This is a genomic window from Mycobacterium sp. PO1 (assembly GCF_017312405.1).
Classification (GTDB): Bacteria; Actinomycetota; Actinomycetes; order Mycobacteriales; family Mycobacteriaceae; genus Mycobacterium.
The window spans coordinates 1-52,368 of the sequence record NZ_BLTG01000006.1; the positions used below are offsets into that span (position 1 = coordinate 1).

Below are 52,368 nucleotides of genomic sequence, written 5' to 3' on the forward strand. Positions count from 1 at the left end.
ACACTAGTTCGACACCCCGACAGGTCCGCCCGCGGATGTGGCCACAGAAACCACAGTGACAAAAGAGATTTCTGAGGAGCGAACTACTCGAGTTTCTGAACCGCGCGTCGGCATTCAGCGCCCAACGCCTGCTCGCGGCCGTACAGCAGACCGAATGTGAAGCCGTTCTCACCGTCTGTGGTCCCGGCGGCGACACCGATTCGCCGCAGCCATGCCATCGCCACCACGGTGTCCTGGTGGTCGCCGAGCACACTCTGAATGTGCTTGAAGTGCTTGCGCTCTCGTTTGGCCGCCTTGGCATCGATCGGCTCCATGAGCTCGGCGGCGTAACGGGCCCGCTTGGCTGCCTTACGCGCCCGGTGCAACAGCTCCGCATCGTCGGCCTCCAGCGCGGTGGTGAGACGACGCCGTGCCTTGCGCTGCGCCTTGTTCGCGAGCCTGCGCACCGCCGCAGCCTCGATCCAGTGGTGAAACGGCGCCCGGCGACGCCAGACCTGGAGGTGCGACATCATCTTTGCGTACCGCGGTGACCTCATGGCCTCGTCGACCGCCTCGCGGGCGGGCAGTTCCACGGCCATGAGGTCGTTGCGGAGTCGCGCGCGGACCGGGCCGAGGATCAGCTCCTCGGGCAGCTCGTCGAGGGCGGCACCGAGCCGTTCCTGCTGCACCTGGCAGTCACGGACGTCGCCGAGCACCCCGGCGAACCATTTGAGGTCGGCTTCGACGTCGGCGACATCGTCTTCGGCGAAGACGTCGACGAGTTCGTCGAAGACTCGGATCGTGCTGCGCAGCCGACGAATCGCCACGCGGGTGTCGTGGATCGGATCATGCCCGCGCCGCAACTCGATGTCGCCGCGCACGATCTCGTCGACCTGCGCTGCCACATAGCGGTCGAGCGCCTGCGCACCGGCTGCCACAGCCACCGCGTCGCGCTCGGCGTCACCGGCCAGCAAGCGGTCCACCCGCGGCGGCTCGGTCGACCGGCGCGCTCCCGCTTCCGACAGCCGCTCCCGCAACCGCGCCGGCGCAGGGGCGGCGTGCACCTCCCGCCAAGCCAGCAGCCGGTCCCCGAGCGAAGCGCGCAGTTCGTCGTCGTCGATCTCGAATCGCGACCCGCCCTCGGCGTCGCTGACCAGGTAGCGGTCGCGGAGCGTGCGGATCGTGGCGATGTGCGCCAGGTCCCGTCCTGCGGTGACTCCATGGGTGATCGTCGCCAGTTCCTCGGGTACCGACGTCGAATCCGCGAAGCGCAACGTCGCGCTGCTACCGGGCATGGTCAACACCCATTCGGCATTGTCGGCCACCCGCCGGGTCACAGTCATGCCGAAGGCGTGCAGGTCGCGCTCGGCAGTGTCGAAGTAGGCCGTCTCGACGTCGTCGGTGGCGTGCTCGACCCGGCCGTCTGTGACCAGGTCTCCGAAGTGCGGGAGGGTGAACTCGCGGTCGACTTCCCAGTGGTCTCTCTGGTCGAGTGTGTCCGCCATGCCTTACAACTAGCCGTTTTTGCCCGCCATCAACCGGGCGACGACCTGCTTCTTGTCCACCTTCCCGACCGCGGTGGTCGGCAATGCGGGCATCGCGACGAGGGCGTCCGGGCGCGTGTGCGCCGACACGCCCCGCTCGTCGAGGAAGGCGTTCAGTTCGGTCAGCGTGATCGGGCGTCCGCGGAAAACGACCGCCGCGCAGATCTTCTCACCGAGGTACTCGTCGGGCAGTGCCACCGCAGCCGCGCTGTAGATCTGCGGATGGGTGTGCAGATGGTCCTCCAGGTCGGTCGCCGACACCGTCTCGCCGCCGCGGTGGATGACGTCCTTGATCCGTCCGGTGACTTCGACATACCCGGCTCTCGGGCCGCGGTCGAAGATCCGCACCCGGTCGCCGGTGCGGTAGAAGCCGTCCGGCGAGAAGGACCGCGCGTTGGCATCGTCGGCGCGGTAGTACCCGTTGAGTGTGTAGGGCCCCCGCACCAGCAGTTCGCCTTCTTCACCGGGCGCCACCTCGTCGCCGTTGTCGTCGACGACGCGCATCTCGTCGGCCGGCGACATCGGTCGGCCCTGGGTGTGGACGACGACGTCGAGCGGATCGCCGGGTCGGGTGAAGTTGAGCATTCCTTCGGCCATGCCGAAGATCTGTGCCATGCCGGGCGTGAGCCTGTCGAGAATGAAGCGCGCGTCCTCGGGGCTCATGCGGGAGCCGCCGACCTGGACGTAGCGCAGCGACGTCGGCAGCACCGGTTCCCAGTCGCAGGCCTGAGCCCACAATTTGGCCAACGCGTTCACCAGGCCGGTGACGGTGACCGAGTGCTTGTCGATCAGCGCGAAGGCGGATTCGGGGCTGGGGTCGGCGGTGAACACCGTCGTCGCACCCACCGTCATCGAGCCCAGCAGGCCCGGGCACGCCAGGGGGAAGTTGTGACCGGCCGGCAGTGCGACGAGATAGACGTCCTGAGCGGTCATCTCGCAGGTCTGCGCGCACGTGCGGGCGTTGTAGAGGTAGTCGTCGTGGGTGCGGGCGATCAGCTTCGGTAAGCCGGTGGTGCCGCCGGAAACGAGTAGCAGCGCAGGGCTGTTCGGGTCGACGGGCTGACGGTCGGCGGGCTCACCCGGATGCTCGACGAGTGAGGACCACGGCACGAAGTCCGCGGAGTCGCCGTCGACGATGACGTGGCGCAGGGCAGGATGCCCGGCGACGAGCGTGGCGGCCATGTCGCGGTAGTCGAAACCGCCCACCTTGTCGGCGACGATCAGCGCGACCGCGCCGCTGACCTCGGCGAAATGTCCGAGTTCGGCCGTGCGATGCCCCGGCAGGCACATCACCGGCACCGCCCCGGCGCGCAGCAGCCCGAACAGCGCCACCGCGAACTGGCAGGAGTTGGGCAGCTGCACCATCACCCGGTCGCCTTCGGCGATGCCGAGCTCCGCCAGCCCCGCGGCGACCCGATCCGCCACGGCCGCCAACTCCGCGAAGGAGTACGAGGTCGCGGAGTCGACGATCGCGGTGCGGTCCGGCCATCGCGCAGAGGCGTCGGTCAGAATCGAATCCAGTGGTCGGCCCGTCCAGTAGCCGGCCTCCCGGTAGGCCTGGGCGCGGTCCTCCGGGAAGGGCACGAAACCCGTCAGCAGGTCAGCGGACGCGTGTCCATGTGGTTTGCCCTGGTCAGCCAGGAATCCGGTGCTCATCTGGTGAAATCGTCCGCTCGGGGTAGAAGTGTTCGGTGAACCGAATATAGGGTAGCCTCCACAAAGTTAGGGCAGCCTGACTTAACGCTGGAGGCTTTGTGGGTGTGGCGGTGACGAGAGCGCAGACGGTTCGAGACGAAGTCGCCGAACTGCTCGGCATGAGTGCGGACGAGCTGGATCCGCATGCCGATCTGATCGCGTCGGGCCTGGACTCCATCCGGATGATGTCGCTGTCGGGGCGGTGGCGCCGGCAGGGCATCTCCGTCGGGTTCGCCGATCTGGCCGCCAACCCGACCGTAGCTGCATGGGCGGACCTCGTCGCCGCTCACGACGCCACCACACCGACCGGCACGGCGCCGACCTTTACCACCGGGAACCCGGGCGCTGACGGCTCGAGTTCCTGCAGCGATCAGGCCGAGGACAACGAACCCTTCCCGCTGGCGCCGATCCAGCACGCTCTGTGGGTGGGCCGCAACGACGATCAGCAGCTGGGGGGCGTGGCTGCCCACCTCTATGTCGAATTCGACGGTGTAAGAGTCGATCCCGAGCGGCTGCGGGATGCCGCGGCGCGGCTGGCCCGGCGCCACCCCATGCTGAGGGTGGAGATCCTGCCCGACGGGACGCAGCGCGTCGGCGATCGCAGCCTGCCGGTCACCGTCTTCGACCTGCGCGACCTCGACTCCGCGGCGGCTCAGCGACGCCTCGACGAGATCCGCGACGCCAAATCGCATCAGATGTTGGTGGACGAGGTCCTCGAACTGTCGCTGTCGCTGCTTCCCGACGGCAGCACCAGGCTGCACGTCGACCTGGACATGCAGGCCGCCGACGCGGTCAGCTACCGCAACTTCATGTCAGATCTCGCGGTGTTCTACGACGGCGGAACGCTGCCAGAGCTCGGCTACACCTACCGCCAGTACCGAGCAGAGGTCACGGCCGACAACTCCCAGTCAGACGCTGACCGCCGGTGGTGGGCCGAACGAATCCCGGATCTGCCGGAAGGCCCCGCGCTGCCGCTGGTTCCGCGTGACGAACAGGCCGACCCACGTCGCGGCACTCGGCGCTGGCACATCTTCGATGTCGAGACCCGCGACGCGTTGTTCGCCGCGGCGCACCGGCGGGGGATCACCCCGGCGATGGCCGTGGCTGCGTCCTATGCCGGCACACTGGCGCGCTGGTCGACGAACCGGCGGTTCCTGCTGAACCTGCCGATGTTCGGCCGTGAGCAGTTCCACGCCGACGTCGACAAGCTGGTGGGGGACTTCACGTCATCGCTGATGCTCGACGTCGACCTCACCGATGCCACCACTCCCGCGGCCCGCGGCCGGGTTCTGCAGCGGGCACTGCATGTTTCGGCGGCACACTCGCACTACTCGGGTCTGTCGGTGCTGCGTGACCTGACTCGCCACCACGGCACCCCGGTTCTGGCGCCGATCGTCTACACCAGCGCCCTCGGTCTCGGTGATCTGTTCGCCGGCGAGGTGACCGAGCAGTTCGGCAGGCCGGTGTGGACGATTTCTCAAGGCCCGCAGGTGCTGATCGACGCTCAGGCCACGCCGGTGGCCGAGGGCTTGATGATCAACTGGGATGTGCGCGAGGATGCCTTCCGGCCCGGCGTCGCCGACGCCATGTTCGCCCACCACCTTGCTGAACTGAAGCGGCTGGCCGACGACGACACCGCCTGGGAGACGGCGGACCAGCCCGCCGTCACGCCGGAACAACAGACTGCCCGCGACGCGGTGAACGCGGTGCAGGCGCCTCGCAGCGGCGAAGCGCTGCACGACGGATTCTTCCGCCGGGCACAGCTGCAGCCCGACTCGCCGGCCGTGTACAGCAGTGCCGGTGACCTCACCTACGGCCAGCTTCGTGAGCAGGTGCTCGAGGTCGCCGCCGGCTTGACCGTGGCCGGTGTGCGGCCCGGCGACGCCGTCGCGGTCATGGGGCCCAAGGGTGCCGAACAGGTGACCGCGCTGCTCGCCATTCTGGCTGCCGGCGCCGTGTACGTGCCGGTCGGCATCGATCACCCGGACGAGCGTGCCGCACGGATGCTGACCGGCGCCGGGGTCCGGATGGCTCTCGTGTGCGGCGACCAGCCCCCAACCGGCTTACCGGCGCTGACCGTGACTGAAGCGCGGCGCGTCGGCCGCCACGAAGCCGGTTTCGAACCCGCGGCAGCCGAGCCCGACGACCTGGCCTACACCTTGTTCACCTCGGGTTCCACCGGTGAGCCCAAAGGTGTGGAGATGACGCACTCGGCGGCGATGAACACCGTCGAGTTCATCAACGCCCACTTCGAGATCGGACCGCAGGACCGGTGCCTGGCACTGTCGACGCTGGAATGCGACCTGTCGGTGCTCGACGTGTTCGCGATGCTGCGCGCCGGCGGATCTCTCGTCGTGGTCGACGAGGCGCACCGACGCGACCCGGACACCTGGGCTCGACTGATCGAGGCCAACCGGGTGACCGTGCTGCACTTCATGCCCGGCTGGCTGGAGATGCTGATCGAGGTCCCCGGCGACCTCTCGTCGGTGCGGGTGGTGCCGACCGGCGGTGACTGGGTGCGCCCGCAGATGGTGCGCGCGTTGCGAGAACGCGCCCCGCACATGCGTTTCGCGGGTCTGGGCGGGGCCACCGAAACGGCCACCCACAACACCGTCTGCGACGTCCGAGAGATCCCCGCCGACTGGTCCTCCGTGCCTCTGGGCGTGCCGTTGCCCAACAACGAGTGCCGCGTGGTGGGTCCCGACGGTCAGGACTGCCCCGACTGGGTTCCCGGCGAATTGTGGGTGGGTGGTCGCGGCATCGCCCGCGGCTACTGCGCCCGCCCCGACCTCACGGCCCAACGATTCGTCGAGCATGCCGGCCGCCGGTGGTACCGCACCGGCGACCTGGTGCGCTACCGGCCCGGCGGCGTCATCGAATTCGTCGGACGTGCCGACCACCGGATCAAGATCAGCGGCTACCGCGTCGAACTCGGGGATGTGGAATCCGCGCTGCGCCGCATCGACGGGGTGGAAGCCGCGGTCGCCGCGGTGGTGCCCACCGACGGGCGCGACGTGCTGGCCGCTCTGGTGTGCGCCGCTGCCGAGCCGCGCCACATCGCCGAGGAACTTGCCGGTCTGGTGCCACCGCACATGGTGCCCCAGATCATCGTGTGCGCGCCACGCATCCCCTTCACCGTCGGAGGCAAGATCGACCGGGCCGCGGTCGCCCGCGAGCTGAGAAACGCCGATGTCCTCGCCACCGTGGCCGGCTACCGTGCCCCGGCCACCCCGCTGGAGTCTGCGCTGAGCAGCATCGTCGGCGAGGTCCTCGGCCGCGACAGCATCGGCGCCGACGACGACTTCTTCTCGGTGGGAGGCGATTCCGTCCTGGCCACCCAGGTGGTGGCGCGGATTCGCACCTGGCTGAACACCCCGTCGGTGATGGTCGCCGACATCTTCGCGACTCGCACCGTGTCCGCGCTGGCCGCGCGGATGAGCGCCAACGAGCCGAACAACAGCAGGTTGAGCGAGGTCGCCGCGCTGTATCTGGAGGTGGCGGAGATGGAGAACGCCGACGTGATCGCGGCGCTGGAATCCGCGCGATGATCGGCGAGCCGCAGCAACTGGATCTCGCGCCGTGGATCAAGCGGTTCCCGGGAGAACCCGGTACGGCGACCATCGTGTTCCCGCACGCCGGCGGAGCCGCCGCCGCATACCGCAACTTCGCGCGCGCGTTGGCGGCCCACGGCGTCGACACCTTCATCATGCAGTACCCGCAGCGCGGTGAACGACTCACCGACCCGCCCGCCGAGTCGGTGACCGACCTGGCTCGTGACATGCTCGACGCGGCGGACTGGGCAGGCCTGGGTCCGCTACGGCTGTTCGGCCATTGCATGGGCGCTCTGGTCGGGTTCGAGTTCGCCCGGCTTGCCGAACAGCGCGGCGTCGCTGTCCGTGAGCTGTGGGCCTCGGCCAGTCAGGCGCCCGCCACGGTCGCAGGGTCTCGTCCGGTGCCCACCACCGACAGCGGACTGCTCGCCGATATCGTCGACCTCGGCGGCACCGACGCCAGCCTCCTCGACGACGAGGACTTCCTGGAGCTGCTTTTGCCCGCGGTGCGGTCCGACTACCAGGCATTCAACCGCTACACGTGCGGCCGCGAGGTGCGGGTCGCCGCCGACATCCACGCCGTCGGCGGTCGCAGCGACCATCGTGTCGAGCCGGATCTGTTGCGCGCGTGGGAATGCCACACCGACGGTGTCTTCACGCTGACCATGTTCGACGGTGGCCACTTCTATGTCGACGGCCACCTCGAGGAGGTCGCCGAACTGGTGAGTTGCACATGACCGATGATCCGGTGGTGATCGTCGGGATGGCAGTCGAGGCCCCGGGCGGAGTGGACAGCACCCACGACTACTGGCGGCTGCTGTGCGACGAGCGGGAAGCGCTGGGCCCGTTCCCCGACGATCGCGGCTGGTCGATCCGCACTCTGCTGGACGGATCACGCCGAGACGGATTCAAGCCCATCCACAACCTCGGCGGATTCCTCAGCGGCGCCGCCACCTTCGATCCCGAGTTCTTCGGCATCTCGCGGCGCGAGGCGGTCGCCATGGATCCCCAGCAGCGGGTCGCGTTGCGGGTGACCTGGCGTGCGCTCGAGGACGCCGGCATCAACCCCGACGACATCGCCGGACATGAGGTCGGCTGTTACATCGGAGCGTCGGACATGCGCTACGGGCCGGACATGGCCGAGTTCTCCGAGCACAGTGGGCATCTGATCACCGGCACCTCGCTGGCTGTCATCTCCGGTCGGATCGCCTACACGCTGGCACTCGCCGGTCCCGCGATGACCGTCGACACGTCCTGCTCGTCGGCGCTGTCGGCGGTACACCTGGCGGTGCAGGGACTGCGTGCCGGCGACTGTGACGTCGCACTGGCCGGTGGGGTGTGCGTGATGGGTGCACCCGGATACTTCGTCGAGTTCTCCAAGCAGCACGCGTTGTCCGACGACGGCCATTGCCGCCCGTACAGCGCGCACGCCAGCGGCACCGTGTGGGCCGAGGGCGCCGGGATGTTCGTGCTGCAACGCAAGTCGGCCGCACTGCGGGACCGCCGCCCGGTCCTGGCCGAGGTGCGGGCGAGCGTCGCGAATTCCGACGGACGGTCGGTGGGTCTGACCGCACCGAGCCGCGAGGCGCAGATCCGGCTGTTCCGGCGCGCCCTGCACACCGCCGGTACCGGTCCCGAAGACATCGGCATGGTCGAGGGCCACGGCACCGGCACCCGACTCGGTGATCGCACCGAGTTGACCTCGCTGGCGGCCACCTACGGCGCGGGCGCCCCGGGCCGTGGACCGCTGCTGGGTTCGGTCAAGTCCAACGTCGGACACACCCAGGCTGCGGCGGGCGCGCTCGGCCTGGCCAAGGTGCTGCTGGCCGCCCGGCATGGCACCGTGCCGGCCACCCTGCACGTCGACGACCGCAGCAGTGAAATCGACTGGGAGAACACCGCTCTGCGACTGGCCGCGAAGTCCACTGCGTGGCCGGCGCGAGACGGAGCCCGGATCGGCGCCGTATCGGCATTCGGGATGAGCGGCACCAACACCCATGTCGTCGTCGAGGTGCCCGACACCGGGGGAGAGGGCGCCCGGGGGCAAGGCAGGGCGGCTTGATGGGAGTCAGCCGGCTGCCCGACGGCCGGGTGCCCGTCGTCCTCAGCGCCCACGACGAGAACCTGATCGCCACCGACGCGCGCGCCGTTCTCGACTACCTCGACCGGACACCGTGCGGGGTCGCCCAGGTCGCCGCGCAGCTGACCGCCACCCGCCGAGTCCGGCGGCACCGCGCGGTACTGCGTGCTGCCGACCGGGCCGAGCTGACCGACGGACTGCGCGCGCTGGCCGACGGATACGAGCACCCGTTGATCGCGCGCTCGTCCCGGCGGGAACGCGCCCGGGCGGCGTTCGTGTTCGCCGGGCAGGGTGGCCAATGGCCGTCCATGGGCGCTGACGCCTACGACCACCTGCCGGCCTACCGCGCCGAAGCCGATCGGCTCGACGTCGTCCTGCAACGGGGTGGAATGCCTTCGGCCCTGCCGTTTCTGACCACACCGGCCGAGACCGCGACGGTGTCGCAGCAGGAACTGCACAGCGCCCAGTTCGTTCACGCCGTCGCGCTGGCCGCGGTGTGGCGCTCCGTCGGTCTCGTGCCCGACCTCACGGTCGGGCACAGTCTCGGCGAGGTCGCCGCTGCCTACATTGCGGGCGCGATCACCCTGGGCGACGCGGTGGCAGTGCTGGCCGCGCGGGCCCGCGCGATCGCCGCCATACCCGGGCGACACGGCGTCGCGGTGCTGGGTGTCGACCCCGCCGACGTCGACGGATTGATCGCGGCCACCCCTGGCTGGCTGGAACTTTCGGCCGTCAACGCGTCCCGTTCGGTCGCGGTGGCGGGGGAGAGCAGCGCGATCGCGGCCATCGCCGCCGCTGTCGCGGGTCGCGGGCTGTTCGCCCGCGAGCTGGCGATGAGCTTCCCGGCCCACACCAGCGCGATGGACGGTCAACGCGACGCACTGATGCGCGCGCTGGCCGGCTCGGCGTTCACCGAGTCGCCGGTGCAGTTCGTCGGATCGGCCACCGGAACCGTCGTCACCACCGGCACCGACTTCGCGGACTACTGGTATGCCAACCTGCGCAACACCATTCGCTTCGATCGCGCAGCTCAGGCAGCCATCGCGCACGGCGCAGGGTCGTTTGTGGAGATGTCCGCGCACCCGGCGCTGTTGTTCGCGATCGAGGACGCACTCGAGCAGTCCCGGAGTTCCGACGCGGTGCTGGTGGGCTCGGGCCGCCGCGGCGAGCCGGTCACCGAGCAGCTGTCCGCCGGCATCGTCGCGGCTGCCGTCGCCGACCCCGCCTACCGGTGGGCCGACCTGCTCGCCGCGGCGCCGGAATCGTTGCGCGGCTTTCCTGGGGCGCCCATGCGCGCCGACCATCTCTGGGCCACGGCCGCCCCGCTCGAACCTGTCGCGCAGCTCACCGTCACCAGCGAGACATGGCAGCCCCGGCCGGACACCCGCCCGGGTGAGGCCACCGCGTCGGTGACCGTCCTGGACCTCGACGTGTCGTCCCCGCAGGCGCGGATCCTGCGGGCGACCCTCACCGAGCACCCGGGCGCGGGTCTCACCGGCCCGTCGGAGGCCGACATCCTGGTCGTGGTGGCGCCCACCTGGACGGGTCACGACCCGATTGCGGCGCTTGCCGACCGCATCGACTCCGGGCTGCTCAGCTACGCCGACCAGATCGGACCCCGGTGCCGGGCCGTGTGGCTGGTCACGACAGCGGCGGAGACGGTGACGGCGGCCGACCTGCCGGCCGAACCTGCCCAGGCGGCGCTGGCCGCGATGCATCGCAGCATCGGGTTCGAGCATCCCGATCAGGCCTTCCATCATCTCGACCTCCCCGATGCCGCTTCGGCCGCCGATCCGGCTGTGGCCGAGGCGATCCTGACCGGGTCGGGGGAGATCGCGCTGCGCGGCGAACCGGCGCGGTGGTATCGACGGGCCCTGGGCGAGGACATCTCAGCTGCCCGATCATGGGAGCTGACCGACGCCCTGCTCGATCATGTGGTCATCACCGGCGGTTCCGGCGCGATCGGCTTGAGTTACGCCAGGTACCTGGCCGCGCGCGGCGCCGCTCGCATCACGTTGCTGAGCCGCCACGGTCTCGAGGCGGCCGTCGTCGCGGAACTGTCCGCACACGGATCCCACATCGACGCACCACCGTGCGACATCACCGACACGGCGCAACTCGCTGCCGTGGCCGACGCGTGCGCCGGCACCGGGGCGACGCTGGTGATCCACGCCGCGGGCAGCGCATCCTTCGCGCCGCGGGCCCAGGTCACCGGCGCCGCGCTGGCCGACATGACCGCGGCGAAGGTCACCGGTCTGGAGCGATTCGTCCGCGCCTGGCCGATACGTCGCGGTGCACCGATGCTGTTGTGTTCCTCGGTGATCGGCGTCTGGGGTGGTCAAGGAACCGCCGGTTACGCGGCGGCCAACCGCCTGCTGGACGCGATGGCGTCGCGGCTGAGAGCCGACGGACACCACTGTGTCTCGGTGCGGTGGGGACTGTGGGAGGGTGCCGGCGTCATCGACGCCGCCGAAACCGCCCGAGTCGAACGCGCCGGGTTGAAGCCGATGGACCCCGAGCGGGCGGTCGAGGCCAGCCTCGCGGAGTATCCGCGTGATCCGCTGATCCTGCGGGCCGACCGCGAGCGGCTCCGAATCCTGTTCGGCGCCGACACCGAGATCCGAGGCGAGCTCGCCGCGCCATCGACCTCCGACAACTCGGTGATGGCCGCCCCGGCGGCGGTGCGCAGCCAACTGGCCCTCGTCCTCGACGTCGACGCGACATCGCTGGACCTCGACGCCACGCTGTTCGACCTGGGCGTGGACTCACTGCTGGCGCTGGACCTGCGCAAGCGCCTGAAAAAGCTGACCGGACACACCGTTCCGTTGGCCACCCTGCTCGGTGGCATCACCGGCACCGACCTGATCGCTGCGATCGAAGGAAGTGAACCCCTCGCGTGACTGACATCGACACCCGAGCCCAGCTCACCGAGCGGCGGTTGGAGCTGTTGCGCCGCAGGCTCGACGAGCGCGGCCTCACCGCCACACCGGCGCCCGTCGACGACGCGCCGGCCATGTCCGAAGGCCAGCTGCGGATGTGGTTCGTGCACGCCGCCGATCCCAGCCGTGCCCTGTTGAATGTGTGCCTGTCCTATCGCATCACCGGTGCGGTCGACACCGATCGGCTGCACGAGGCCGTCGACGCGGTCGCGGTCCGGCACCCGGTGTTGCGCACCACGTACCGCACCGCGAGCGCCGACGATGGTTCGACCGGCCTGCCGGTGCCGACCGTGCACCCGGATCTGCGGCCCGGCTGGGCGGAACACGACCTGTCCGAACTGTCCGAGCGGGCCCGCCGGCTACGGCTCGAAGTGCTGGCCCAGCGTGAATTCAGCGCACCGTTCGACCTGAACGCGGAATCACCGCTTCGGATCAGCGTGATTCGCATCAGCGCCACGGAGCTCGTCCTGCTGCTGGTCGCCCACCACATCGCCTGGGACGACGGTTCCTGGGAGGTGTTCTTCGCCGACCTCACGCGCGCCTATCAGGGTGACCCGCTCGCACCGGGCCGGGCCTGGGCGCCGCCCCCGGTGAACGACGACGCCGACGTGGCGTACTGGCGCGCGGTGATGGCCGACCCGCCCGAGCCCCTCGAGCTGCCGGGGCCTACCGGTTCGGCGGTGCCCACCAGTTGGCGCTCCCGACGCACCACGCGGCACCTCGGTGCCGACGTCGCGGCGCGGGTCAGCGCGATGGCCGCCGATGCCGGCGCCACGCCCTACACGGTGCTGCTCGCCGTGTTCGGCACCCTGGTGCACCGCTACAGCCACGTCGACGACTTCCTGGTCGCGACCCCGGTGCTCAACCGGACCGCCGACGCCGAGGACATCATCGGATATTTCGGCAACACCGTGGCTCTGCGCCTGCGACCGCAGGCGGCGATGACCTTCACCGAACTGCTGGACCAGAGCAGGGACACCGTCATCGGGGCGTTCGCCCACCAGCGGGTCGGGCTGGAACGCATGGTTCGCGAGCTCAACCCCGACCGGCGGCACGGCGCCGAGCGGATGACGCGGGTCAGCTTCGGATTCCGCGGCCCCGACCGGTACGGTTTCACCCCACCCGGGGTGAGTTGCGAACGCGCCGACCTGCGGGCCCATCTGACCCACCTGCCACTGGGCATCATGGTCGAGTTCAGCGCCGACGAGATCGTGGTCGAACTCGAGTATCTTGTCGAGATCATCGAGCCGCAACTTGCCGAGCAGCTCATCGACCACTATCTGGTGCTGCTCGACAGCGCGCTCGCGCGACCGGACAGCTCGCTGCGCGAGCTGGATCTGATGAGTGACGCGGACCGGGAATGGTTGCGCGAGATGACCCATGGTCCGGCCTTCGACACCTCGCCGGCCACGATCGTCGACCTCGTCGAAGCCCAGGTGGCGCGCACCCCGGAGGCCACCGCCGTCGTCTACGAGGGCCGCCATTACAGCTATCGTGAGCTCAACGAGCACGCCAATCAGGTCGCGCACTGGCTCATCTCGCACGAGATCGGTACCGAAGACCGCGTCGCGGTCCTGCTGGACAAGTCGCCGGAGCTGGTCGTCACCGCACTGGGTGTGCTCAAGGCCGGCGCGGTGTACCTGCCGATCGACCCGACCTACCCCCAGGATCGGCTGGACTTCATCCTGGGTGACTGCGACGCGAAGCTGGCGGTGCGCGAGCCGGTCACAGGGATCGAGGATCTGCCCACCCACAACCCGACCGACGCCGACCGGGTGCGCCCGCTGTGCCCGGCCAACACCGCCTACCTGATCTACACCTCCGGCTCCACCGGTCTGCCCAAGGGGGTGCCGGTCCCGCACCGGCCCGTCGCTGAGTACTTCGTCTGGTTCAAACACGACTACCAGGTCGACGCCGCAGACCGGTTGCTGCAGGTGGCCTCACCGAGCTTCGACGTGTCGATCGCCGAGGTGTTCGGCACCCTGGCGTGCGGCGCCCGGCTGGTGATCCACCGCCCCGACGGGTTGCGCGACATCGGCTACCTGACCGACCTGTTGCGCGACAAGGGCATCACGGCCATGCATTTCGTGCCGTCGCTGCTCGGGCTTTTCCTGTCGCTGCCCGGCGTGAACCAGTGGCGCACGCTGCAACGGGTGCCGATCGGCGGTGAGGCCCTGCCCGGGGAGGTCGCCGACAAATTCCACGCCACGTTCGACGCACTGTTGCACAACTTCTACGGCCCCACCGAAACCGTCATCAACGCCACCCGGTACAAGGTCGAGGGCCGGCAGGGCACCCGGATCGTGCCGATCGGCAAGCCCAAGATCAACACGGCAATCCACCTTCTCGACGATGCGCTGCGCCCGGTTCCGCCCGGATCGATCGGCGAAATATACATCGGCGGAACCCATCTCGCCCACGGTTACCACCGCCGCCCGGGGCTGACCGCCGAACGCTTCGTCGCCGACCCGTTCATCCCCGGGGCCAGGCTGTACCGGACCGGCGACCTCGCGCGGCGCAACGCCGACGGTGACGTCGAGTTCGTCGGCCGTGCCGACGAACAGGTCAAGATCCGAGGTTTCCGGATCGAGTTGGGCGATGTCGCGGCGGCGATCACCGTGGACCCCAGCGTCGGCCAGGCCGTCGTCGTGGTCAGTGACCTGCCCGGCCTGGGCAAGAGCCTGGTCGGCTACCTGACCCCGGCCGACGGCTCAGCTGTCGACGTCGACCGGATCCGAGCCCGGGTGGCCGCAGCGCTGCCGGAGTACATGACTCCCGCCGCCTACGTGGTGGTCGACGAGATCCCGATCACCGCGCACGGCAAGATCGACCGCGCCGGGCTGCCGGAACCGGAGATCCTGGCCGCCAGCGAGTTCCGCGAGCCCGCCGACGGCACCGAGACGCAGGTCGCGCAGCTCTTCGCCGAACTGCTCGGCCACGACCGGGTGGGCGCCGACGACTCGTTCTTCGACCTGGGTGGGCACTCACTGCTGGCCACCAAGCTGGTCGCCGAGGTCCGCGCCCGGTGCGGGGCCGACGTCGGTGTGCGTGACATCTTCGAGCTCGACACCGTGGCACGGCTCGCCGAACACATCGACTTTCTCGCCGCGGACGATCGCGGCGCCCGACCACGGCTGGTGGCGCAGCCTCAGGACGGTCCGGCGCCGCTGTCGTCGTCGCAGTTGCGGTCGTGGTTCGGCTACCGCATCGAAGGCGCCAACCCCGTCAACAACATCCCGTTCGCCGCAAGGCTGTCGGGCCCGTGCGACGTCGACGCACTCGTGGCGGCTCTTCACGATGTCGTCGAGCGGCACGCGATCCTACGCACGACCTACCGGGAGATCGACGGCACGCCCTATCAAGTCGTCAACGACATGACACCGCACTTCGTGGTGCGGCGGGCCCGCGGTGACGGCGAGGACTGGCTGCGTGGCGAGCTGGCCCGCGAACAGCGCTACGCCTTCGACCTGGAACAGGACTGGCCGATCCGCGCGGCGGTGCTCGGCGTCGAGGCTGAGCGTGGCCCGGAACTGGTGGTGTCACTGGTGATCCACCACATCGCCGGTGACCACTGGTCCGGCGGCGTGCTGTTCACCGACCTGGTGACCGCCTACCGTGGCAGAAGCGCTGGACGCCAGCCGGATTGGGCGCCGCTGCCGGTCCAGTACACCGACTACGGTGCCTGGCAGGCGCAGCTGCTCAGCGACGAGGCAGGTATCGTCGCCCCGCAACGCGAATACTGGGCCGGCCAGTTGGCCGACGCCCCCATCGAATCCGGCCTGCCGCTGGACCATCCACGGCCCCGGTTGCCCAGCGGCACCGGTGACGCGGTCGAGTTCACCATCACGGCATCGACCAGGGCCGCGCTGGCGCAGCTGTGCCGCGACCTCGGCATCACCGAGTTCATGGCGCTGCAGGCGGCGGTCGCCGTGGTGCTGGCCAAAGCCGGTGGCGGTTCGGACATCCCGATGGGAACACCGGTGGCGGGACGGTCGGAGGCCGAGCTGGCAGAACTGGTCGGCTTCTTCGTCAACTTCGTCGTGCTGCGTAACGATCTGCGCGGCAACCCCACGTTGCGCGAGATCCTGGTGCGGGCCCGCGAGACAGCCCTGTCGGCGTACTCGAACGCCGACGTGCCGTTCGAGCAGGTGGTCGAGGTCGTCAATCCGCCGCGCTCGCTGGCACGCAACCCGCTGTTCCAAGTGGTCGTGCATGTGCGCGAACAACTTCCCCAGCAGCAGATGATCGACGACCGGACGTCGTTCACGGCGCTGGAACCCAGCTTCGACATGGCCCAGGCCGACCTGTCGCTGAACTTCTTCGCCGCCGACACACACGCCGACACAGGGGCCGGGTACCGCGGCCACGTCATCTACCGGCCCGAACTGTACGACCGCGCCACCATCGAACGCCTCGCCGGCTGGCTGGACCGCATCGTCACCGCGTTCGCCGAGCATCCTGACCGCCGGCTCGGCGACGTCGAGATCATCACCGCCGAAGAGAAGCAGCGGATCGTGACCGACTGGGCCGCCGGCGCGAACCGGGTGTACGTGCTCGATGACGCACTGGCACCCGTCCCGGTCGGCGTACTCGGTGACGTCTATCTCGGCGGCACCGAGTTCACGGGCGACAAGCTGGTCGCCGACCCGTTCAGCTCGCGCGACGGAGCGCGGTTGTACCGCACCGGGGACCGGGGCCGGTGGGACGACGACGGCCGTCTTCACCTCGTCGCGGCGACCGTGCCCGGCGACGCCGACGTGGTGACGAGCGCGCCGGCGACCGAATGGGAGGAGCCCCGCACCGCGACCGAGCACGCCCTGGCCGCGTTGCTGACCGAACTGCTCGGCGCCGAGGACGTCGGCCGTCACGACGACTTCTTCGGTCTCGGCGGAGACAGTGTGCTGGCCGTGCAGCTGGCCGCCCGAGCCCGCGACGCGGGTCTGGACCTGACCGCCCGCATGGTCTTCGAGCATCCCGCGCTGGCCGAGCTGGCCGCCGCGCTGGACTCGGGCCCGGTCGCCGACCCCCAACCCGACGACGTACACCACGAACCGATGTCGGCCTCGGGCCTGTCGGAGCGGGAACTGGCCGCGCTGACGGCGTCGTGGAGCGGTGGGGGACCGGAGGCGCCGCGATGACCCAGACCGACGCACGCCCGAGCGCACCGGCCATCGAAGATGTGCTGGCCCTGAGCCCGCTGCAGCAGGGGCTGTTCTCGATGGCCACGCTCACCGAGGGCGGGGCGGCGCGCACCGATCCCTACGTCATCGCGATGGCCGTCGACGCGACCGGCGACCTGCAGGTGGAACTGCTGCGCGGCTGCGCTGAACAGCTGTTGACGCGGCATGCGAACCTGCGCGCCAGCTTCGTCCAGGGGGACCTCAGCCGAGCCGTGCAGATCATCCCGAGCCGTGCCGAGCTGCCGTGGCGGCAGGTCCGCGTCGACTCCGACGAGGAGGCGGCGGCCGTCGAAACCGCCGAGCGCAGTGCGCCGTTCGAGCTGACCCACGGACCGGTGATCCGGTTCCTGCTGATCGAGACACCTCAGCGGTGGCGGCTGGTCGTCACCGCACACCACATCCTCATCGACGGCTGGTCGCTGCCGCTGTTCATGGGGGAGCTGCTGACGCTGTACCGGGCCGGTGGTGACCCCGCCGCGCTGCCCGACCCGCCGCGGCCCTACCGCGACTACATCGGCTGGCTGGCCGCCCGCGACCAGGTGGCCGGCCGGCGACTGTGGCGCCGCCACCTCGACAGGATCGACGCTCCGACCCTGCTCACCCCGGCGCTGACGTCGTCCGCCCCGGCGCCCGGGCGGCCCCGGCTCACCGAGGTGAAACTCGACGCCGAGTCCACCCGCCAGCTGACCGAAGGCGCGCGCAGCCGCGGTGTCACCGTCAACACCCTGATCCAGCTCGCCTGGGCCAGCGTGCTTTCCGTGCTCACCGACCGCACCGACGTCACCTTCGGGGTGACGGTATCGGGGCGGCCGGGCGAGCTGGCCGGCGTCGAGCGGATGGTCGGATTGTTCGTCAACACCGTTCCGCTGCGGGTACGCCTGGATCCCGCCGGCCGCACGGGCACCCAATGTCTGGCGCTGCAGCGCGAAGCCGCCGGGCTGCGTGACCACAGCTACCTCAGCCACGCGGACCTGCGGGCGATGGCCGGTATCGGAGAGCTGTTCGACACGCTGCTCGTCTACGAGAACTTCCCGCCCGGAGGCCTGGTCGGCGCCAGCGAATTCGCGGCCAACGACGCCACATTCGTGCCGTCGGCGCTGGAGAGTCTGTCGCATTTTCCGGTCACGCTCGCCGCACATCTGGCCGGCGAGCAGCTCACCGTGTTCGTCGAGGTGCTCGACGGGGCGCTGGGTCAGCTGCAGCCCGAAACGATGGGCAGGCGGGTGCTGCACATCGCGCAGCGCCTGATCAGCTGTTGGGACCGGCCGTTGCGCGACGTCGGCATCCTGCTCCCCGGCGAGGATCCGGTGCCGTCAGCCGCCGGTGAGGCAGTCGGCGGAGGTGGGGTGCACACGCGGTTCACCCAGGTCGCCGCCGCGCGCCTCGGGTCGGTGGCGCTGACCTGGGACGCCGGACGGATGACATATCGCCAGCTCGACGAGGCCGCTGACCGGGTGGCCTCGGCGTTGCTCGCCCACGGGGTCGGTGACGAAGACGCCGTGGCGATCACACTGCCCCGCGGCCCCGACTACGTCGTGGCGATGTTGGGCGTGTTGAAGGCGGGTGCGGTCATCGTGCCGCTGGATCCCGCGATGCCCGCCGATCGGGTCGCCGACATCCTGGATCAGGCCGCGGCGCGCGTCGTCGTCGACGACGCGTTCATCGCCGCGCTGCCCGCCGAACCGGCGGCGGACTACCGGCCCGCCGAGGTGACGGGGGCGCAGGCCGCCTACGTGGTGTTCACCTCGGGGACCACCGGCAGGCCCAAAGGGGTCATCGGGACGCACGGCGCTCTGCTCGCCTACACCGGCGATCACGCCGAGCACGTCCTGCGTCCGGCGCGGGCACGGCTCGGACGGCCGCTGCGGGTGGCCCACGCGTGGTCGTTCACCTTCGACGCCGCCTGGCAACCGTTGGCCGCACTGCTCGACGGCCACACGGTGCACATCGTCGGCGACGAATGTCAGCGCGACGCAGAGGCGTTGGTCTTCACGATCGGTCGGTTCGGCATCGACATGCTCGACACCACACCGTCGATGTTCGCCCAGTTGCGCGACGTCGGTCTGCTCAGCACCGTGCCGCTGGCCGTGCTCGCCCTCGGCGGGGAGGCCGTCGGCGCGACGACGTGGCGGTTGATCGGGGAGGAGTGCGCCCGCACCGGCATGACGGCGTTCAACTGTTACGGACCTACCGAGACGACCGTGGAGTCGGTGGTCGCCGCCTTCGATGCGCACGCCGAGCCGTCGATCGGCTTCCCCACCGCGACCGTCGGTGCGCGGGTTCTGGACGCCTGGCTGCGGCCGGTCCCGGCCGGGGTGGCCGGCGAGCTGTACCTGACCGGCGACCAGGTGACCCGCGGCTACCTCGGGCGCGGCGCCGAGACCTCGGCCCGGTTCGTCGCCGACCCCTTCGGGGCGGGCCGGCGGATGTACCGCACCGGCGACATCGTGCGGCGTGGCCCCGACGGCGGGTTGCAGTTCCTCGGCCGCGCCGACAGTCAGGTCAAGATCCGCGGCTTCCGGGTGGAGCCCGACGAGATCGCCGCCGTACTGGGCACCCATCCGGGTGTCCGCGACGCATACGTGACAGCGACGCGCCGGGGTGCGCAGGCGCGACTGATCGGCTACGTCGTCTGCGGTGGGCAGGACGTGCCGCTCGACGAGTTGCGGGCGTTGGTGTCGGCGCGGCTGCCCCGGTACATGGTGCCCCAGCAGCTCGTCGTCGTCGACGCACTGCCGCTGACCTCGCACGGCAAGATCGACGACGCCGCTCTGGTCGAGATCGCCGGTGCCGGTGCGGGTGCCGAGGTGGCGGGGGTGTCGCCGGCCACCGCGACGGAATCGGCCCTCGCCGACGTGCTGGCCGCCGTTCTCGGCGCCGACGAGGTGGGAGTCACCGACGACTTCCTGGAGATGGGGTTGGACAGCATCGTCGCGTTGACCCTGGTGCAGGAGGCCCGCCGCCGCGGGATCGAGATGCGCGCTCGACTCATGCTGGAGTGCAGCACCATTCGGGAACTGGCGGCCGCCATCAACAACCCCGACAACTCCGACAGTGTTGGCGGTGAGTCGGCACCGGCACCGCTGGACGACGACCGCTACGGCGAGGTCGACCCCGCCCCGATCATGCGGTGGATGTTCGAGTACGGCAGCTTTCGTCGGTTCACCCAGAACGTGCTCGTCAGCGTGCCCGACGAACTCACCGAAGAGCAGATGCTGAAAATCCTGCAAGCCCTGCTGGATCGCCACGACATGCTGCGCTCGACGCTGCAGGACGGACAACGGCTGGTCACCCGCGCCCCGGGAGCGGTTCCGGCCGCCCAGGTGCTCACGGTCGTCGGCGGCTCAGCGCACGACCACGCCGGCGCAGAGGCCGTCGCGGCGCTGGAGCGCATCGACCCGACTGCCGGGTCGATGCTGCAGGCGGTGTGGTTCCGCGGGAAGCCGTCGGTGTTGCTGCTGTGTGTGCATCACCTGGCCACCGACGTGGTGTCCTGGTACGTCATCCTCGGTGCGCTCGCCGAAATCGCCGCCGACGTCACAGCGGGCAGGACACCCGCGCTCGCCGCCGAGTTCACCACCTACCGCCAGTGGACACGAATGCTCGCCGAGCGCAGCCGTTCTGGTGAACTCGACGAGCAGCTCGGGTACTGGGCCCGTCAGCTTGAAGCGCCGGACCCGCCGCTGGGGGCGCGACGGCCCGATCCGAGCCGAGACACCTGGGCGTCGCACCGTCTCACCGACGTGGTCACCGACGCCGGCGCCACCGCGGCCATCCTGCACCGTCTCGATCGGGCAGGTGTCGAAGTGCGCGATTTCCTGCTGGCGGCGCTGACGTTGACCCTGACCTCATGGCGGGTCGAGTGCGGCCGGCCCGCGCACCACGGGGCGCTGATCGCGCTGGAGGGCCACGGCCGAGAGGACGCCGTGGTCAGTCAGTCCTGTGACACCTCGGCCACCGTCGGATGGTTCACCTCGGTGTATCCGGTGCGGCTGGGCGCCGGGGAGGCGCCGGTGGACATCGGCTCGGCGAAGGATGCTGCGGTCGCCCGCACGCTCGTGCGCTCGATCACCGACCAGCTCGCGCTGGTACCGAACCGGGGGCTGGACTACGGAGTGTTGCGTTATCTGCGCGGGGATTTCACGGGTCAGCCCGAACCGCAGGTGGAGTTCAACTACATCGGACGACACGACCTCAGCGGCGAGAAGTCCGGGGCTGATTGGTCGCTGCTCACCGACGCCGCGCTCAACGCCCAGTTGCCCGTCTCCGCGGAACCGGACCTCCCGCTGCGCTACACGTTCGACGTCATCTGCGTCGTCGCCGCCGGCCCCGACGGACCACAGCTGCGGACCAGTTGGCGCTGGAGTGACCAGCTCAGCAGCGAGGCCGAGGTCGATCGGCTCGGTGAGCTGTGGAGCCAGGCCGTCACGGTGCTGGGTGATGCACTGTGAGCGGCGCGGGTACCGCCACCCTGGCGGTGATCGGCGCCGGTCCCAAGGCGATCGCGGTGGCCGCCAAGGCCGCCGAGCTGCGCGCCATGGGTGTCGACGTCCCCGATGTGGTCGTCATCGAGCGCAGCGGGGTCGGCGCGAACTGGCAGGCGGTCGGCGGATGGACCGACGGCCAGCACCGGTTGGGCACCAGCCCGGAAAAGGACGTCGGGTTTCCGTACCGCTCGACGCTGGTCCCGCGTCGCAATGCCGAACTCGACGAGCGCATGACCCGGCACAGCTGGCAGGCCTACCTGATCGCCAGCGCGCAGTTCGCCGAGTGGGTGGATCGCGGCCGGCCGGCGCCGACCCACTCCGGATGGAGTCGCTATCTGCGTTGGGTCGCCGACAACGTCGGCATGACGGTGCTGGCCGACGAGGTCGTCGGCGTCGATGTGCGCGACGACCGGTGGGCACTGTCTACGACGCGGCAGACAGTGCAGGCCGACGGTCTGATGATCACGGGCCCGGGCCAGGCGCACCGCTGCATCCTGCCCCACGACCCGCGGGTGCTCTCGATCGCCCAGTTCTGGTCCCGTGCGGCCGGTCGTGAGCTGATCGCCGCCGACCGGGTGGCGGTGATCGGCGGTGGTGAGACGGCGGCGTCGATGCTCAACGAGCTGTTTCGCCATCGCGTTTCGACCATCACGGTCATCTCACCACAGGTCACGCTGTTCACCCGCGGCGAGGGATTCTTCGAGAACACGTTGTTCTCCGACCCCACAGACTGGACCAGTCTGACGCTCGCCGAGCGCCGGGACGCGTTCGCGCGCACCGACCGCGGGGTGTTCTCCGCGCGCGTGCAGGACGCGCTGCTGGCCGACGACCGGATCCGTCATCTCCGCGGGCGCGTCGCGCACGCTGTCGCGCGCGACGACCGAATCCGGTTGACGCTGAGCAGCAATCGCAGCGGTGAGGCGCTGGAGACCGTACACGGTTTCGACCTGGTCATCGACGGTTCGGGCGCCGACGCGATGTGGTTCACGCCGCTGTTGCGCCAGCAGGCGCGCGATCTGCTCGAACTCGGGTTGGGTGCGCCGCTGGCCGGGGATGTGCTCGAAGAGTCCATCGGTGTCGACCTGGCGGTCTCCGGCGTGACCCCAAAACTGTTCCTGCCCGGCCTGGCCGGGCTCATGCAGGGTCCAGGCTTTCCCAATCTCAGCTGCCTGGGCCTGTTGTCCGACCGAGTGCTGGGCGCCCGCTACCCCCGACGGGCCGACGCCGACGAGATCACCAGGAGAACCGATGAGCACCAACCCGTTCGATGACGACAACGGCACGTTCTACGTGCTGGTCAACGACGAGGAGCAGCACAGCCTGTGGCCGACGTTCGTCGACGTCCCCGCGGGCTGGCGGGTCGTCTACGGCGAGAGCGATCGCGCAGACTGCCTGGCCTGGGTGGAGGAAAACTGGACCGACATGCGCCCGCGCAGCCTGCGGGAGTCGATGTCGAGCTAGCAGCGGACCTGTGGGCAGACGCGCTATACCGTTATCCCCAACAATTTCTCGGCATTGCGAAACGCGATTTTCTCTTTCGTCTCGCGTGGCAGATCCACCGCCCTGAACCAGTCGGTTCCTTCCTTCATGTTGGCAAATGGGTAATCGATGGCAAACATCACTCGATCCGCGCTGATGTATTTCAGCAATAGCTGCAGCAGTTCGTCTTGGAAGAATGCGCTGGTCGTGTACCAGAAATTGTCACTGAAGTATTGCCCGACAGGCCTATTCAACGAACCCGCGGTCGATTCGCCGAGATCTTCCACGATTCGCTCGTAATAAAACGGGAGTCCCTCTCCCATGTGGCCGATGATCATCTGGAGTCTGGGGAATCGGTCGAACACCCCGGTCATGATCAATCGAAGGCATTGAGTGAGCACTTCTTGGTGCCAGCCATACCCTGAACCACTGAAAATGTAGTCCTGGCACTCATCGTTATAACCTGCGCGCTCAATTCGATAGTAGATATCGAAGACTTCGGTGGGTGGGTAACCCGGGTGCAGATATATCGGAACATCAAGCGCCTGGGCACGCGCCAGAACGGGCTCGAAGTCCCGGTGGTCGAGGAACTTCCTGCCCACGAAGCCATTGGTCATGGCGCCGACGAAGCCGTCTTCGCGGACAGCGCGTTCCAATTCGTCCGCAGATGCCTCGGGGTCCTGCAGGGGCAACGTGGCGTAGGCCGCATAGCGCCCCGGATAGGCGGTCATCGGGCCATCGGCGATCATCTTGTTGAGGCGATACGCAAAGTCGTTGCCCTGCTGTCCGGCGAGATCCTGCACGCCCGGGGTGTGCGCGGAGAGAATCTGGACATCGACACCCGCCTCATCCATCGCGCCGATGCGGCCGGCTCCGAGGTCGGCAAGGCCGGTGTCCTCGAGGTACTCCGCGTGATCAGCGTTGATCGCGTTCAAGACAATCAGCTCGCGGGTGGTGTAGGTCTCTTCCGTGGCGATGAACGGCAGATCCCGGTCTCGCAGCGAGATGTCCGGCATGTCTGTCGCGGGTTCACCGGATCTGGGGGTGCACGCGGACAACCCGGCGCCGACACCAAGTGCGGCAGCAGCACCCAGAAAATTGCGGCGTCTCATCGCAATTGTCCCCGAGTGGTTTTCGCTCATCGACAGTGCGAGGTTCATGAGGAGAGCATGCTCATCGAAAACGGCAGTGTCGCGGGGGATAACCTCCCGTTTGCCGGTGGATAACCTCCGTTTGTCGACGCGGTCCATGCGACACCCGCCAGGCCGCGCGACGCACGGGTGTGAAGGACGCCGGGACAGCTGCGGGTTAGCGCGTCGTGCCGTCGACCCATCGCACGATGTCGGTGACCACGGCTTCGTCGACGTGCTGCGCCGGTTCGTAGCTTGCGGGGGTCGAGGGTCCGGATCCGGGGAAGAACAGATGGTCGTCTGCGGGGTAGACCCGGATCGTGACGTTGTCACGGTCAGCCAAGCCGTTCTGCCAGCCGGCCAGATCGTCGGTGACGGTGACCTGGTAGTCACGACCGCCCTGCATGATGAGCATGGGCAGGTCGAGCTGCGCGGCTACCGCCACCGGGTCGTAGCCTCGGAGGTCGAGCCAGTACTGCGCTGGAACACCCAGCGGCAGAAGGTGATCCGGAGTGGACGGCGAGAGGTCGGGGTCGTCGATCAGCGCCACCTGTCGGGTGATGGTCTGAACGCTCGGATCGGCCTCGGGGTCGGCTGACGGCGTGTGCACGGTGGCGAGGTAGCGAACCTGGCGAAGCACGGAACGGTGCATCGGCTCGGTGGCGCCCGCGAGCAACACCAACCCCGCCACCGACGGTTCGGCAGCCGCGATGCGCGGGGCCATCGTGCCGCCCTGGCTGTGCCCGAGGACGAAGATCCGGTCGCCGTCCACCATCAGTGTTCGCGCAGCAGGCGCACCGCCGCGACCCCGGGCCGCACGAATTCGTCGAAGGCGGTGAATGCTCGGACGTCGATGGTGTCGCGGTGGACGTAGGTCACTTTGTCGAAGCGCAGCACCGCGATTCCGCGACTCGCCAGGCCCCACGCGAGGTCCCGGAAGATCTTGTTGCGGCCCATCGTGACGTCCCGGTCGGACGGCCCGGAGCCGGCGATCAGGACGACGGCCGGCCCTGGTCGCGGCGGCTGCGGCAGGCTGAGCGTTCCCGGCGTCGCCCATGGCGGTTCGCCGACAGTGACCTCGTGTTCGGTGAGAGCGGCCGGGTCCACGTACGGCGGCGCCTCCCACGGCTGCATCGGCTCGGCCGCCCCCGGCGGGGCGAACTGCAGGCCGTGCAGTCGCCCGGATCCGTCGATGACCATGAGCACGGCATAGGCGCCGCGCTCACACGTCACCCCGATCTTCACGAGCGTGTGGTCCGCGCCCGCCGGTTCGGTCAGCGGTGTACCGCCGATCCGTGCGTCGCGCTCAGCTCTCGCCACGAGTCACGCAGCGCTTCAGCCGACACCAACTCGCGCAGCGAGGGCGCCACCATGTCGACGACATCACCGAATTCGTCGGCTTCCATCAACGCCAGCACGGCTTCTGCGGTGGCAACGACGTCGCGTCCGGTCACTCAGATCGCCCGCTCACAAGACCGTCCCGTCACGACGACCATTGTCCGGGCGCGGGGGATACACCGACGATGTCACCGGGGGTCCATGTCGAACACCCGGGCGTGCAGCACGGTGCGGTTCCGCAGCGCGGCGCGCACGGCGCGATGCAGGCCGTCCTCGAGGTAGATGTCCCCGCGCCAGCGCACGGCGTGGGGAAACAGGTCGCCGTAGAACGTGGAATCCTCCGACAACAACCGGTCCAGGGCCAGCACCGTGGTCGTCATCACCAACTCGTCGAGGCGGATCTGACGGGGCGGGATCTGCGCCCACTGCCGATGCGTGAGACCGTGGTCGGGGTAGGGTCGGCCGTCGCGGACTCCCTTGAAGATCATCGCCGTGCCTTCGCTCGCCCCGTGCCCCTGCGTGGTCAACCCCGGCCTGCACAGTAACCCGGCCGCGGCGGAGACGCGGGCCGCTCGGTCGGTGCCCAGGCCCACCGTCACCGTAAAATGAACGCGACCAGGACACATTCCGAGAGGTGGGTGAACAGTGGGCAGCGCCGATGACCGTCGTTTCGAAGTGCTCCGTGCGATCGTCGCCGACTTCGTCGCCACGAAGGAGCCCATCGGTTCCAAGTCGCTCGTGGAGCGACACAACCTCGGGGTGTCCAGCGCGACGGTCCGCAACGACATGGCCGTCCTGGAGGCCGAGGGGTACATCGCCCAGCCGCATACCAGTTCGGGCCGGGTCCCCACCGAGAAGGGGTATCGGGAGTTCGTCGACCGCCTCGATGACGTCAAGCCCATGTCCGGCGCCGAGCGTCGCGCGATCCTGAACTTCCTCGAATCGGGTGTCGACCTCGACGACGTCCTGCGCCGCGCGGTGCGGCTGCTCGCGCAGCTGACCCGCCAGGTGGCCATCGTGCAGTACCCGACGCTGTCCACGTCGTCGGTGCGGCGGCTCGAGGTGGTGCAGCTCAGCCCGGCTCGGCTGCTGCTCGTGGTGATCACCGACTCGGGCCGGGTCGATCAGCGCATCGTCGAACTCGGCGACACGATCGATGACACGCAGATGACCCAGCTGCGTGATCTGCTCGGCCAGGCGTTGGAGGGCAAGCCGCTGGCCGCTGCGTCGATCGCCGTGTCCGACCTGGCGTCTCACCTCAACGGCAGCGGTGGTCTGGCCGACGCGGTGGGCAGGTCGGCGACGGTACTGGTCGAGACCCTCGTCGAGCACAGCGAGGAACGTCTGATGCTCGGCGGCACCGCCAACCTGACGCGCAACACGGCCGACTTCGGCGGCTCGTTACGCTCGGTGCTCGAAGCGCTCGAGGAACAGGTGGTGGTGCTGCGGCTACTGGCCAAGCAGCAGGAGGCCGGGAAGGTCACCGTCCGCATCGGGCACGAAACCGAGGCCGAGCAGATGGCCGGCACCTCGGTGATCAGCACGGCCTACGGTAGTTCGGGCAAGGTGTTCGGCGGTATGGGTGTGTTGGGTCCCACACGGATGGACTATCCGGGAACCATCGCCAACGTCGCCGCTGTTGCTCTCTATATTGGCGAAGTCTTAGGTAACCGCTGACCGGCGTAGCGTCGAGTCAACGGGTGGGAAGGTACAAGCGTGGCACGCGACTATTACGGGCTGCTCGGAGTGAGCCAGGGTGCGAGCGACTCCGAGATCAAGCGCGCCTACCGCAAGCTGGCGCGTGAACTGCACCCCGACGTCAACCCCGACGAGGGTGCCCAGGCCCGCTTCCAGGAGATCAGCGCCGCCTACGAGGTGCTCAGCGATCCCGAGAAGCGGCGCATCGTCGACATGGGCGGTGATCCACTGGCCTCGGCCGCGGGTGGCGGCGCTAGTGGTTTCTCCGGCTTCGGCGGCCTGGGCGATGTGTTCGAGGCGTTCTTCGGCGGCGGCACCGCCGGGCGTGGTCCGGTGGGCCGCGTCCGGCCGGGCTCGGATTCGCTGCTGCGGATGCGGCTGACCCTCGACGAGTGCGCGACCGGGATCTCCAAGCAGGTGACGGTCGACACCGCGGTGCTGTGCGACCTGTGCCACGGCAAGGGCACCCACGGCAACTCGACCCCGGTCACCTGCGATACCTGCGGTGGACGCGGGGAGATCCAGACCGTGCAGCGCTCGCTGCTCGGGCAGGTCATGACGTCCCGGCCGTGCCCGGTGTGCGGCGGCGTCGGCGAGGTCATCCCCGATCCGTGCAACCGGTGCGCCGGCGACGGTCGCGTGCGTGCCCGCCGCGAGATCACCGTCAAGATCCCCGCCGGAGTCGGCGACGGCATGCGGGTGCGGTTGGCCTCGCAGGGCGAGGTCGGTCCGGGCGGCGGACCTGCCGGCGATCTGTACGTCGAGGTCCACGAGAGCCCGCATGACGTGTTCGTGCGCGACGGCGACGACCTGCACTGCACCATCTCGGTGCCGATGGTCGACGCCGCGCTGGGCACCAGTGTGACCGTCGACGCCATCCTGGACGGTCCGGTGGAGATCGCCGTCGCCGCGGGTACGCAGCCCGGCGCGGTCACCACGCTGCGCGGCCACGGCATGCCGCACCTGCGTTCCGGGGTGCGCGGCGACCTGCATGCGCACATCGACGTCGTGGTGCCCTCGCGTCTCGACCATGAGGACGTCGAACTGCTGCGCGCCCTGCAGGAACGCAGCCGCGACACCCCCGAGGTGCGCTCGGCCAAGGCGAACAACTCGTCGCACGGCGCCGGCGGTCTGTTCTCGCGGCTGCGTGAGACGTTCACCGGCCGCTAGCGGCAGTGCGCAGTCTGTTCTACGTCGACGCCGTACCCGGCGTCGGTGACGTTGTCGTCGTCGACGGCGACGAGGGCTTCCACGCCGCCAACGTGCGCCGCACTCGCCGGGGGGAGCAACTCGACCTCAGCGACGGCGCGGGCACCGTGGCGCACTGCGAGGTCACCGAGGTCGCCAAGGGTCGGCTGAGCGCGCAGGTGTTGGACCGCCGCGTCGTGGCGCCGCCGTCACCGACCGTCACCGTCGCGCAGGCGCTGCCCAAATCGGACCGTTCCGAACTCGCGATCGAGCTGGCCACCGAAGCCGGTGCCGACGCGTTCGTGGCCTGGCAGGCCGCGCGCTGCGTCGCGCGCTGGGACGGGGCCGCCCGCGTCGACAAAGGCCTGCGCAGGTGGCAGGTGGTGGCGCGGGCCGCATCGCGGCAGTCCCGCCGCCCGCACATCCCGACCGTCGACGGCGTCGTCACGACGGCCCAGCTGGCCGCCGGGGCCGGCCCCACCACGCTGGTGCTGCACGAGTCGGCCACCACCTCGCTGACCGAACTGCCGCTGGCCGAAGCGGCGTCGCTGACCCTGGTGGTCGGTCCGGAGGGCGGCGTCGCCGAGGAGGAACTCGCCGCGCTGACCGAGGCGGGTGCCCTCGCGGTGCGGTTGGGGCCGACCGTGTTGCGGACGTCGACGGCGGCGGCGGTGGCGCTGGGCGCGCTGGGGGTGCTGACCTCGCGGTGGGACGGGGGTAGCTCACCGCCCTCCGGCTAGATAGGTTAGCCTTCCCTTCTGAGCTGATCTGTATCTCGAGGGCCGGTGGGCCAGCAGAGAAGGGACCCCCGATTCTCACCCGTTTGACCCGAGCGTGGCTGCCGCTCGTCCTGGTGATCGTGCTCGTCGTCAGCGGCTTCGCCGTCTGGCGGCTACGGAACATGTTCGCGGCCAACCCGCTGCCGACCTACAGCGGAAGCATGACCGAGGACGGCAACTCCTCCGATCCGAAGATCGTGCGCTACGAGGTCTGGGGAGAGCCGGGCGCGGTCGCCGACATCAACTACGTCGACGCCGAAGGCGATCCCAACCAGATCGTCGGTGCCGCCCTGCCCTGGTCGATCGACGTCGAGACCGACTCGCCGGCGATGTCGGGAAACGTCGTGGCGCAGGGCGACGGTGACTTCATCGGATGCCGGATCACCGCCGACGGAGAGGTCAAGGACGAACGCACCATCACCAACGTCAGCGCCTACATCTACTGCTTCACGAAGGCGGCGTGATGAACGCTGCAGGCAACCGCAGCGAAGAGCTGCGCCGGCCGAGGTTCCTCGCGCGGTGGATCCGGCGGCTGGCCGTGCCCATCATCCTCGGTTGGACGCTGCTGCTCGTGGCGCTGAACGTGCTGGTGCCCCAGCTGGAGGTCGTCGCCGCGAAGAACTCGGTCTCGATGAGCCCGAGCAATGCGCCGTCGATGCAGGCCATGTCCGACATGGGCCGGCTGTTCGAGGAGTCCGAGTCGGATTCGGTCGCGTTGATCGTGCTGGAGAGCGAGAACGAGCAGCCCCTCGGTGACGACGCCCACGGCTACTACGACCAGCTGATCGACAAGCTGGAGGCGGCACCCGAGCATGTCCGCAACATTCAGGACACCTGGGGTGACCCGCTGACCGAGGCCGCGGCGCAGAGCTCCGACGGCCGCGCGGCGTACGCGACGCTGAACCTCGCCGGCAACATGGGCGAGGCCGAGTCCAACGAGGCCGTTGCGGCCGTGCGGGACATCGTCGCCAATTCACCGCCCCCGCCCGGCGTGCGGGTGCACGTCACCGGGCCCGCGCCGATGACCGCCGACGTCAACATCGCCGGCGAGAGCAGCATGGCGCTGGTGCTGCTGGTCACCTTCTGCGTGATCATCGTGCTGCTGCTGTTCTTCTACCGCTCCATCGCCACCGTCCTGCTCCTGCTCGTGGTGGTCCTCGTCCAGCTCGGTCTGGCACGAAGCGTCGTCGCGGCAATGGCGCACTACGAGCTCATCGGGCTGTCGACGTACGCGACGAATCTGCTGATCTCGCTGGCCGTGGCAGCGGGCACCGACTACGCGATCTTCCTGGTCGGGCGCTACCAGGAAGCCCGAACCGCCGGCGCCACCCACGAAGAGGCGTACTACGAGATGTTCCACGGCACGGCACCCGTCGTGCTGGGTTCGGGTCTGACCATCGCCGGCGCGATGTTCTGCCTGTCGTTCACGCGCATGCCCTACTTCCAGAGCATGGGTGTGCCGTGCGGGGTGGGCACGCTGGCCGGTATGGCCGTCGCGCTCACCCTCGGCCCGGCGATCGTGACCGTGGGCAGCCGGTTCAATCTGCTCGAACCCAAGCGCGCCATGCGGATCCGCGCCTGGCGTCGCGTCGGCACGATGGTGGTCCGCTGGCCCGGACCCATCCTCGTCGCGTCGCTGGCGCTGTCGTTCATCGGGTTGGCTGCGCTGCCCGGCTATCAGACCAGCTACGACGACACCCGCTACGTCCCGGACTCGATTCCGGCGAACGCCGGACTGCAGGCCGCCACCGAGCACTTCTCGCTGTCCCGGATGAGCCCGGAGGTCCTGCTCGTCGAGGCGGACCACGACCTGCGTAACCCCACAGATTTCCTGGTGTTGGACCGTCTCGCGAAACGCGTGTTCGGTGTCGAGGGGGTCGCGCGGGTTCAGGCGCCGACCCGCCCGGACGGCGCCCCAATCGAGAACACCTCGATCCCGTTCCTGATCAGCATGCAGGGCGTCGGCCAGCAGCAGAACATGAAGCTGATGCAGGACCGCATGGAGGACATGCGCAGCCAGGCCGACGAGCTGGCCCGGACGATCGGGACGATGCGCACCATGTACGGCCTGATGACGCAGTTGTCGAACGTCACCACGGTGATGATCGACGACTTCAACGACATGCAGCAGACGGTGCATCAGATCCGCGACATGATCGCCAACTTCGACGACCAGTTCCGCCCCATCCGGAATTACTTCTACTGGGAACCGCACTGCTACAACATCCCGATGTGCTGGACTTTCCGGTCGCTGTTCGACTCGATGGACGGCATCAGCACCATGACCGACTCGTTCGACAAGGCGCTGGTGAACATGGAGACCATGCGGTCACTGCTGCCGCAGATGCTGGCCACGTTCCCGCCGATGATCGAAACCATGGAGAGCATGCGGCACATGATGCTCACGACCTACGCCACCATGGGCGGATTCTACGACCAGATGGACGAGATGAGCCAGAACTCCACGGCGATGGCGAAGTCGTTCGACGCGGCCAACAACGACGACTCGTTCTATCTGCCACCGGAGGTGTTCGAGAACAAGGACTTCCAGCAGGCGATGGAGAGCTTCTTCTCACCCGACGGCAAAACCGTGCGGCTGTTGGTCTCCCACCGCGGCGACCCGACCTCACCCGAGGCGCTCGCGCGGGTCGAACCGATCAAGATCGCCGCGATCGAGGCGCTCAAGGGCACGCCGCTGGAGGACGCGAAGATCCAGCTCGGCGGCACCGCGGCGACGTTCAAGGACATGTCCGACGGGTCCCGCTACGACATGATGATCGCGATCCTCGCCGCGCTGACCCTGGTCCTCATGGTCATGCTGCTGCTGACCCGCAGCCTGGTCGCCTCGCTGGTCATCGTCGGCACCGTGATCCTGTCGCTGGGGGCGTCGTTCGGCGTCTCGGTGTTGATCTGGCAGCACATCATCGGCATCGAACTGCACTGGATGGTGCTGGTGATGTCCATCATCGCGCTCATCGCCGTCGGATCCGACTACAACCTGCTGCTGGTGTCGCGGTTCAAGGAGGAGATCGGCGCCGGGATCAAGACCGGCATCATCCGCTCGATCGGGGGCACCGGCAGCGTGGTCACGCTGGCGGGCGTGGTGTTCGCCCTCACGATGGCCTCCATGGTCGTCAGCGACCTGCGGGTGATCGCGCAGGTCGGCACCACGATCGGGCTCGGATTGCTGTTCGACACCTTCGTGGTGCGGGCGTTCATGATGCCGGCGATCGCGACGCTGCTGGGCCGCTGGTTCTGGTGGCCACAGGTGGTGCGCAACCGGCCGCTTCGCACGCCCGCGGGCTCGACGGCAGGGCGCCGGTAATACGCATTGGGTGGTGACGGGGCACGGCGCTAAACTGGGCTGACCCGACCCAGAACCCAGGAAGCAGGCAGAAAACTCCACGTGACGCCCCGCGAGACGAACGCCGCCTCGGAGTCAGTCCGGAGCAGCATGACAGTTCCGCCCGATCTGGTCATGGGCCTGCTGGGGTCCTCCGACGAAAACCTGCGTGCTCTCGAGCGGCTGCTGGCCGCCGACATCCATGTCCGCGGCAACGCCGTCTCGCTGGCCGGTGAGCCCGCCGACGTCGCGCTGGCCGAGCGGGTGATCTCCGAACTCGTCGAGGTCGTCGGCAGCGGGCAGCGGCTGACGCCCGACGCCGTCGCGCACAGCGTCGCGATGCTGACCGGCGCCGCCGAAGCCTCCCCGGCCGAAGTGCTGACCCTGGACATCTTGTCGCGCCGCGGCAAGACCATCCGGCCCAAGACGCTGAACCAGAAGCACTACGTCGATGCGATCGACGCCCACACCATCGTGTTCGGCATCGGCCCCGCCGGCACCGGCAAGACGTATCTCGCGATGGCCAAGGCTGTCAGCGCGTTGCAGACCAAACAGGTCAGCCGGATCATCCTGACCCGGCCCGCGGTCGAAGCCGGTGAACGTCTGGGCTTTCTGCCCGGCACACTGAGCGAGAAGATCGACCCGTACCTGCGGCCGCTCTACGACGCCCTGCACGACATGATGGATCCCGAGCTGATCCCGAAGCTGATGAGTGCCGGGGTGATCGAGGTGGCACCGCTTGGGTACATGCGTGGCCGAGCGCAGCCATTGTCCACTCGCGTGTTGACACCCAGGGGCTTCAGGGCGATCGGGGACCTGAAGGTAGGGGATGCAGTCATCGGCTCCGACGGCCGACCAACCGAGGTTTTGGGCATCTACCTGCAAGGATTCAAAGAAATTTATCGGGTGCATACCCAGGACGGCGCCTCGACACTTGCTTCGGGCGACCACCTTTGGGCAGTGCAGACCAGGGACGGAAAGCGTCGCGGTAAGCCGATGCGAGTGCTGGAGACGAAGGAGATGATCGGCAACCTCAGGGCGGCGCATTATCACCGCTACGAGCTGCCGCTGTTGAGTGCTCCAGTCGCCTTCGAGCCCGAACCAGTGCCGATCGATCCCTACGCATTGGGGTTGTTGTTGGGCGACGGGTGCCTATCGCTGAGCACCTCGCCCAGCTTTGCGACTACCGATCCTGAACTCGCGGAGGCGCTGCAGCGGCTCGTACCCGGCATCATCGTGCGGCGGAAGTCAGAAATCGACTACGTTCTGGTCGGTCGCGGTGGACGAGGCGGGCGATCCAAGAATCCGCTGACGGAAGGTCTACGTCGGCTGTCGTTGGCAGGGACGAAGTCGGATGACAAGTTCGTGCCGTTCGAGTATCTCGCCAATGCGCCAGAGGTGCGGCTTGCCGTTCTGCAAGGGCTGTTGGACAGCGACGGCGGGCCGGTGACGCAGGAAAACCGCACCTGCCGCATCCAGTTCGGAACGGCGTCCCTCCAGCTTGCCGAGGATGTGACATTCCTGGTTCGCTCGCTGGGGGGCGTGGTCTACCGCCGCACGCGAAAGGCACTGGGACGTAAGCCCGGGCTGGCCCGCGGGCGCGAGGTGCACCACATCGCGGATGCACACATGCTCGACATTCGCCTCCCCGAAGGCGTTGTTCCGTTCCGCCTGCCGCGCAAGCTTGCCAAGTACGATGCCACCGGTGGTGGCAGACCGATGCGCTTCATCGATCGGATCGAGCCGGTTGGCACAGAGGAAGCCGTCTGCATCCGCGTCGCGGCAGCAGATTCGCTGTATGTCACCGAAGATTTCTTGCTGACCCACAACACCCTGAACGATGCGTTCATCATCCTCGACGAAGCGCAGAACACCACCGCCGAGCAGATGAAGATGTTCCTGACCCGGCTCGGTTTCGGCTCGAAAATCGTTGTGACAGGCGATATCACGCAGGTCGACCTGCCCGGTGGGGCAGCGTCGGGATTGCGTGCGGCGATGCGCATCCTCGACGGCATCGACGATATCCACTTCGCCGAGCTCACCAGCGCCGACGTGGTCCGGCACCGACTGGTCTCGGAGATCGTCGACGCCTACGCGCGCTCCGAGGAACCGACCCTGATGAACCGGGCCCAACGCCGGGCGTCGGGCCCGACCGGTCGGCCGAGGCGGTAGCGCGCACGATGAGCATTGAGGTGTCCAACGAATCGGGCATCGACGTTTCCGAAGAGGAACTGATCAGCGTCGCCCGATTCGTGATCCGCAAGATGGACGTCAACCCTGCCGCGGAGCTGTCGATGGTGCTGCTCGACAGCGCGGCGATGGCCGACCTGCACATGCGCTGGATGGACCTGCCCGGCCCGACCGACGTGATGAGCTTTCCGATGGACGAACTCGAGCCCGGTGGACGTCCCGACGCGCCGGAACCCGGGCCGGCCATGCTCGGCGACATCGTGCTTTGCCCGGAGTTCGCCGGCAAGCAGGCCGCCGACCAGGGACATTCGCTGGGCCAGGAACTGGCCCTGCTCACCGTGCACGGAGTGCTGCATCTGCTCGGGTACGACCACGCCGAACCGGACGAGGAAAAAGAGATGTTCGCGCTGCAGCGTGAGCTGCTCGAGGAATGGGTGGCCGAACAGGTGCAGGCCTATCACCTGGACCGCCAGACCGAGAAGGACCGCAGGCTGCTCGACAAGTCCCGCTATTTCGATGACATCGTCGAACGCGACCAGCTGTGAGCGGCCTGGGACAACTCATCGGCGCCATCGTGCTGGTCGCCTTCGGCGGACTGTTCGCCGCCACCGACGCGGCGCTGAGCACGGTGTCGATGGCGCGCGTCGAAGAGCTGGTGCGCGACGAGCGACCGGGCGCGGTGCGGCTGATGCGGGTGATGGGCGAACGACCCCGGTTCATCAACCTCATCGTGCTGTTGCGCATCGCCTGCGAAGTCAGTGCCACGGTGCTGCTCGCCGCCTACCTCGACGGCCACCTCGGGGTGACCTGGGGCCTGGTCGCCGCCGCGGCGATCATGGTGGTGGTCAGCTTCGTCGTCATCGGCGTCGGCCCCCGCACCGTCGGCAGGCAGAACGCCTACACCATCGCGTTGGTGACGGCGCTTCCCCTGCAGGCTTTCTCGGTGCTGCTGCTGCCGCTGAGTCGCCTGCTGGTGTTGATCGGCAACGCCGTCACTCCCGGACGCGGTTTCCGCAACGGCCCGTTCGCCTCGGAGATCGAACTGCGTGAGGTCGTCGACCTGGCCCAGCAGCGCGGCGTGGTCGCCGACGACGAACGCCGGATGATCCAGTCGGTCTTCGAACTCGGCGACACCCCGGCGCGTGAGGTCATGGTGCCCCGCACCGAGATGGTGTGGATCGAAAGTGACAAGACCGCCGGTCAAGCCACCTCCCTGGCGGTCCGCAGCGGGCACTCCCGCATCCCGGTGATCGGGGATAACGTCGACGACATCGTCGGCGTCGTCTATCTCAAGGACCTTGTGCAGCGGACGTACTACTCGACCCGCGGTGGCCGCGACACCTCGGTGGCCGAGGTCATGCGCGCACCGGTCTTCGTGCCCGACTCCAAGCCACTCGACGAACTGCTGCGCGAGATGCAGCGCGACCGAAACCACATGGCGCTGCTGGTCGACGAATACGGCGCGATCGCCGGGCTCGTGACCATCGAAGACGTGCTCGAGGAGATCGTCGGGGAGATCGCCGACGAGTACGACACCGACGAGGTCGCTCCCATCGAGGAGCTCGGCGACAACCAGTACCGGGTGTCGTCGCGGCTGTCCATCGAGGACCTCGGTGAGCTCTACGACGTCGACTTCGACGACGACCTCGACGTCGACACCGTCGGCGGCCTGCTGGCGCTCGAGCTGGGCCGGGTGCCCCTGCCCGGTGCGGAGGTGAACTGGGACGGGTTGCTCCTGCGCGCCGAAGGCGGCCCGGACCCGCGCGGCCGGGTCCGCATCGGCACGGTGCTGGTCAGCAGGGTCGAGCCCGAACCCGAGGACGACGAACAGGACAGCGAATGAGTGAGCTCGACGCCGAGGACGCCAAGCTGGTGGTGCTCGCCCGTGGCGCGATGGCCCGGGCGGAGGCGACCAGCGGGGCCGCGGTGCGCGACCTCGACGGCCGCACGTATGCGGGAGCGCCTGTCGGGCTGGCGGCGCTGCCGCTGACCGCACTGCAGGCCGCGCTCGCCGCGGCGGTGTCCAGCGGCGCGACCGGCCTGGAGGCCGCCGTGCTCGTCGGAGGTGGGGCCGACGATCCCGGTGTGGCCGCGGTGCGGGAGATGGCCCCTGCGGCTGCGGTGATCGTCACCGACCGGGCGGGCCAGCCGCTGTGACGATCACGAGTGTGCATCCGGTGCGAGAAATCGGCGCCGGCAGCATCGACGTTTCACACTCGGCGGGCCGGCGATGAGCGAATTCCGTTCCGGCTTCGTCTGTTTCGTCGGCAGGCCGAACACCGGCAAGTCCACCCTGACCAATGCCCTGGTCGGCAGCAAGGTCGCGATCACCTCCAACCGCCCGCAGACCACCCGCCACACCATCCGCGGCATCGTGCACCGCGACGATTTCCAGATCGTGCTGGTCGACACACCGGGTCTGCACCGGCCCCGGACACTGCTCGGTCAGCGGCTCAACGACCTGGTCAAGGACACCTATTCCGAGGTGGACGTGATCGGACTGTGCATCCCCGCCGACGAGAAGATCGGCCCCGGAGACCGATGGATCTACGAACAGATCCGGGCGGTGGCGCCGAGAACGACGGTGATCGCGATCGTCACCAAGATCGACAAGGTGTCCAAGGACAGGGTCGCCGAACAGTTGATGGCTGTGGCCGACCTGGTCGGGCCCGACAGCGAGATCGTGCCGGTGTCGGCGACCTCGGGTGCTCAGCTCGACGTGCTCGTCGACGTCCTGGTGGCGCAGCTTCCGCCCGGCCCGGCGTTCTACCCCGACGGTGAGCTGACCGACGAGCCCGAAGAAGTACTGATGGCCGAGCTGATCCGCGAGGCCGCACTCGAGGGTGTGCGCGACGAGCTACCACATTCGCTGGCCGTGGTCATCGACGAGGTCGAGCAGCGGCCCGGACGCCCGGAGGACGACCCGTTGATCGACGTGTACGCCATCCTCTACGTCGAGCGGGAGTCGCAGAAGGGCATCGTGATCGGCAAAGGCGGGGCGAGGTTACGCGAGGTCGGCACCGCCGCGCGCACCCAGATCGAGAAACTGTTGGGCACCAAGGTGTTCCTCGACCTGCGGGTCAAGATCGCCAAGAACTGGCAGCGCGACCCGAAACAGTTGGGCCGCCTCGGGTTCTAACCGGTACGCAGTAGCGCCGCGCGGAGGGTGCCGGCAATTGCAGTAGTCGCCTACTGAGTACCGCGGCGGCGGTCGGGGGAAGCATTCGACGTGCGGATCTGCCACGCCGGCTGCGGTGGGCATCGTTCCGTCGGACACGTCGAAGGAGGGCGCATCATGGCTACCGCAGAACACGTCAGTCGGCGAAAAGGTCGCAAGGCCCGGCGGGCGGGCGCGTCGGTCGGCGCTGCCCTTCTCGCGGCGGCCACCGTTGTGCCGACAGCAGTTCAACCAGTGTCGCCCGAGGTCAAGTTGGCCGCTGACTCCACCGCGCTGCTGGTGTGCGGAGTCACCTGCCCGAAACTGCACGACGCCGGTGTCGCGGCCGTCATGGACAGTTTTGTCACCCCGACCCACCCGGGCCGCACTTTCACGCCCATCGCTGTCGCTGCGCGGGGAGAAGCCTGGCCACTCACCGGAATCTTTCGCGTACTCGGTCTCCTGCTGGGGGATCCGAGCCTCTTCGGGCCTGGGGGGCCGGCGTGGCCCGACGAACCGTTGTGGAAGCTGTCGGGGCTCTTCGACCTCACCGGTGACCAGTCGATCGAGGCCGGCGCGGACGCGATCGAAGCGGCAATGGCGCCGCATGTCGACGGCAGCGTGGTGGTTTACGGCCTTTCTCAGGGCGCGGCTTCGGCCAACGTCGTCAAAGGGCGCTTGAGTAAGAAGTATCCGGAGGGCACCGCCGCCCCTGACATCGACTTCATTGTGCACGGAGACGTCAACACCCCCAACGGGGGCCTCCATGCGCGCTTCCCAGGCCTCTACATCCCGATCATCGATTGGACATTCAACGGTCCCGCTCCGACGGACACGCCGTTCGACACCGTCGTGATCGCTTCGCAGTACGACGGTTTCGCAGACTTTCCTCTATATCCCGTAAATCTGCTCGCCACCCTGAACGCGATCATGGGCATCCTCTACGTGCACACGTGGCCGTTCGAAGTCGCTCTTCCCGAAGACCCCACCTCGTCGCCGGCATTCCAAGGCACCTTTGGCGATTCGAGCTATTACTTCTTCGAGACGCAGAACTTGCCGCTGTTCTCCCCGCTGCGGATGCTGGGCGTGCCGGAGGCCTTGATCGATGTCGTCGAGCCGTTCGTCAGAGTGCTCGTAGAGCTCGGATATGACCGCAGTATCCCGCTGTGGGAGCCCACGCCGGCTCGGCTGTTCCCGAGAGTCGATCTGGCGACGCTCCTGGCCGACCTGGGCGAAGCAATCGCTGAGGGCATCGACAATGCTCTGGCGTTGGTGGGGTTGCCGCCCCTGCCGAAGTCGTCGGCGCCGGTGGGCGATGCAGACCCGCCTGTCGCAATCACCACGGCAGTCGTCGATAGCACTGGGCTGCCCCTTGCCGCCACGGATTCGGTATCTTCAGGAGTGGAACAGGATGCAACGCAGACTGCCGAGTCGTCGTTCCCGGCGCTGTCTTCGGAGGGCTTGCCAGAAGGTGAGGAGCCGGGCACGGAGCCCACGGAGGGCGCCGTCGAGACCCAACTCGTCGAGCAGGTCGCCTCGGATGTGACGGAGGCACCGGCCATCGACAGCACCGACACGGATCCGACGGCGTATGAGGGGTCGTCGTCGGCAGCGTGGCCTGCCGAGGGGGAGTCGGCTGAAAGTGGTACTGCCGCGGACAACTCATTCAGCGATGATGCGCCATTGTCGGAGGGGGATGCGCCAAGTAGCGGCGCGGCCCTGTCCGAGGCCGGGTCGTCCGCTGCCGGTTCGTCCGAGGAAGGTTCATCCGACGACGAGTCGTCGCGCGGCGGGACCAACTCCGATGTTGGCGACGTCTCCGGTGACCCGGACTAGTCCGGGACTTGGGCTAACGAAGATCGCTGAGGATAGAACGAGCCGAATCGATATGTCCCTCGAAGCCAAGCGATTCCGCCCTATCGAGGTAACATGGCGCAAGTTCGGCGACGGTCGACGTGTCGCCCTGGGCGCGAGCTGACAGTACCCGAATTCGCAGGAGCGCAATCTCCACCATGACCGAGTCATGTTCTTTCGCGAGATGACTCAATCGGTCGACGGCCGCCCGAGCCTCGAGTAGATCGCCCTCGGCGCGACGATCCAGAAGTGTCTCAGCCAGAACAACGTCCGCCCACACACCATAGAACGGGTAGCCTCGGTGCAACTCAACGGTGGCCTGACGCATGGCTCCGACAGCGGCATCACGATCACCGTGACGGGCGGTTTCGCGAGCGAGCCACATATCGGTGATCGGGATCAGGAAGAAGATGCCTCTACGCGACCACAACTCGCGTACCTCCGCCATCAACTCCAACCCTCGCAGTCGGTCGGCGTCGTCGTCCTGACTCAGCAGAGCAACAGCGAGCGTGTAGCCCGCTAGTCCCAGCGCACGGTCGTTGCTGGCGCACCGAGCGATCCCTACCGCTTCTTCAGCTGCGGCGCGAATGCCATGATCGGCTCGCAACACCCCATATTGCATCGCGAAACCGTAGGTCCACGCGATTGTTCCCGAAAGCGTCTCGGTGTTGCTGTGTCGGGCCATCTCCACGGCGCCATGCAGGTCGTCGCGCCATCCCGGCAACCGCAGGCACCACTTCGCCGTGCCGCGCCACCCCAATGCGACCGCGAGGGGGGATCCAATGCCATAACTGGCGCCTTTGGTCGGGTCCCCATCCGCCAAGTCGACGACGGCCTGAGACCAATGCACGATCTCGTCGAAACGCAGGACTCCGAGCCAGTTGCAGAATGCTACTGACGCCAACGCCATCAGGGGTGTCGGATCGTCGATCGATGCAAGCAGAGCCATCTGCTCAGAGGACAACTGCGACGCCTCACGTACTCGTCCCGCGAACATCAGCGCGGTCGCCGGGCCGCTCATACCGATGGCCAGCGACACCTTGTCCCCGGTAGTGCGGCACAGCCGCCGCAGCTCGGCAAATCGGTCCTCGCTCTCGTGAGCTTCGCGCGCTTGCAGGTCGGTGGCACACAGCATTGTCCGCGGTCCGATCCGCATCGAGAGAACATCGGATTCGTCATCGCTCAACTGATCGGCAAGCCGGCGTGCGCGCTCCCAACTGGCCCTTGCCGCAGCCAGGTCACGGTTGGTGAGCCAGGCGCCCGCGCGCATGTGCCAGTGATACGCGGCCGCGAAGTCGCCCGCATGCTCGACGTGCTCAGCGATCAATGCAGCGTGTTCGTCCGTCGCCCTGTCCGTACTCTGCTCGACTGCCACGGCTGCGAGTCGGTGCCACCCGGCGCGGTCAGACTTCAGCTGTGATTCGTAGGCAACGGCGCGGATGAGCGGATGCCGGAACACGTATTCTGCATCGTCCCCCGGCCCGACTCGGTCGATCAGTTCGGCATCGATCAGCTCGTCGAGCACAGGCTCGACATCCATTGCCGCGAGCAAGTCCGCACGAAAGCGGACTCCGAGGACGGCGGCGGCACGCAGTGTCCGCTTCGCCGCCGGCAGCTGCCCGTCGATTCGTGCCTCGACAGCTGCCAGCACCGTGGCGGGAACGCTGATCTCGGTGACATTCTTGTCGCAGACATGGCGACCGCGGTTTCCGGACAGTACTCCGCGCTGCACGAGTTCTCGCACCATCTCCTCGGCGAAGAATGGATTACCCGCCGCGCGTTCAGTGATCAGTCCCGTGAGGGCTCCGACGGACGGATCCGAACCGACCAGCTCGCGGACCATGGCTGCGATATCCGCATCATCCAGGGGAGCCAGAGTCAGCGTTTGGGCCCCGTTCACTCCCCTCAGCAGGCCGCGGTATTCCGGACGGTGGGTGATGAGCACCATCGATGCGGTGCTCGGAATGACGTCGAGAAACAGCGCCAGCATCGACTCGCTGACCGTGTCGATCCAGTGCACATCCTCGATGATGTAGAGGGCCGGCTTCTCTCGCCGCAGCGATGCGTTGTTGATCAGACCGGTGATCCTGCGGCGACGGACTTCCGGGTCTATCTGCGGTACCGGAACTTCTGACTCAGCGATGCCGAGGAGGTCTTCGAGCAGGAGTAAATCGTTCGAGTCGGCATCGGGCATCACCGCACGTAACTGCAGACGCGCGGCCTCGGCTCCGAGGTCGGTCAGGCGCAGGGCAGACCGAAGCAGTCGCGTCACGGCGTGAAACGCAACGTCGCTGGTGTGCGATTCACAAAACGACCAACAGACTTCGATGCCGAGACTCTCGGCACGCGTTGCGAGTTCACGTGCTGTCCGGCTCTTGCCGATGCCGGGCGGGCCCGTCAACTGCACCACAGCGCCGCTTCGGCCGATCGCGCGGTTCAGCATTGCGCCGAGTACGGAAAGCTCGCGGGACCTACCGACCAGAGCTGCTTCCGTGCGACTCCACGCGCCCTGGCGTGGCGTCACTGCCAGCAGCTGCCATGCGCGCAAGGGTTTCGCGGCGCCTTTGATGTGCTTCCATTCCGGCTCGCCCAGCGTGACCGCTGGGCCGACCAGTCGCACGGTCGATTCCGAGAGCATCACTCCACCGGGCGGCGCCACCGACTCCATCCGTTGCGCCATACCCACATGCTCACCTGTAGCCCGGTAACCCAGCGATCCGGAGCCGATCTGCCCGGCGATCACCGGGCCGGAGTTCAGTCCGACGCGGACCTGTAGCCCCACACCGTCTCGGAGTTGGACTTTGTCCGCAATGTGTCCGATCTCCTTCTGGACCGCCAGAGCCGCCACACAGGCCCGCAGCGCGTGATCCTCCAACGCGATGGGCGCGCCGAAGATCGCCATCACGCCGTCTCCGTGGTGCTCCACGGTGCCGCCGTAGCGGCGTAGCACGTCAGCAGACCGCTCCACGACGTCGGTCATGACCTCACGGAGTCGCTCCATGTCGAGTGCTGCCGCGAGGTCCATGGACCGCACGACGTCCACGAACAACAAAGTCACCTGCTTGTACTCCGCGGATGCGTCGATCCCCGTCAGACGTGCGCCGCACTCGCCGCAGAACTTGTTCGTTGGTGCAGCATCTGCGCCGCAGGACACGCAGGTGATCTTGTCCGGGGTCGATCCGCCACCAGGACGTCCGCCGGTGATCATCGAAACCGCCTACGCCCGCTGGTGGGGCAGTAGCGCGGCGAGTTCGTTCCGGCTTGTTGTCCCGGTCTTCGACATGGCCCGGTAGGTGTGGCTTTCGACCGTCCGGACCGAAAGGTGAAGACGCTCGGCGATACGTCGACTCGACATGCCCTGACCGATCAGTGTGGCGATCTCACGTTCGCGAACGGTCAGCGGCAGCGGTTCGAGAACGCCGAGCAACGCCGGAGTGGACGCACCGGTTCGCTCCGCGAGCTCCGATGCTCGCGTCGCGCAAGACAGAGCTGAGCCGCGCTTCCCGGCACGGCGAAACCCCAGCGAGGCGTACGCGGCCGTGTCCGCCGCTGCCACGAGGTCGCCCATGAGCTCGAACTCCCCGGACAGCTGCGCGAGAGCACCGACATCCATATCTCGCAACGCTTCAGCGAATCGCGCCACCAACTGCACGCGGGGCCCGTCCACGCGAGTTTCGAGTTCCTGCAGGCGGGATGCCGCTCCGCGGTAACCGAACTGGATCGCGGTCTGCAGGCACAAGACTTCAGCTGCGAACTGTCCTTTGGCGGAGGCTCGGCGTGCTGCTGACAGCAGCAAGTCGATTCCCTCGTTGACTGCGCCCTCTGCGGCCGCCACCCACGCGCGAGCGCGGCTCTGCTCGTGGTCGAGCTGCCGGAACGGTCGCGGCATGTGTTCCAGGAGAGCCAGATCGGCGGTGGCCTCGGAGAGGCTGCCTCGTACGGCGAGCGCCTCGATTCGTGGGATCAGGTATCGATAACCCCAACCCAGAGAGTGCTTTGCGCACAGGAGTGTTACCGAGTCCTGCAGGAGCGCACATGCCGAGCGCAAGTCACCAGCGGCGATGGCAGCGCGCCCGGCTACGGCGGCCCCGAGCGGACGAGCGGTGCCAGTGAAGTCCGCGGCCTGCTGACGAATCCGCGTACCGACGTCGAGGGCTTCATTGACCCGCCCGGCCAGAACCAGTGCGCTGACGTGTGAGTCGGCGATGTTGAACATCATGTGCGGAGCATCGAAAGATCTCGTTGCGGTCACATAACCGCTCTCGGCGGCGCTGACAGCCTCAGTCGTCTGACCAGCTTCTGCGTAGACAGTCGCGAGCACCCAAGCCAGTTCGGCACCGACCACCGCAGGCATGTCGTCAACGGCAAGGCCGCTCGATGCGCGTAGCGCGGCTTCGGGCTCGTCCACGGCGAACCAGTACACCGCACGAAAGGTGTCGATGTACGCCCGATGCTGAGCCGAAACGTTTTCCGCAGCCTCGTCGATGACCGCTTTGGCTGTGGCGGGATCCCCGCGACTCCAGAGCATGTTGCTGGAACGCAGGAAGCCCACGCGCGCGCGTCCATCACTCTGCAGAACGGATCGGTCGATGCGGGCGAGCGCGGCCTCGGCCTCGTCGCCGCGACCGAGCCACGAAAGCGCATGCGCCCGCGTCAGTTCAGCCTCCAGACCGCCGCCGGATCGTACAGCTGCCTCCGAAAGGCGCTCGGCTAGAGCAAGATCTGCCAGCCAAACCGCACTCTGAGCTGCCTTGGTCAGCAGTTTTTCGTCGGGCGGTCGGTCAGATTCGAGACCCAGCGTCGCACGGCGCACCAGGATGTGTGCGTCGTCGTCGGCGCCTGACGCGTCGAGTTCGCCGGCGACGAGGCCGCGCAGTCGCCTCAATTTGGTCGCCGGTGCGCATCGTCTGCGTACCTCACCGTAGAGGGGGTGGGCCAACCGGACAGCCATGCCGCGGTCGGTTGACACCACCACAACCAGGCCACTGGTCTCGGCGTCTTCGATCGCACGTTGATCGGTGATCCGCGCAAGAACGGACAGCTCGATTGGTTCGCTGACAGAAAGGGTGTCGATGACATCGCTGACGGAGGCGGGGAGGGTGCCGATGCGGGATTGAATCAGTTCGACCAGGCTCGTCGGGACCACGGGCTCCTCGACCCATTGCCAGACCTCACCCCGGTGGCGCTTCATGCGCCCATCGGCGATTTCCTGTTCGATGATGTGGCGCAAATACAAGGGGTTCCCGCGGGTCAGGTCCCAAAGCCGGCTTGCCGCGCCCTTGTCGATGTCGGCGCCCAGCGCAGTGGAGAGCAGGACGGATGTTTGTTCGGCAGACAGCGGCTCCAGCTCGAGGCGTTCGAACTGGCCCATTTTCCAGATCTCCCGCACCGCCGCAGGGGTTGGCGCATCGTCCAACAGCGTGAGGACCAGCTTTGCGGCGTTGCGCTGCATGATCTGGTTCACGACGTATGCCGAGAGGTCGTCAAGAAGGTGCACGTCGTCGACGACAATGACAACCTCGGTGCTGGGCGGGGCGTGTGTCACCGCGTCGATTACACCGGTGAGCAGGTGAACCGAGTCCGGGACCTCAGCCGCGGTCCAAGAACTGAAGGCGCCGAGTGGAATAGCCCGGCCGGAGTGCGTACCCGTGATGAGCCTGGTTTGGCATCCGCGTGCTTGCGCGGCGGTCAGCGCCTCAAGGGCGAGCCGACTCTTGCCAACACCCGCTGACCCGGAGATCACGACGCCGGAAAACTCCGTCATCAGCGCGGCATCGACCCTTCGCAGCTCCTCCGAGCGGCAAATCAACGGCCACGACGGGCGCACGGTTGAAGTGTAAAGGCGAATTCGGGGACGCGACTGCAGAACTTCAGGCTGAAACAGACGACATTGTCGGTCGGCAAGACGGCACCGAGTGCTCTCGCACATCGGCGGCCACAACGAAGCTCGACAGCGTTGCATCCGGGGCGCGGCGGTATGTACACCGCCGGCCTAAATCTGTGCACCACCAGGGCCCGCGGGGAAGAACTCAGCGACGCTGCTCGGAGAGGCTCGGGAGCAATCGTCCGGCTGGCCCGTCTGTGCCAGGGTTCTAACCGGGCTGGCCGTAGACCGCGACGACGACGGTGCGGTCCAGGCTGTTCTCCGACCACACCCCGATCTGGGTGTTGGCGCAGTTCGACATGATCGCCATGTAGTCGGGCCGGTAGTACCACTGGTTGAGGATCTCGATCCCACTGATCGCCAGCGCCGGGTTGATCGCCACCGTCTCGGCGACCGTGCCGACGAAGCCCGCGTTGCGGGCACGGTCCTGCGGCGTGGAGCCGTCGGAACCGATGTCGCCGTTGAGGGCCCGGTTGTTGAGGACATCCCTGGTGTGCCACTCCGCGGCCAGCTGCAGCTGCGGATTGATCTGGATGTCGGTCTCGCAGTCGTTGTGCTGCTGAATCGTGTAGACGTTGACCACGACGCTCTCGTTGAGGCGCCGGTTGTCGGCCTGGGCGGCGGGCGCCACGACGGCGGGAACGGCGACGGCGCACGCGAACGCCGCCGCGGCAGGCAATACCACGCGACCGGTCACGGTCGGGACATTACGCGACGACGCCCGCCACCGAGTCGGGAGCGGCAAGATTCGTGGTGTCCGGGGCCGGCTCCGGCGGGGCGATCCGGGTGTCCCACCAGTTCCGCGGTTGGTGGGTCGCCCAGCCGTTGAGCGCTTCCAGCGCCGCCGCCAGCGACACCAGCAGCGGCTCGCTGTTGGCCGGCCCCATCAGCTGCACACCGATGGGCAGACCGTCGGAGGTGAACCCGGCGGGCACGCTGATCGACGGCCAACCCAGCAGGTTCCACGGCCACGTCGCCGGGCAGGCCCGGATCATCGCGCGGTCGGTGGCCAGGCCGGAGAGCCCGTCGAAGCTGTGCACCTGCGGGGGCGGCAGCGCGGTCGTCGGCGCGATCACGACGTCGGCCAGGTTGAAGATCCAGCCGACCCGACGCTGCGTGGCCGCCTCGTTGGCGCGGGCCTTGCGCAGGATGTGCTCGGAGAGCAACCGGCCGACCCTGGCGTTGGCGCGGGTGCGTTCATCCAGTTCGACGCGGTGTCCCAGCCGATCGATCCACTGGGGGATGCCGGACGTCGACCGGGCCAGGAAATTCCATGACATGCGCAGGTCGTAGTCGGGGTCGGCGGAGGTCACGGTGTGCCCGAGCTGTTCGAGCTGGCCGGCGACGTTGTCGAGGGCTTCACGGATCTCGGGGTGCAGGCGGGGACGGAACACCGCGTAGGCGAACTTGGTCGAGATGGCCACCCGCAACGGTCCGGGCGCCTGGGACACGAAATCGGACACGGTCACCGGCGGCGGGGTGTGCAGGTCGCCGGGCGCGTTGCCGGCGACGGCGTCGAGCACCAGGGCGGCGTCGGCCACCGTGCGAGCCAGCACTCCGTTGACGGTGATGCCGTTGAACGCCTCGGGCAGCGGCCAGGTCGAGATGCGCCCGCGCTGCGGCTTGATGCCGACCAGATGCGTCCAGGCGGCCGGAATGCGCACGCTGCCGGCGCCGTCGGAGCCGATCGCCGCGGCGACCAGGCCCGCGGCCACCGCGGCGGCGCTACCGCCCGACGAGCCGCCCGGGGTGTGCTCGCGCGACCACGGGTTGCGGGTGTGCCCGAACGCCGGCCCGCTGGTGAACGGCCACTGGCCGAGCTCACAGGTGTTGGTCTTGCCGACGATCACCGCTCCCGCGGTGCGCAGCCGACGCACCATCTCGGCGTCGGTGTCGGCGGGGTGGACGGTGCCCTGCGCCCCGAAGCGGGTGGGCACGCCCGCGACGTCGACGTCGTCCTTGACCGCGATCGGGACGCCCAGCAGGGGACGATCAGCGGTGTCACGGCCCGACGCGCGCAGCCGGTCGGCAGCCGCGGCGTCCGCGAGTGCCTGGTCGGTGAGCACCACCCGGAACGCGTTGAGGGTGGACTGGCTGGCCTGGATTGCCTCCAGCGACCTGCGGACCAGGTCGACGGACGTCACGGTGCCGTTGGCGAGCTGGTAGAGCTGCTCGCCGAGGGTGGGAAAGCGGTCCCCGGGCCGGTCTCGAGGGGGAGGAACGTCAGGCATCACCTACGAGGGTATCGGCGCTGCGAAGCACATTTCGTCCCCCGGCAGTGGGAGACTGGGCCGATGCGTCTGTACCGGGACCGGGCGGTGGTGTTACGCCAGCACAAGCTCGGCGAAGCCGACCGCATCGTGACCCTGCTCACGCGTGACCACGGGCTGGTGCGGGCCGTCGCCAAGGGGGTGCGGCGTACCCGCAGCAAGTTCGGCGCGCGGCTGGAACCTTTCGCGCACATCGACGTTCAGCTGCATCCGGGCCGCAACCTGGACATCGTCACCCAGGTGGCCGCCATCGACGCGTTCGCCTCCGACATCGTCAGCGATTACGGCCGCTACACCTGTGCGTGCGCGATGCTGGAGACCGCCGAGCGGCTCGCCGGTGAGGAGCGGGCCCCGGCGCCCGCGTTGCACAGACTCACCGTCGCCGCGTTGCGGGCGGTGGCCGACGGCAGCCGCCCGCGCGAGCTGCTGCTCGACGCCTACCTGCTGCGGGCGATGGGAATCGCCGGATGGGCGCCGGCATTGACCGACTGCGCCCGCTGTGCCGCACCGGGGCCGCACCGCGCCTTCCACGTGGCGGCCGGCGGCAGTGTGTGCGTGCACTGCCGGCCCTCCGGGTCCGCCACCCCACCCCAGGCGGTGCTGGACCTGATGGCCGCGCTCTACGAGGGTGACTGGGAGCACGCGCAGACGTCGTCGGGGTCGCATCGCAGCCAGGCCAGCGGTCTGGTGGCGGCGCACCTGCAGTGGCACCTGGAACGGCAACTGCGGACGCTACCCCTCGTCGAGCGGGTGGATCGGAGCGCCGTGGCGGGCATCAGGCAGGATGTGGCGCATGGCAACGGAACGCGCCGGGCGGCGGAAGGGTCAGACCAGCTACCCTCAGCTGCCCCCGGCGCCTGACGATTATCCGATGTTCCCGGACACCTCGACGTGGCCGGTGGTGTTTCCGGATCTGCCACCCAACACCAACGGCAGATTCTCGCGTCCGCCCCAGCACACGTCCAAGGCCGCCGCGCCGCAGATCCCGGCCGGCCAGGTGCCCAACCACGTCGCGGTGGTGATGGACGGCAACGGGCGGTGGGCCACCCAGCGCGGCCTGCACCGCACCGAAGGCCACAAGATGGGTGAGGCGGTGCTCATCGACATCACCTGCGGGGCCATCGAGATCGGTATCAAACACCTGACGGTGTACGCGTTCTCCACCGAGAACTGGAAGCGCAGCACCGAGGAGGTGCGCTTCCTGATGGGCTTCAACCGGGAGGTGGTGCGTCGGCGTCGGGAGAACCTGAACGCGATGGGCGTGAACATGCGCTGGGTGGGTTCGCGCCCTCGGATGTGGCGCAGCGTCATCAAGGAGTTCGACATCGCCGAGGAGATGACCATCGGCAACGACGTCATCACGATCAACTACTGCGTCAACTATGGCGGGCGCACCGAGATCGTCGAGGCGACCCGTGCGCTGGCGCAGGAGGCGGTCGACGGCAAAGTCAAGCCGAGCCGGATCAGCGAAGCCATGTTCGCCAAGCATCTGCACCGATCCGACATTCCCGACGTGGATCTGTTCATCCGGACCTCGGGGGAGCAGCGGGCCAGCAACTTCCTGCTGTGGCAGGCGGCCTACGCCGAGTACGTCTTCCAGGACAAGCTGTGGCCCGACTACGACCGCCGCGACCTGTGGGCGGCCTGCGAGGAATACGTCAACCGCAACCGCCGCTTCGGCAGGGCCGAATGATGTGCCTGAGCGGCAGAGCCGAATGATGTGCCTGAGCGGCAGGGCCGAATGATGTGCCTGAGCGGCAGGGCCGAATGATGTGCCTGAGCAGGCGCGCCTGAATGGAGCGCATGGAGCTGTCGGAGCGGCTGGAGGTCGCGCTCACCGAGATCCTGCCGGTGCAGCGCGAGGACGACGGTGCGCTGACGGTGCGTCACGACGAGACGTTCGCCTCGTTGCGGGTGGTCACCATCGCCGAGGGACTCGAGATGGTGTCGCTGACCCAGGTGCTGGCGTGGGATCTGCCGCTCAATGCGAAGATCCGTGCCGCGGTCGCCAAGCACGCCCACGACACGCTGCTGGGGACGGTGTCGCTGGTCGAGAAGATCGGCGCCGCGAAGACCGGGTCCGGTTCGGCCAAGAAAACCGGTGACGTGCTGCTGCGGTACAACTTCCCGGCCGGCGGGTTGAGCGACGACGCGCTGCGCACCCTGGTGATGATGGTGCTCGCCACGGGCGCGGACGTGCGTCGTGCGCTGGTCATCTGATGACCGGGCCGTGTCTGCCGACGGGGCCTCGGTTGTCTGACGACCGGTCCTAGTTGTCTGACGGCAGGGCGCCGCAGCGGCTGCACAGCCCGAAGATCTCCACGGTGTGGGTGACCTCGGTGAAGCCGTGCTTACGGGCGACCTCGGCGGCCCACTTCTCCACCTGGCTGCCCTGAATCTCGACTGTGCTGCCGCAGGCCCGGCAGACCAGGTGGTGGTGATGATGATCCGAGCACAGCCGGTAGACCGATTCGCCGGTGTCGGTGCGCAGCGTGTCGACCGTTCCGGTGGCCGCCATCTGCTGCAGCGTCCGGTAGACGGTGGTCAGACCGATGCCTTCGCCCCGCTTGCGGAGTTCGTCGTGCAGTTCCTGCGCCGAGCGGAAATCGTCCAGATTTTCCAGCAGCGCCGAGATCGCGGCACGTTGGCGGGTCGCACGTACGGCGCCAGTCACTGTTCGACCTCCTCGGCACTGTGGGTCACGGCAGCCACGACGATATCGGCCAGATGATGGTCCACCAAGCGGTAGAAGACTTCCCGGCCGGATCGCTCGCCGTCGACGACCCCGGCCGCCTTGAGGATCCGCAGATGCTGGCTGACCAGGGGCTGAGGCAGGCCCAGCGCGTCGACCAGTTCGTGTACGCATCGGGCGGCTTCGCGCAGCTGCAGCACGATGGCGATGCGCACCGGCGCGGCCAGGGCTCGCAACAGCTCGCCGGCGGTGTCGAGGACGGCGCGGGGCGGCAGCTCGGGCGGCGGCGCACCTCCGTGGTCGTGTCCGGCGGGCGGGTCAGCCTTAGTGGCAATGATTTCCATTAATGACCACGATACATGCGTGGGAGCGCATGTCAATCGATCTCGGATGAGCGTCGGCCGTCGGCGTCGCTACGCTGTCAACCCGTGGCTCCGTCTTCGATCATCGACACCGTTGCGAATCTGGCCAAGCGCCGTGGACTCGTCTTCCAGTCCGGCGAGATCTATGGCGGCACCAAATCCGCCTGGGACTACGGCCCGTTGGGTGTGGAGCTCAAGGAGAACATCAAGCGGCAGTGGTGGCGCGCGGTCGTCACCGGCCGTGACGACGTCGTCGGCCTGGACAGCGCGATCATCCTGCCCCGCGAGGTCTGGGTGGCCTCGGGCCACGTCGAGGTGTTCAACGATCCGCTGGTGGAATGCCTGAACTGCCACAAGCGCCACCGGCAGGATCACATGCAGGAGGCGTACGCCGAGAAGAAGGGCTTGTCGGACCCGGACTCGGTGGCGATGACCGACATCGTGTGTCCGGACTGCGGCACCAAAGGCCAGTGGACCGAGCCACGCGACTTCAACATGATGCTGAAGACCTACCTGGGCCCGATCGAGACCGAGGAGGGGCTGCACTATCTGCGTCCCGAGACCGCGCAGGGCATCTTCGTCAACTTCGCCAACGTCGTGACGACCGCGCGCAAGAAGCCGCCGTTCGGCATCGGCCAGATCGGCAAGAGCTTCCGCAACGAGATCACCCCGGGCAACTTCATCTTCCGCACCCGCGAGTTCGAGCAGATGGAGATGGAGTTCTTCGTCGAACCCGCGACCGCGCCCGAGTGGCATCAGTACTGGATCGACACCCGGCTGCAGTGGTACGTCGACCTCGGCATCAACCGCGACAACCTGCGCCTCTACGAGCACCCGAAGGAGAAGCTGTCGCACTACTCCGATCGCACCGTCGACATCGAGTACAAGTTCGGCTTCGCGGGCAGCCCCTGGGGTGAGCTGGAGGGGGTGGCCAACCGCACCGACTTCGACTTGTCCACGCACGCCAAGCATTCCGGTGCGGACCTGTCGTTCTACGATCAAGCCACCGAGACGAGGTTCGTGCCGTACGTCATCGAACCCGCAGCCGGGTTGACCCGCTCGCTGATGGCGTTCTTGATCGACGCCTACACCGAGGACGAGGCTCCCAACGCCAAAGGCGGTGTCGACAAGCGCACCGTGCTGCGCCTGGATCCGCGGTTGGCGCCGGTCAAGGCTGCGGTGCTGCCGCTGTCACGCAACGCCGACCTGTCGCCCAAGGCTCGCGACCTGGCCGCCGAGCTGCGCACGTCGTGGAATGTGGAGTTCGACGACGCGGGGGCGATCGGGCGCCGCTACCGCCGCCAGGACGAGATCGGCACGCCGTACTGCGTCACGCTGGACTTCGACTCCCTCGAGGACCACGCCGTGACCATCCGCGAGCGGGACGCGATGACCCAGGAGCGGGTGGCGATCAGCGNNGCTGCCAGGGTCGCCGATCCGCCGCGGCGACAGCCCTGGGTGCAATGTCGGTGGGTGGGCGAGCGGCGCAACCCGGCATTTCTCGCGACGGAACGCCCCGGGAGCTAGAAGCGGCCGCCGCCGCCGCTGA

Annotated in this window: 34 protein-coding genes and 4 pseudogenes; 25 read left to right on the top strand and 13 right to left on the bottom strand. The window is 68.2% G+C overall.

The genetic code is table 11. The features are described from left to right. Nucleotides 1–83: 83 nt before the first annotated feature. Both J3476_RS01935 and J3476_RS01940 read right to left on the bottom strand, forming a co-directional pair. Nucleotides 84–1,484, bottom strand: coding sequence for a CHAD domain-containing protein (locus J3476_RS01935; RefSeq protein WP_207064934.1), 1,401 nt, complete (start codon nucleotides 1,482–1,484; stop codon nucleotides 84–86). A 9-nt stretch (nucleotides 1,485–1,493) separates the two neighbouring features. Next, complete coding sequence (locus tag J3476_RS01940) at nucleotides 1,494–3,179, bottom strand: (2,3-dihydroxybenzoyl)adenylate synthase (RefSeq protein ID WP_207064935.1); 1,686 nt, start codon at nucleotides 3,177–3,179, stop codon at nucleotides 1,494–1,496. A 158-nt stretch (nucleotides 3,180–3,337) separates the two neighbouring features. On the opposite strand from J3476_RS01940, the gene J3476_RS01945 reads away from it, so the two are divergent. Genes J3476_RS01945 through J3476_RS01980 form a run of 8 tightly spaced genes read left to right on the top strand, consistent with a single transcriptional unit; the run spans nucleotide 3,338 to nucleotide 22,916 of the window. Further along, complete coding sequence (locus J3476_RS01945; protein ID WP_373889011.1) at nucleotides 3,338–6,766, top strand: amino acid adenylation domain-containing protein; 3,429 nt, start codon at nucleotides 3,338–3,340, stop codon at nucleotides 6,764–6,766. After that, on the top strand, nucleotides 6,763–7,506 hold the full coding sequence (locus tag J3476_RS01950; protein ID WP_207064937.1) for a thioesterase II family protein: 744 nt from the start codon (nucleotides 6,763–6,765) through the stop codon (nucleotides 7,504–7,506). The genes J3476_RS01945 and J3476_RS01950 overlap by 4 nt, the downstream gene beginning before the upstream one ends. Further along, complete coding sequence (locus tag J3476_RS01955) at nucleotides 7,503–8,831, top strand: polyketide synthase (RefSeq protein WP_207064938.1); 1,329 nt, start codon at nucleotides 7,503–7,505, stop codon at nucleotides 8,829–8,831. Before J3476_RS01950 ends, J3476_RS01955 begins: the two co-directional genes overlap by 4 nt. After that, the gene (mbtD, locus tag J3476_RS01960) at nucleotides 8,831–11,749 is read left to right on the top strand and encodes a mycobactin polyketide synthase MbtD (RefSeq protein ID WP_207064939.1); all 2,919 of its coding nucleotides are present in this window, start codon (nucleotides 8,831–8,833) and stop codon (nucleotides 11,747–11,749) included. The genes J3476_RS01955 and mbtD overlap by 1 nt, the downstream gene beginning before the upstream one ends. Next, entirely contained in the window at nucleotides 11,746–16,926 is a 5,181-nt protein-coding gene (locus tag J3476_RS01965) for a non-ribosomal peptide synthetase (protein WP_207064940.1), read from the top strand. The genes mbtD and J3476_RS01965 overlap by 4 nt, the downstream gene beginning before the upstream one ends. Next, complete coding sequence (locus J3476_RS01970; RefSeq protein WP_207064941.1) at nucleotides 16,923–21,419, top strand: non-ribosomal peptide synthetase; 4,497 nt, start codon at nucleotides 16,923–16,925, stop codon at nucleotides 21,417–21,419. Before J3476_RS01965 ends, J3476_RS01970 begins: the two co-directional genes overlap by 4 nt. After that, nucleotides 21,416–22,726: a SidA/IucD/PvdA family monooxygenase gene (gene mbtG / locus J3476_RS01975; RefSeq protein WP_207064942.1), complete on the top strand. Its 1,311-nt coding sequence runs from the start codon at nucleotides 21,416–21,418 to the stop codon at nucleotides 22,724–22,726. The genes J3476_RS01970 and mbtG overlap by 4 nt, the downstream gene beginning before the upstream one ends. Beyond that, nucleotides 22,704–22,916, top strand: a complete 213-nt coding sequence (locus J3476_RS01980) for an MbtH family protein (RefSeq protein ID WP_207064943.1) — start codon at nucleotides 22,704–22,706, stop codon at nucleotides 22,914–22,916. The genes mbtG and J3476_RS01980 overlap by 23 nt, the downstream gene beginning before the upstream one ends. 23 nt (nucleotides 22,917–22,939) lie before the next feature. Here the strand turns inward: J3476_RS01980 and J3476_RS01985 are convergent, their stop codons facing one another. From J3476_RS01985 to J3476_RS02005, 5 genes are all read right to left on the bottom strand, one after another. Next, nucleotides 22,940–24,184 (bottom strand): amidohydrolase family protein, encoded by a 1,245-nt coding sequence (locus J3476_RS01985; protein ID WP_207064944.1) that lies wholly within the window; start codon nucleotides 24,182–24,184, stop codon nucleotides 22,940–22,942. A gap of 58 nt (nucleotides 24,185–24,242) precedes the next feature. Then, the gene (locus tag J3476_RS01990) at nucleotides 24,243–24,839 is read right to left on the bottom strand and encodes a S9 family peptidase (RefSeq protein ID WP_207064945.1); all 597 of its coding nucleotides are present in this window, start codon (nucleotides 24,837–24,839) and stop codon (nucleotides 24,243–24,245) included. Next, complete coding sequence (locus J3476_RS01995) at nucleotides 24,839–25,384, bottom strand: S9 family peptidase (protein WP_207064946.1); 546 nt, start codon at nucleotides 25,382–25,384, stop codon at nucleotides 24,839–24,841. Before J3476_RS01995 ends, J3476_RS01990 begins: the two co-directional genes overlap by 1 nt. Then, a complete protein-coding gene (locus J3476_RS02000; RefSeq protein ID WP_207064947.1) occupies nucleotides 25,339–25,518 on the bottom strand; it encodes a hypothetical protein in 180 nt (59 codons plus the stop codon). Before J3476_RS02000 ends, J3476_RS01995 begins: the two co-directional genes overlap by 46 nt. 72 nt (nucleotides 25,519–25,590) lie before the next feature. Beyond that, the gene (locus tag J3476_RS02005) at nucleotides 25,591–25,890 is read right to left on the bottom strand and encodes a type II toxin-antitoxin system VapB family antitoxin (protein WP_152519777.1); all 300 of its coding nucleotides are present in this window, start codon (nucleotides 25,888–25,890) and stop codon (nucleotides 25,591–25,593) included. Between the two features lie 157 nt (nucleotides 25,891–26,047). Between J3476_RS02005 and hrcA the strand changes: the two genes are divergently transcribed. The 13 genes and pseudogenes from hrcA to J3476_RS02060 all read left to right on the top strand — a co-directional run bounded on the left by hrcA (nucleotide 26,048) and on the right by J3476_RS02060 (nucleotide 39,593). Then, nucleotides 26,048–27,079: a heat-inducible transcriptional repressor HrcA gene (gene hrcA / locus J3476_RS02010; protein ID WP_207064948.1), complete on the top strand. Its 1,032-nt coding sequence runs from the start codon at nucleotides 26,048–26,050 to the stop codon at nucleotides 27,077–27,079. Between the two features lie 39 nt (nucleotides 27,080–27,118). Then, complete coding sequence (gene dnaJ / locus J3476_RS02015) at nucleotides 27,119–28,270, top strand: molecular chaperone DnaJ (RefSeq protein ID WP_207064949.1); 1,152 nt, start codon at nucleotides 27,119–27,121, stop codon at nucleotides 28,268–28,270. A 5-nt stretch (nucleotides 28,271–28,275) separates the two neighbouring features. Beyond that, nucleotides 28,276–29,028 (top strand): 16S rRNA (uracil(1498)-N(3))-methyltransferase, encoded by a 753-nt coding sequence (locus tag J3476_RS02020; RefSeq protein ID WP_207064950.1) that lies wholly within the window; start codon nucleotides 28,276–28,278, stop codon nucleotides 29,026–29,028. Nucleotides 29,029–29,111: 83 nt separating this feature from the next. After that, entirely contained in the window at nucleotides 29,112–29,531 is a 420-nt protein-coding gene (locus J3476_RS02025; protein WP_207064951.1) for an MmpS family transport accessory protein, read from the top strand. Then, nucleotides 29,531–32,392 carry an RND family transporter gene (locus J3476_RS02030; RefSeq protein ID WP_207064952.1) on the top strand — a complete coding sequence of 954 codons (2,862 nt, stop codon included), beginning with the start codon at nucleotides 29,531–29,533 and terminating at the stop codon, nucleotides 32,390–32,392. Before J3476_RS02025 ends, J3476_RS02030 begins: the two co-directional genes overlap by 1 nt. 81 nt (nucleotides 32,393–32,473) lie before the next feature. Further along, a pseudogene (locus J3476_RS27775) lies at nucleotides 32,474–33,169 on the top strand (PhoH family protein); the annotation flags it as partial. A 261-nt stretch (nucleotides 33,170–33,430) separates the two neighbouring features. Continuing rightward, nucleotides 33,431–33,973: pseudogene (locus J3476_RS27780) on the top strand (LAGLIDADG family homing endonuclease); the annotation flags it as partial. 267 nt (nucleotides 33,974–34,240) lie between these two features. Continuing rightward, nucleotides 34,241–34,582, top strand: a pseudogene (locus tag J3476_RS27785) (PhoH family protein); the annotation flags it as partial. An 8-nt stretch (nucleotides 34,583–34,590) separates the two neighbouring features. Then, nucleotides 34,591–35,145 carry an rRNA maturation RNase YbeY gene (ybeY, locus tag J3476_RS02040; protein ID WP_152517764.1) on the top strand — a complete coding sequence of 185 codons (555 nt, stop codon included), beginning with the start codon at nucleotides 34,591–34,593 and terminating at the stop codon, nucleotides 35,143–35,145. Next, nucleotides 35,142–36,443: a hemolysin family protein gene (locus J3476_RS02045; protein WP_207064954.1), complete on the top strand. Its 1,302-nt coding sequence runs from the start codon at nucleotides 35,142–35,144 to the stop codon at nucleotides 36,441–36,443. The genes ybeY and J3476_RS02045 overlap by 4 nt, the downstream gene beginning before the upstream one ends. Beyond that, a complete protein-coding gene (locus tag J3476_RS02050; RefSeq protein ID WP_152517762.1) occupies nucleotides 36,440–36,757 on the top strand; it encodes a cytidine deaminase in 318 nt (105 codons plus the stop codon). The genes J3476_RS02045 and J3476_RS02050 overlap by 4 nt, the downstream gene beginning before the upstream one ends. Nucleotides 36,758–36,830: 73 nt before the next feature. Next, the gene (era, locus tag J3476_RS02055; RefSeq protein ID WP_207064955.1) at nucleotides 36,831–37,739 is read left to right on the top strand and encodes a GTPase Era; all 909 of its coding nucleotides are present in this window, start codon (nucleotides 36,831–36,833) and stop codon (nucleotides 37,737–37,739) included. Between the two features lie 156 nt (nucleotides 37,740–37,895). Then, complete coding sequence (locus J3476_RS02060; protein ID WP_207064956.1) at nucleotides 37,896–39,593, top strand: PE-PPE domain-containing protein; 1,698 nt, start codon at nucleotides 37,896–37,898, stop codon at nucleotides 39,591–39,593. Nucleotides 39,594–39,606: 13 nt separating this feature from the next. Here the strand turns inward: J3476_RS02060 and J3476_RS02065 are convergent, their stop codons facing one another. The 4 genes from J3476_RS02065 to J3476_RS02080 all read right to left on the bottom strand — a co-directional run bounded on the left by J3476_RS02065 (nucleotide 39,607) and on the right by J3476_RS02080 (nucleotide 47,726). Beyond that, nucleotides 39,607–42,819: an adenylate/guanylate cyclase domain-containing protein gene (locus J3476_RS02065; protein ID WP_207064957.1), complete on the bottom strand. Its 3,213-nt coding sequence runs from the start codon at nucleotides 42,817–42,819 to the stop codon at nucleotides 39,607–39,609. Nucleotides 42,820–42,828: 9 nt separating this feature from the next. Then, nucleotides 42,829–45,438 carry a LuxR C-terminal-related transcriptional regulator gene (locus tag J3476_RS02070; protein WP_286182515.1) on the bottom strand — a complete coding sequence of 870 codons (2,610 nt, stop codon included), beginning with the start codon at nucleotides 45,436–45,438 and terminating at the stop codon, nucleotides 42,829–42,831. A gap of 265 nt (nucleotides 45,439–45,703) precedes the next feature. Continuing rightward, a complete protein-coding gene (locus tag J3476_RS02075) occupies nucleotides 45,704–46,180 on the bottom strand; it encodes a CAP domain-containing protein (protein ID WP_207064963.1) in 477 nt (158 codons plus the stop codon). 22 nt (nucleotides 46,181–46,202) lie between these two features. After that, nucleotides 46,203–47,726, bottom strand: a complete 1,524-nt coding sequence (locus J3476_RS02080; protein ID WP_207064959.1) for an amidase — start codon at nucleotides 47,724–47,726, stop codon at nucleotides 46,203–46,205. Between the two features lie 63 nt (nucleotides 47,727–47,789). Here J3476_RS02080 and recO point away from each other — a divergent pair, with 63 nt between their 5' ends. The 3 genes from recO to J3476_RS02095 all read left to right on the top strand — a co-directional run bounded on the left by recO (nucleotide 47,790) and on the right by J3476_RS02095 (nucleotide 49,985). Then, nucleotides 47,790–48,626: a DNA repair protein RecO gene (gene recO, locus J3476_RS02085; protein WP_207064960.1), complete on the top strand. Its 837-nt coding sequence runs from the start codon at nucleotides 47,790–47,792 to the stop codon at nucleotides 48,624–48,626. Further along, a complete protein-coding gene (locus J3476_RS02090; RefSeq protein WP_207064961.1) occupies nucleotides 48,559–49,458 on the top strand; it encodes a decaprenyl diphosphate synthase in 900 nt (299 codons plus the stop codon). Before recO ends, J3476_RS02090 begins: the two co-directional genes overlap by 68 nt. A 110-nt stretch (nucleotides 49,459–49,568) precedes the next feature. Further along, a complete protein-coding gene (locus tag J3476_RS02095) occupies nucleotides 49,569–49,985 on the top strand; it encodes a hypothetical protein (RefSeq protein ID WP_207064964.1) in 417 nt (138 codons plus the stop codon). A 49-nt stretch (nucleotides 49,986–50,034) separates the two neighbouring features. Here the strand turns inward: J3476_RS02095 and J3476_RS02100 are convergent, their stop codons facing one another. Both J3476_RS02100 and J3476_RS02105 read right to left on the bottom strand, forming a co-directional pair. Then, nucleotides 50,035–50,439, bottom strand: a complete 405-nt coding sequence (locus tag J3476_RS02100) for a Fur family transcriptional regulator (protein ID WP_207064962.1) — start codon at nucleotides 50,437–50,439, stop codon at nucleotides 50,035–50,037. Further along, nucleotides 50,436–50,801 (bottom strand): metalloregulator ArsR/SmtB family transcription factor, encoded by a 366-nt coding sequence (locus tag J3476_RS02105; protein ID WP_152517755.1) that lies wholly within the window; start codon nucleotides 50,799–50,801, stop codon nucleotides 50,436–50,438. Before J3476_RS02105 ends, J3476_RS02100 begins: the two co-directional genes overlap by 4 nt. Before the next feature lie 84 nt (nucleotides 50,802–50,885). On the opposite strand from J3476_RS02105, the pseudogene J3476_RS02110 reads away from it, so the two are divergent. Next, nucleotides 50,886–52,244, top strand: a pseudogene (locus J3476_RS02110) (glycine--tRNA ligase); the annotation flags it as partial. Nucleotides 52,245–52,368 lie beyond the last annotated feature (124 nt).

Coding starts and splice junctions, on each gene's coding strand:
- J3476_RS01935 (WP_207064934.1), bottom strand. CDS start 1,484: ATGGCGGACACACTCGACCAGAGAGACCACTGGGAAGTCGACCGCGAG.
- J3476_RS01940 (WP_207064935.1), bottom strand. CDS start 3,179: ATGAGCACCGGATTCCTGGCTGACCAGGGCAAACCACATGGACACGCG.
- J3476_RS01945 (WP_373889011.1), top strand. CDS start 3,338: ATGAGTGCGGACGAGCTGGATCCGCATGCCGATCTGATCGCGTCGGGC.
- J3476_RS01950 (WP_207064937.1), top strand. CDS start 6,763: ATGATCGGCGAGCCGCAGCAACTGGATCTCGCGCCGTGGATCAAGCGG.
- J3476_RS01955 (WP_207064938.1), top strand. CDS start 7,503: ATGACCGATGATCCGGTGGTGATCGTCGGGATGGCAGTCGAGGCCCCG.
- mbtD (WP_207064939.1), top strand. CDS start 8,831: ATGGGAGTCAGCCGGCTGCCCGACGGCCGGGTGCCCGTCGTCCTCAGC.
- J3476_RS01970 (WP_207064941.1), top strand. CDS start 16,923: ATGACCCAGACCGACGCACGCCCGAGCGCACCGGCCATCGAAGATGTG.
- J3476_RS01980 (WP_207064943.1), top strand. CDS start 22,704: ATGAGCACCAACCCGTTCGATGACGACAACGGCACGTTCTACGTGCTG.
- J3476_RS01985 (WP_207064944.1), bottom strand. CDS start 24,184: ATGGACCGCGTCGACAAACGGAGGTTATCCACCGGCAAACGGGAGGTT.
- J3476_RS01990 (WP_207064945.1), bottom strand. CDS start 24,839: ATGGTGGACGGCGACCGGATCTTCGTCCTCGGGCACAGCCAGGGCGGC.
- J3476_RS02005 (WP_152519777.1), bottom strand. CDS start 25,890: ATGATCTTCAAGGGAGTCCGCGACGGCCGACCCTACCCCGACCACGGT.
- J3476_RS02030 (WP_207064952.1), top strand. CDS start 29,531: ATGAACGCTGCAGGCAACCGCAGCGAAGAGCTGCGCCGGCCGAGGTTC.
- ybeY (WP_152517764.1), top strand. CDS start 34,591: ATGAGCATTGAGGTGTCCAACGAATCGGGCATCGACGTTTCCGAAGAG.
- J3476_RS02050 (WP_152517762.1), top strand. CDS start 36,440: ATGAGTGAGCTCGACGCCGAGGACGCCAAGCTGGTGGTGCTCGCCCGT.
- era (WP_207064955.1), top strand. CDS start 36,831: ATGAGCGAATTCCGTTCCGGCTTCGTCTGTTTCGTCGGCAGGCCGAAC.
- J3476_RS02060 (WP_207064956.1), top strand. CDS start 37,896: ATGGCTACCGCAGAACACGTCAGTCGGCGAAAAGGTCGCAAGGCCCGG.
- J3476_RS02065 (WP_207064957.1), bottom strand. CDS start 42,819: ATGATCACCGGCGGACGTCCTGGTGGCGGATCGACCCCGGACAAGATC.
- J3476_RS02080 (WP_207064959.1), bottom strand. CDS start 47,726: ATGCCTGACGTTCCTCCCCCTCGAGACCGGCCCGGGGACCGCTTTCCC.
- recO (WP_207064960.1), top strand. CDS start 47,790: ATGCGTCTGTACCGGGACCGGGCGGTGGTGTTACGCCAGCACAAGCTC.
- J3476_RS02090 (WP_207064961.1), top strand. CDS start 48,559: ATGGCAACGGAACGCGCCGGGCGGCGGAAGGGTCAGACCAGCTACCCT.
- J3476_RS02095 (WP_207064964.1), top strand. CDS start 49,569: ATGGAGCTGTCGGAGCGGCTGGAGGTCGCGCTCACCGAGATCCTGCCG.
- J3476_RS02105 (WP_152517755.1), bottom strand. CDS start 50,801: ATGGAAATCATTGCCACTAAGGCTGACCCGCCCGCCGGACACGACCAC.